At 68.5% G+C, this 56,995-nt stretch carries 55 protein-coding genes and 2 pseudogenes (2 of these 57 cut by a window edge); 38 read left to right on the forward strand and 19 right to left on the reverse strand.

Translation table 11 applies throughout. The annotated features are described in order from the left end of the window. Positions 1 to 1,076, reverse strand: the 5' portion of a protein-coding gene (locus ABH933_RS38200) for an NAD(P)H-dependent flavin oxidoreductase (RefSeq protein WP_429425134.1). The gene continues 46 nt to the left of window position 1, outside the view; 1,076 of the gene's 1,122 nt are visible here — the first part of the coding sequence; it begins with the start codon at positions 1,074 to 1,076; the stop codon falls past the left edge of the window. A 246-nt stretch (positions 1,077 to 1,322) separates the two neighbouring features. On the opposite strand from ABH933_RS38200, the gene dinB reads away from it, so the two are divergent. From dinB to ABH933_RS38215, 3 genes are all read left to right on the forward strand, one after another. After that, positions 1,323 to 2,561 carry a DNA polymerase IV gene (gene dinB, locus ABH933_RS38205; RefSeq protein ID WP_429425136.1) on the forward strand — a complete coding sequence of 413 codons (1,239 nt, stop codon included), beginning with the start codon at positions 1,323 to 1,325 and terminating at the stop codon, positions 2,559 to 2,561. Between the two features lie 580 nt (positions 2,562 to 3,141). Next, a complete protein-coding gene (locus tag ABH933_RS38210) occupies positions 3,142 to 3,378 on the forward strand; it encodes a hypothetical protein (RefSeq protein WP_429425138.1) in 237 nt (78 codons plus the stop codon). A gap of 51 nt (positions 3,379 to 3,429) precedes the next feature. Further along, positions 3,430 to 6,165, forward strand: a complete 2,736-nt coding sequence (locus ABH933_RS38215) for a LuxR C-terminal-related transcriptional regulator (protein WP_429425140.1) — start codon at positions 3,430 to 3,432, stop codon at positions 6,163 to 6,165. A 230-nt stretch (positions 6,166 to 6,395) separates the two neighbouring features. Here ABH933_RS38215 and ABH933_RS38220 read toward each other — a convergent pair whose 3' ends face one another. The 3 genes from ABH933_RS38220 to ABH933_RS38230 all read right to left on the reverse strand — a co-directional run bounded on the left by ABH933_RS38220 (position 6,396) and on the right by ABH933_RS38230 (position 7,945). Beyond that, positions 6,396 to 6,626, reverse strand: a complete 231-nt coding sequence (locus ABH933_RS38220; protein WP_429425142.1) for a hypothetical protein — start codon at positions 6,624 to 6,626, stop codon at positions 6,396 to 6,398. A gap of 52 nt (positions 6,627 to 6,678) precedes the next feature. Continuing rightward, positions 6,679 to 7,365: a DUF3558 family protein gene (locus ABH933_RS38225; RefSeq protein ID WP_429425144.1), complete on the reverse strand. Its 687-nt coding sequence runs from the start codon at positions 7,363 to 7,365 to the stop codon at positions 6,679 to 6,681. 199 nt (positions 7,366 to 7,564) lie between these two features. Continuing rightward, positions 7,565 to 7,945 carry a hypothetical protein gene (locus tag ABH933_RS38230; protein ID WP_429425146.1) on the reverse strand — a complete coding sequence of 127 codons (381 nt, stop codon included), beginning with the start codon at positions 7,943 to 7,945 and terminating at the stop codon, positions 7,565 to 7,567. Positions 7,946 to 8,254: 309 nt separating this feature from the next. Between ABH933_RS38230 and ABH933_RS38235 the strand changes: the two genes are divergently transcribed. Next, a complete protein-coding gene (locus ABH933_RS38235) occupies positions 8,255 to 8,443 on the forward strand; it encodes a hypothetical protein (protein WP_429425148.1) in 189 nt (62 codons plus the stop codon). A 256-nt stretch (positions 8,444 to 8,699) separates the two neighbouring features. On the opposite strand, the gene ABH933_RS38240 is transcribed toward ABH933_RS38235, so the two are convergent. After that, positions 8,700 to 9,125 (reverse strand): NUDIX hydrolase, encoded by a 426-nt coding sequence (locus ABH933_RS38240; protein WP_429425149.1) that lies wholly within the window; start codon positions 9,123 to 9,125, stop codon positions 8,700 to 8,702. Between the two features lie 279 nt (positions 9,126 to 9,404). On the opposite strand from ABH933_RS38240, the gene ABH933_RS38245 reads away from it, so the two are divergent. Next, entirely contained in the window at positions 9,405 to 10,364 is a 960-nt protein-coding gene (locus ABH933_RS38245) for a patatin-like phospholipase family protein (protein WP_429425151.1), read from the forward strand. Positions 10,365 to 10,514: 150 nt separating this feature from the next. After that, positions 10,515 to 11,240, forward strand: a complete 726-nt coding sequence (locus tag ABH933_RS38250; RefSeq protein ID WP_429425153.1) for a YoaK family protein — start codon at positions 10,515 to 10,517, stop codon at positions 11,238 to 11,240. 51 nt (positions 11,241 to 11,291) lie between these two features. Here the strand turns inward: ABH933_RS38250 and ABH933_RS38255 are convergent, their stop codons facing one another. From ABH933_RS38255 to ABH933_RS38280, 6 genes are all read right to left on the reverse strand, one after another. Beyond that, positions 11,292 to 11,720, reverse strand: coding sequence for a type II toxin-antitoxin system Rv0910 family toxin (locus ABH933_RS38255; RefSeq protein WP_429425155.1), 429 nt, complete (start codon positions 11,718 to 11,720; stop codon positions 11,292 to 11,294). A 97-nt stretch (positions 11,721 to 11,817) separates the two neighbouring features. Next, the gene (locus ABH933_RS38260; RefSeq protein WP_429425157.1) at positions 11,818 to 12,702 is read right to left on the reverse strand and encodes a phosphoribulokinase; all 885 of its coding nucleotides are present in this window, start codon (positions 12,700 to 12,702) and stop codon (positions 11,818 to 11,820) included. Between the two features lie 34 nt (positions 12,703 to 12,736). Further along, positions 12,737 to 13,771 carry a class 1 fructose-bisphosphatase gene (locus ABH933_RS38265; RefSeq protein ID WP_429425159.1) on the reverse strand — a complete coding sequence of 345 codons (1,035 nt, stop codon included), beginning with the start codon at positions 13,769 to 13,771 and terminating at the stop codon, positions 12,737 to 12,739. Positions 13,772 to 13,787: 16 nt separating this feature from the next. After that, on the reverse strand, positions 13,788 to 14,855 hold the full coding sequence (locus tag ABH933_RS38270; protein WP_429425161.1) for an AAA family ATPase: 1,068 nt from the start codon (positions 14,853 to 14,855) through the stop codon (positions 13,788 to 13,790). Between the two features lie 168 nt (positions 14,856 to 15,023). Continuing rightward, entirely contained in the window at positions 15,024 to 15,458 is a 435-nt protein-coding gene (locus ABH933_RS38275; protein WP_429425163.1) for a ribulose bisphosphate carboxylase small subunit, read from the reverse strand. 11 nt (positions 15,459 to 15,469) lie between these two features. Next, on the reverse strand, positions 15,470 to 16,912 hold the full coding sequence (locus ABH933_RS38280) for a form I ribulose bisphosphate carboxylase large subunit (protein ID WP_429425165.1): 1,443 nt from the start codon (positions 16,910 to 16,912) through the stop codon (positions 15,470 to 15,472). A gap of 121 nt (positions 16,913 to 17,033) precedes the next feature. Here ABH933_RS38280 and ABH933_RS38285 point away from each other — a divergent pair, with 121 nt between their 5' ends. The 3 genes from ABH933_RS38285 (at position 17,034) to ABH933_RS38295 (ending at position 20,938) form a co-directional block, all read left to right on the forward strand. Beyond that, entirely contained in the window at positions 17,034 to 17,924 is an 891-nt protein-coding gene (locus ABH933_RS38285) for a LysR family transcriptional regulator (RefSeq protein WP_429425167.1), read from the forward strand. Positions 17,925 to 18,001: 77 nt separating this feature from the next. After that, positions 18,002 to 20,767, forward strand: a complete 2,766-nt coding sequence (gene lanL / locus ABH933_RS38290; RefSeq protein ID WP_429425169.1) for a class IV lanthionine synthetase LanL — start codon at positions 18,002 to 18,004, stop codon at positions 20,765 to 20,767. A gap of 6 nt (positions 20,768 to 20,773) precedes the next feature. Further along, on the forward strand, positions 20,774 to 20,938 hold the full coding sequence (locus ABH933_RS38295) for a hypothetical protein (protein WP_429425170.1): 165 nt from the start codon (positions 20,774 to 20,776) through the stop codon (positions 20,936 to 20,938). A gap of 185 nt (positions 20,939 to 21,123) precedes the next feature. On the opposite strand, the gene ABH933_RS38300 is transcribed toward ABH933_RS38295, so the two are convergent. Further along, on the reverse strand, positions 21,124 to 22,041 hold the full coding sequence (locus ABH933_RS38300; protein ID WP_429425172.1) for an LLM class flavin-dependent oxidoreductase: 918 nt from the start codon (positions 22,039 to 22,041) through the stop codon (positions 21,124 to 21,126). A gap of 228 nt (positions 22,042 to 22,269) precedes the next feature. On the opposite strand from ABH933_RS38300, the pseudogene ABH933_RS38305 reads away from it, so the two are divergent. The 4 genes and pseudogenes from ABH933_RS38305 to ABH933_RS38320 form a co-directional block, all read left to right on the forward strand. After that, positions 22,270 to 24,381, forward strand: a pseudogene (locus ABH933_RS38305) (MFS transporter); the annotation flags it as partial. Positions 24,382 to 24,417: 36 nt separating this feature from the next. Beyond that, a complete protein-coding gene (locus ABH933_RS38310; protein ID WP_429425253.1) occupies positions 24,418 to 25,056 on the forward strand; it encodes an MSCRAMM family protein in 639 nt (212 codons plus the stop codon). A 195-nt stretch (positions 25,057 to 25,251) separates the two neighbouring features. Next, positions 25,252 to 25,689, forward strand: coding sequence for a MarR family winged helix-turn-helix transcriptional regulator (locus ABH933_RS38315; protein ID WP_429425174.1), 438 nt, complete (start codon positions 25,252 to 25,254; stop codon positions 25,687 to 25,689). Positions 25,690 to 25,778: 89 nt separating this feature from the next. Then, a complete protein-coding gene (locus ABH933_RS38320) occupies positions 25,779 to 26,753 on the forward strand; it encodes an aldo/keto reductase (protein ID WP_429425176.1) in 975 nt (324 codons plus the stop codon). 15 nt (positions 26,754 to 26,768) lie between these two features. Here the strand turns inward: ABH933_RS38320 and ABH933_RS38325 are convergent, their stop codons facing one another. The 4 genes from ABH933_RS38325 to ABH933_RS38340 form a co-directional block, all read right to left on the reverse strand. Further along, positions 26,769 to 27,149 (reverse strand): hypothetical protein, encoded by a 381-nt coding sequence (locus ABH933_RS38325; protein ID WP_429425179.1) that lies wholly within the window; start codon positions 27,147 to 27,149, stop codon positions 26,769 to 26,771. An 82-nt stretch (positions 27,150 to 27,231) separates the two neighbouring features. Beyond that, positions 27,232 to 27,675 (reverse strand): sigma factor, encoded by a 444-nt coding sequence (locus ABH933_RS38330; protein WP_429425182.1) that lies wholly within the window; start codon positions 27,673 to 27,675, stop codon positions 27,232 to 27,234. A 19-nt stretch (positions 27,676 to 27,694) separates the two neighbouring features. Beyond that, on the reverse strand, positions 27,695 to 27,877 hold the full coding sequence (locus ABH933_RS38335; RefSeq protein ID WP_429425184.1) for an ANTAR domain-containing protein: 183 nt from the start codon (positions 27,875 to 27,877) through the stop codon (positions 27,695 to 27,697). Positions 27,878 to 28,087: 210 nt separating this feature from the next. After that, positions 28,088 to 28,516, reverse strand: a complete 429-nt coding sequence (locus ABH933_RS38340; protein ID WP_429425186.1) for a CBS domain-containing protein — start codon at positions 28,514 to 28,516, stop codon at positions 28,088 to 28,090. A 167-nt stretch (positions 28,517 to 28,683) separates the two neighbouring features. Between ABH933_RS38340 and ABH933_RS38345 the strand changes: the two genes are divergently transcribed. The 17 genes and pseudogenes from ABH933_RS38345 (at position 28,684) to ABH933_RS38425 (ending at position 46,303) form a co-directional block, all read left to right on the forward strand. Beyond that, positions 28,684 to 29,094, forward strand: a complete 411-nt coding sequence (locus ABH933_RS38345; protein WP_372452113.1) for a hypothetical protein — start codon at positions 28,684 to 28,686, stop codon at positions 29,092 to 29,094. A 324-nt stretch (positions 29,095 to 29,418) separates the two neighbouring features. Beyond that, positions 29,419 to 29,799, forward strand: a complete 381-nt coding sequence (locus ABH933_RS38350) for an NADH-quinone oxidoreductase subunit A (protein ID WP_215919967.1) — start codon at positions 29,419 to 29,421, stop codon at positions 29,797 to 29,799. 90 nt (positions 29,800 to 29,889) lie between these two features. After that, on the forward strand, positions 29,890 to 30,444 hold the full coding sequence (locus tag ABH933_RS38355) for a NuoB/complex I 20 kDa subunit family protein (RefSeq protein ID WP_429425189.1): 555 nt from the start codon (positions 29,890 to 29,892) through the stop codon (positions 30,442 to 30,444). Between the two features lie 41 nt (positions 30,445 to 30,485). After that, the gene (locus tag ABH933_RS38360) at positions 30,486 to 31,211 is read left to right on the forward strand and encodes an NADH-quinone oxidoreductase subunit C (RefSeq protein WP_429425255.1); all 726 of its coding nucleotides are present in this window, start codon (positions 30,486 to 30,488) and stop codon (positions 31,209 to 31,211) included. Positions 31,212 to 31,389: 178 nt separating this feature from the next. Next, a complete protein-coding gene (nuoD, locus tag ABH933_RS38365) occupies positions 31,390 to 32,718 on the forward strand; it encodes an NADH dehydrogenase (quinone) subunit D (RefSeq protein WP_429425191.1) in 1,329 nt (442 codons plus the stop codon). Then, positions 32,715 to 33,449 (forward strand): NADH-quinone oxidoreductase subunit NuoE, encoded by a 735-nt coding sequence (nuoE, locus tag ABH933_RS38370; RefSeq protein WP_429425193.1) that lies wholly within the window; start codon positions 32,715 to 32,717, stop codon positions 33,447 to 33,449. The genes nuoD and nuoE overlap by 4 nt, the downstream gene beginning before the upstream one ends. Further along, entirely contained in the window at positions 33,446 to 34,756 is a 1,311-nt protein-coding gene (gene nuoF / locus ABH933_RS38375) for an NADH-quinone oxidoreductase subunit NuoF (RefSeq protein WP_429425195.1), read from the forward strand. The genes nuoE and nuoF overlap by 4 nt, the downstream gene beginning before the upstream one ends. Next, positions 34,753 to 37,248 (forward strand): NADH-quinone oxidoreductase subunit G, encoded by a 2,496-nt coding sequence (locus tag ABH933_RS38380; RefSeq protein WP_429425197.1) that lies wholly within the window; start codon positions 34,753 to 34,755, stop codon positions 37,246 to 37,248. Before nuoF ends, ABH933_RS38380 begins: the two co-directional genes overlap by 4 nt. Beyond that, entirely contained in the window at positions 37,241 to 37,381 is a 141-nt protein-coding gene (locus ABH933_RS38385; protein WP_429425198.1) for a hypothetical protein, read from the forward strand. The genes ABH933_RS38380 and ABH933_RS38385 overlap by 8 nt, the downstream gene beginning before the upstream one ends. Before the next feature lie 5 nt (positions 37,382 to 37,386). Beyond that, positions 37,387 to 38,601 (forward strand): annotated as a pseudogene (gene nuoH, locus ABH933_RS38390) (NADH-quinone oxidoreductase subunit NuoH); the annotation flags it as partial. A gap of 45 nt (positions 38,602 to 38,646) precedes the next feature. After that, positions 38,647 to 39,192, forward strand: coding sequence for an NADH-quinone oxidoreductase subunit NuoI (gene nuoI, locus ABH933_RS38395; protein WP_429425257.1), 546 nt, complete (start codon positions 38,647 to 38,649; stop codon positions 39,190 to 39,192). Beyond that, entirely contained in the window at positions 39,189 to 40,058 is an 870-nt protein-coding gene (locus tag ABH933_RS38400) for an NADH-quinone oxidoreductase subunit J (RefSeq protein WP_429425200.1), read from the forward strand. The genes nuoI and ABH933_RS38400 overlap by 4 nt, the downstream gene beginning before the upstream one ends. 12 nt (positions 40,059 to 40,070) lie before the next feature. After that, positions 40,071 to 40,370 carry an NADH-quinone oxidoreductase subunit NuoK gene (gene nuoK / locus ABH933_RS38405; RefSeq protein ID WP_216903698.1) on the forward strand — a complete coding sequence of 100 codons (300 nt, stop codon included), beginning with the start codon at positions 40,071 to 40,073 and terminating at the stop codon, positions 40,368 to 40,370. A gap of 1 nt (position 40,371) precedes the next feature. Further along, entirely contained in the window at positions 40,372 to 42,258 is a 1,887-nt protein-coding gene (gene nuoL / locus ABH933_RS38410) for an NADH-quinone oxidoreductase subunit L (protein ID WP_429425202.1), read from the forward strand. After that, complete coding sequence (locus ABH933_RS38415; RefSeq protein WP_429425205.1) at positions 42,255 to 43,940, forward strand: NADH-quinone oxidoreductase subunit M; 1,686 nt, start codon at positions 42,255 to 42,257, stop codon at positions 43,938 to 43,940. The genes nuoL and ABH933_RS38415 overlap by 4 nt, the downstream gene beginning before the upstream one ends. Then, on the forward strand, positions 43,937 to 45,556 hold the full coding sequence (gene nuoN, locus ABH933_RS38420; RefSeq protein ID WP_429425207.1) for an NADH-quinone oxidoreductase subunit NuoN: 1,620 nt from the start codon (positions 43,937 to 43,939) through the stop codon (positions 45,554 to 45,556). Before ABH933_RS38415 ends, nuoN begins: the two co-directional genes overlap by 4 nt. A 153-nt stretch (positions 45,557 to 45,709) precedes the next feature. Then, positions 45,710 to 46,303 carry a cell filamentation protein Fic gene (locus ABH933_RS38425; RefSeq protein ID WP_429425209.1) on the forward strand — a complete coding sequence of 198 codons (594 nt, stop codon included), beginning with the start codon at positions 45,710 to 45,712 and terminating at the stop codon, positions 46,301 to 46,303. 4 nt (positions 46,304 to 46,307) lie between these two features. Here ABH933_RS38425 and ABH933_RS38430 read toward each other — a convergent pair whose 3' ends face one another. Further along, the gene (locus tag ABH933_RS38430) at positions 46,308 to 47,108 is read right to left on the reverse strand and encodes an alpha/beta fold hydrolase (protein ID WP_429425212.1); all 801 of its coding nucleotides are present in this window, start codon (positions 47,106 to 47,108) and stop codon (positions 46,308 to 46,310) included. A 246-nt stretch (positions 47,109 to 47,354) separates the two neighbouring features. On the opposite strand from ABH933_RS38430, the gene ABH933_RS38435 reads away from it, so the two are divergent. The 7 genes from ABH933_RS38435 (at position 47,355) to ABH933_RS38465 (ending at position 54,846) form a co-directional block, all read left to right on the forward strand. Further along, on the forward strand, positions 47,355 to 48,188 hold the full coding sequence (locus ABH933_RS38435) for an SAM-dependent methyltransferase (protein ID WP_429425214.1): 834 nt from the start codon (positions 47,355 to 47,357) through the stop codon (positions 48,186 to 48,188). A gap of 87 nt (positions 48,189 to 48,275) precedes the next feature. Continuing rightward, on the forward strand, positions 48,276 to 48,635 hold the full coding sequence (locus tag ABH933_RS38440) for a VOC family protein (RefSeq protein ID WP_215919937.1): 360 nt from the start codon (positions 48,276 to 48,278) through the stop codon (positions 48,633 to 48,635). 113 nt (positions 48,636 to 48,748) lie between these two features. Then, positions 48,749 to 49,582, forward strand: coding sequence for an alpha/beta fold hydrolase (locus ABH933_RS38445; RefSeq protein WP_429425216.1), 834 nt, complete (start codon positions 48,749 to 48,751; stop codon positions 49,580 to 49,582). Positions 49,583 to 49,675: 93 nt separating this feature from the next. After that, the gene (locus tag ABH933_RS38450) at positions 49,676 to 52,078 is read left to right on the forward strand and encodes a hypothetical protein (protein WP_429425218.1); all 2,403 of its coding nucleotides are present in this window, start codon (positions 49,676 to 49,678) and stop codon (positions 52,076 to 52,078) included. 222 nt (positions 52,079 to 52,300) lie between these two features. Next, entirely contained in the window at positions 52,301 to 53,098 is a 798-nt protein-coding gene (locus ABH933_RS38455; RefSeq protein ID WP_429425220.1) for a GNAT family N-acetyltransferase, read from the forward strand. Next, positions 53,095 to 53,319 carry a translation initiation factor IF-1 gene (gene infA, locus ABH933_RS38460; protein WP_215919933.1) on the forward strand — a complete coding sequence of 75 codons (225 nt, stop codon included), beginning with the start codon at positions 53,095 to 53,097 and terminating at the stop codon, positions 53,317 to 53,319. Before ABH933_RS38455 ends, infA begins: the two co-directional genes overlap by 4 nt. 324 nt (positions 53,320 to 53,643) lie before the next feature. Then, positions 53,644 to 54,846, forward strand: coding sequence for a hypothetical protein (locus ABH933_RS38465; protein WP_429425222.1), 1,203 nt, complete (start codon positions 53,644 to 53,646; stop codon positions 54,844 to 54,846). Between the two features lie 361 nt (positions 54,847 to 55,207). Here the strand turns inward: ABH933_RS38465 and ABH933_RS38470 are convergent, their stop codons facing one another. Together ABH933_RS38470 and ABH933_RS38475 are read right to left on the reverse strand one after the other, a co-directional pair. Further along, a complete protein-coding gene (locus tag ABH933_RS38470; RefSeq protein ID WP_429425224.1) occupies positions 55,208 to 56,089 on the reverse strand; it encodes a PhzF family phenazine biosynthesis protein in 882 nt (293 codons plus the stop codon). Between the two features lie 20 nt (positions 56,090 to 56,109). Beyond that, positions 56,110 to 56,421, reverse strand: a complete 312-nt coding sequence (locus ABH933_RS38475) for an EthD family reductase (RefSeq protein WP_429425226.1) — start codon at positions 56,419 to 56,421, stop codon at positions 56,110 to 56,112. 152 nt (positions 56,422 to 56,573) lie between these two features. On the opposite strand from ABH933_RS38475, the gene ABH933_RS38480 reads away from it, so the two are divergent. Further along, on the forward strand, positions 56,574 to 56,995 hold the beginning of the coding sequence (locus ABH933_RS38480; RefSeq protein ID WP_429425228.1) for a LysR family transcriptional regulator. 481 nt of this gene lie beyond the right edge of the window; the window shows 422 of its 903 coding nt (coding positions 1-422); the start codon lies at positions 56,574 to 56,576; its stop codon lies off the right edge, out of view.

Here is a 56,995-nt window from a genome sequence, read left to right on the forward strand (position 1 = left end):
TCCTCGATGAGGCGCTGCATCACATCGGCGGTGCGCTCGACCTTGTTCATCATGCCCACGACCTGGCCGACGGGGTTGAAGTTGACGTCCTTGGCGGCCTCGGGATAGCGGTGCCCGCGCTTGACCCCGTCCAGCGCCACCATCATCTGCAGCGGCATCGGCAAGGGATCCGGCGTCTCGGCGCTCTCCCACGCATCGGTCCAGTCGTTGCGCAGCATCCGGCACGGCTTACCGGTCCACGACCGCGAGCGCACGGTGTCGTGGCTGGTGGCGTCGATATAGGTCTGCATCTGCGCGGGCGGCACGTTGGCCTCCTCGACCGTGAGCCACAGCGACCCGGTCCAGGCGCCCGCCGCACCCATCGCCAGCGCCGCGGCAATCTGACGGCCGTTGCCGACCCCGCCCGCGGCCAGCGCCGGCATGTCGCCGATCGCGTCGATCACCTGCGGCCACAGCACCAGCGAGGAGATCTCCCCGCAGTGCCCGCCGCCCTCGGTGCCCTGCATGACCACGAAGTCCAGGCCCGCGTTCTTGTGGTTGAGCGCGTGCTTGACCGAGCCGCACAGCGCGCCGATGAGCCGGCCCGAATCCTGCACGGTCTTGATGACGTCGTCGGGCGGGGTGCCCAGCGCGTTGGCCACCAGCTTGGCCTTGGGGTGGCGCAGGATGACCTCGACCTGCGGGGCCGCGGTGGTCGCGGTCCAGCCCAGCAGCTGGTTGTGATGCTCGCCCTCGGGCAGATGCGGGACGTTGTGCTCGGACAGGATCTTCTCGGCGAAATCGCGGTGGCCCTGCGGGACCATCTGTGCCAGTTTGGCTTCCAGCTCCTCGGGGGTCAGGCCCTCCACGCCCTTGCCCTCGTACTTGGACGGGATGACCAGATCGACGCCGTAGACGCCGTGCACGTGCTCGTCCAGCCAGCTCAGCTCGACCTCGAGCTCCTCGGCGGTGAATCCGACCGCGCCGAGCACGCCGAGCCCGCCGGCGTTGCTCACCCCGGCGGCGACGTCGCGGCAGTGGGTGAAGGCGAAGATCGGGACGTCGATGCCCAGCCGTTCACAGATCTCGGTACGCATGGGGTGGTGCACTCCTTTTGTCTTGCGGCGCTGACCGTGCGGCGCCACCTAACACTAGAACACGTTTCATATCAAGGCTAGCGATTCGGTGGACACGACGCGAGTGTCAGTCCATGAATATGGCCATGAAATGCCTCGATAGGCTGATCTTCACAAGATTTCAGCGAACGACCGTACACTGAAATCGGCGGGCAACCCGTTCTAGTTTTCGGCCGCGGCGAACTTGTCGGCGGGCTATGCGAACATATGTTCGTGTCGACTCGAAGGCTCGCGCCCCAGGAAGGTTCATCCGGCGGCCGCGCCGAGGCCACGATCCTGCACGCGGATCTCGACTCGTTCTATGCCTCGGTCGAGCAGCGTGACAATCCTCGGCTGCGCGGTCGGCCGGTGATCGTGGGCGGCGGGGTCGTGCTGGCCGCGAGCTACGAGGCCAAGGCGCACGGCATCCGCACCCCCATGAACGCCCGGCAGGCGCTGCGGCTGTGCCCACACGTGATCGTGGTGCCGCCGCGCATGTCCGCCTACGCCCAGGCCAGCAAGCTGGTGTTCGAGATCTTCCGCGACACCACCCCCGAGGTCGAGGGCCTGTCCATCGATGAGGCGTTCCTGGATGTCGCCGGGCTGCGCCGGATCGCGGGGCCCCCGGTCGAGATCGCCGCCGCGCTGCGGTCCCGCGTGCGCGAGCAGGCCGGGTTGCCCATCTCGGTCGGGGTGGCCCGCACCAAATTCCTGGCCAAGGTGGCCAGCGCGGTCAGCAAACCGGACGGGCTACTGCTCGTCCCGCCCGGGGGCGAGCTGGATTTCCTGCATCCGCTGCCGGTCGAAAGGCTGTGGGGCGTCGGCGAAGTCACCGCCCGCGCGCTGCACGAGCGCGGCATCACCCGGGTCGGGCAGCTGGCCGAGCACGGCGAGCGGGCCCTGGCCTCGATCCTGGGCCCGGCCGCCGGGCGACATCTGTACGCGCTGTCCTGGGCCCGCGATCCGCGCCGGGTCGACACCGGGGTGCGCCGCCGTTCCATCGGCGCCCAGCGCGCCCTGGGCTCGGGCCCGCACACCGATGTCGAGCTCGACGCCTACCTGCACGGCCTGGCCGACCGGCTCGGGCACCGCCTGCGCGCGGCCCATCGCCGATGCCGAACCGTGGTGCTGCGCCTGCGTTTCGACGATTTCAGCCGCGCCACCCGCTCGCACACCCTGCCCGAGGCCACCGACACCGGCGCGGTCCTGCTGCGCACCGCGCGCACCCTCCTGGCCGCCGCGACCCCGGTGATCCACGAGCGCGGCCTCACCCTCATCGGCCTGTCCCTGACCAATCTCGGCGACACCGAGACCCTCCAGCTCCCCCTGCCCTTCGAGCCGCGCCCCGACGCCACCCTCGATGCCACCCTGGACCAACTGCGCGCCCGCTTCGGCGCGGGCACCGTCACCCGCGCGGCCCTGCTCGGCCGCGGCGAAGGGCTGTCGGTGCCGCTGCTACCGGATTGATCCAGCCATCCCCGGTGCTCGCCCGAACTCCGGCCGCCGGACACCCGCACGGCGGCCCGGGGACAGCAACGGCGACACGGGCACCACCACCACGGGCGGACTACACCTCGCCCGCGCCACTGCGCCGCCGGAAAATCTGCTGATCAGAGCGTTGCCGATCGCGCTAGCGCCGGATCTGCCGAGATTGGACCTTCTCACAGGCCGCATCGACCCCGCCACCGAGCCGCGAGATTGCAGGTTCGGAAGGCGATCATGCTGGCTACCGGCAGCTCAATGGCCACCCGCGCTTTCCGGTCCGGCACGCTCGACGAGGTGCCTACAACGTGCTGTGCCAAGCTGTCCAGGATGAACGCGAGCTCAGCCTCGAACGCTAATTCTTGATCTATCCGGGGAGGGTCCCCGTTATGGCCAAAGCCAATGTCGGCCTGTTCTTCCAGCACGGCGCCGACCAGCGGGCTACGGCTCAACAGCGAGGGCGGTGGGCCACCGTTACTATGCGCGTTCACTTTTCGCAAATGCGTACGGTGTGCGCTAGCGTGGCACGGCCGGGTTCCCGGCACCGGCGGGGAGGAGTCTCGATATGGCGTCAGTGTCAGCCATCGCGCACAGCGGCCGCTCCGAGGTTGAGTGGGGCGAGCAGTCGCGGTCGGTACGGGAACGAACCGTGGAATCCAACCCGCGGATCGGGCAGCTGATCGCGACGCGCGGGCCAGCCGACATCCGCGCGGCGCGCGATGCCAAATTCCGGTACAGGCGGGAACGCATCCTGGACGGTCTGCACGCGCGATTATGTGACGCCGACCCGGGCCTAGGCTGAGCGATGCACAGGCGCCGTGAAGACTGGCGAGTCGCGACGCATGATGACGAAATGGCGGCCCACACAGGCGGATTCGGTGTTGTGCTGCACGGCCGTGAGACCGAACTGGAGTGGATCGATACCCTGCTCCGCAACGCCGAAACCGGGCAGAGCGGCACCATCGCGCTCAGTGGTGAAGCGGGAGAGGGGAAGACCGCCCTGCTGGACCATGCTGCCGCTACGGTGGACGACACCTGGCAGATCCTGCGCTGCGTCGGCGTGGAGACCGAGTCCGAACTATTGTTCGCGGGCCTGCAATGCCTGGTCGGGTCGGCCGTCGGCGGTGTCGGTGGCCTGCCGATCGGCAATCTGCCCGACATTCAGGCCGCGGCCTTGCGCGCCGCGATCGGGTTGGCGTCCGCGGCTATGCCGGTCGACCGCTTCCAGGTGGGCCTGGCCACGCTGTCGTTGCTGGCTGAGCTGTCTGCGTCCGGACCCGTTCTGTGCCTGATCGACGATGCGCAGTGGCTGGACCAGGCCACCGCCGATGCGCTGCGTTTCGCCGCCCGTCGGCTCGGCGCCGAGGGTGTTGTCATGCTTTTTGCCGCGCGCACCGGGTTCACAGTGCCGGGCGTGCGCACCCTGCACCCCGTGCCGCTCGCCGAAGACGCCGCTCGGCGACTGCTGGGCGAGCGGTGGCCGCAGCTGGAAACCGAAGTACTGGAACGCATTCTGGCCGAGGCAATGGGAAATCCGTTGGCGCTGTTGGAGCTTCCGCGCATGGCCCCGGATATGCCTCGCGTGGGCCCGCTCCCACTGCCGGCCCGGCTGCGCGCCGGATTCGAGCGGCGCATCGCGGAGCTGTCCGGACCGGTGCGCACCGCACTGCTGGTTGTCGCCGCCGAGGAGACCGGCGATCTCGGTTTGGTGCTGCGCACGCTGAGGGAACTGGGTCTCACCGAACGGGCACTGGCGCGGGCGGAATCCTCCGGCATCGTGGTCGTCGACCACGGGGCAGTCCGTTTCGGGCATCCACTGCAACGCGCCGCCGCTTACCACAGCGCCGATTTCACCGAACGGCGCGCCGTGCACGCCGCACTCGGCACCGTTCTGTCCGACGACCCCTACCGCCGCGCATGGCATCTGGCCGCCGCCACCTCGGGATCAGATGAAACCGTCGCCGCCGCAATGGAAACCGCGGCCGAGCACGCACAGCAGCGGGCCGGATACTCCGCGGCGTCCACCGCCCTGGAACGTGCCGCGCAGCTTACTCCCGAACCGGAGCGGCGGGGCGTGCGGCTGGTGCAGGCCGCCGAATGGGCGGCCGAAGCGGGTCGAACCGATCGCGCGCTGCGGTTGGCGCAGGCCGCCGAACGGCTTCCGCTCGTCGCCGGCTACCGCGCCCGGCTCGACGCGACCCGGGCGCTGATCGCCTTCTACGACGGCGCGCTCGGCCGTGCGCACGATCTGTGGATAGTGGCCGCGGTGGCTGCCGCGGAGCTCGAATCCGATCGGGCGGCCATAATGCTCATGGGTGCTGCGTGGGCGGCGTTCAACCGGGGTGATCTGTTCGGGGTCCGGCGCGCGCGGACCCGGCTGGCCGGACTTCCGCTGCCGGACGACCAGCGCACACGGCTGCTCGAAGCGTTGGATGGCCCGCTGTCACTGACTACCGGCGACCTTGATGCCGGGATCGCGATGATCCGTTCGAACGTGGCGGCCTGCCGTTCGATGGGTGCGGACGCGCCGTCGATGCTGCTGGCGCTGGGCGGTCAAGCCATGCTCATCGGCGATGTGGCCGACACCCGCGAGATAATGTTCCGGTTGGCGGAGGAGTTGCGGGCACGCGGCATGATCGGCTGGTTTCCGGCGGCGTCGGTGTGCTTGGGCAATGCGGAACTGATGTTGGGTCGGCTGCGCGAGGCCGAGGTGGCTCTGAACGAGAGTTTGCGCATAGCCCGCGATATCGATCAGCGGAACGGGGTTGTGCACGCCGAAGTCTTGCTCGCGCTGCTGGCGGCGATGCGCGGGGACGAGCACCGCTGCCGCGATCTGGCCGAGCGTGGCTTGCGCGCTGCCGCCGGCCAGGACAATTTCATCCATGCCGTCGTTGGCGAATGGGCGCTGGGCCTGCTGGACCTCGGTCTGGGGCGGCACGAGACCGCGCTGGAGCGGCTCGAAGGGCTTTACCGCATCCCAGATCGGGTGCGCGGCCAGTGGATTCATCTGCTGGGCGATCTGATCGAAGCCGCCGTGCGTCTGCGGCGTCCCGCCCGCGCCGAGGCCGCCATGGCGGAGATAGAACAGTGGTCCAGCGCCTTGGGCACGCCCTTCGCCGAGGCCATCGCGCTACGCGGACAGGCCGCATTGCACGGTGACGACGACGCCTTCCAGCGTGCCCTGAAATTGCAGCTGGCCGAAGGGCTTTGGTACGACCATGCGCGCACTGCTCTGCTCTACGGGGAATGGCTGCGGCGGGCGCGCCGGCGAGCCGATGCCCGGGGCCAGTTGCGGCAGGCGGCGGAAACCTTCGACCGGCTGGGCGCGACGCTGTGGGCCGAGCGTGCCCGTACCGAACTGCGCGCCGCCGGCGAGAGTACGTCACTTGTGACAGCTACCGATCCGACGGCCGCGCTCACTCCGCAGGAGCTGCAGGTGGTTCGGCTGGCGGCCGCCGGCGCGACCAACAAGGACATCGCTGCGCGACTGTTCCTGAGCCCGAAAACCGTTGGGCACCACCTGTATCGCGCTTTCCCCAAGCTTGGTGTCAACAGCCGGGTGGAACTGGCACATCTGGACCTGTCATAACGGTGTTTCACCATTCGATCGGGCCGAGGTCGGCCGATGAGCCGGCCATCGCTCGCAGGTGTTCGTCGTCGGAATCCGCATGCCGGACCGGCCTCAGCGCAGGCGCGGCGGCAAATGACGCACCGTATTCCACCCGTCCGACCGGTGCGACCGGCTCTGACACGATGCCCCCCGGGCTGACGGCCCGGGGGCGGCATGCGGTCGGTCGTGAACTCGACGACTACGTTGGCTCAGAAGCAGTACGGGAATGTGCACTTGGATGGATCATTGGGGCCGAAGATCGCTGTGATCAGCCCGTTGATCACAGTGTCGGCCATCCCTGATCCCGTGCTGAGTGCGACGTCCTGTGCGTCGACAACGGCCTCGGTAGCAACCTCGGGCTGTGCGGCCCCAGCGGTTGCGGTCGTCGGTGCGCTGATCACGATCCCTACCGTGACGACCAGTATTGTCTTTCGAATCATTGTGCGCCCTCTAATTTTTCACTCGATATATCCACTGACGCCCATGGCGCGGTCAGGGCAGTGACCTGAACAGGGCGGCTCCGACGCGATTCGCATCCGCGCAAGGGTCGCCCACGTCGGTCTGAACGCGTGTGTTGTGCACCAGGAACTCGATGCTGCCGAACCCGGCCGGTGTTCCGACATAGCAACCCTGCTTGTGGGTATCCTGCGCCGCTCGATATTGGATCACCTGCCGGCCGTAGTATTCGGTCCTGCGCACATCCTGGTATCGCGCGGGTTCGACCTGGACTGGCAGCGGCCTGTCATAGGCGGTGATGAACAACTCGAAGGTCCGGTCGGCCGATTGCCACTTGCAGCTCCGCCCGGATACACGCTCCTTGGTCGCGGTGTCCAATCCCGCCGCGGCGAGCGCGGATTCCGACAGCGAGCAAGCGTCCCATACGGTACTTGTCGCGGAAGCCGTAGTGGTGGACGGACTTTCAGCCACAGTGGTGAGGGGCGCGGGCGTGCCGGGTGCGGTCTTCGCGGGTGTGGCGGCGCCATCGTCACCCGGACCGGGTTGCGGCGCAACCGAGGCCCCGTCGGTACGGGCCGTGGTGGTGGCAGCGGCACCGGTCGCCGACGTGGACCCGCCAGGGCTCTGCGAGTTGTCCACGGAGGTGGTGCCGCAGCCCGCGAGCAGCATGACCGCACCACACGCCAGGGCTGCGAGACAGCTCCCGACAGCCTTACTTGTCATCTCGAATTCCTTTACTGCCAGCGGTTATCGGCACTCTGCAGGGCCCTGGTTCAGCATTAGGGAGAGTGTCGATACTGTGATATCGGGTATTTGTCCTATTCATCCTTGTTGGGCGGCGATTTCGGCCCAAGCGTCAGGCAGCCGCGTTGCGGCATTGCAGCCCAAGGAATCCGACGCCGCGGATCTTGTCGACCTACCGCTAGATCACCAGGCAGGAACTTCCCGCGTTGATTCCGTTACCGACCGTCAGGACAACGGTTCGGGTGTCCCGACCTTGAGTGATCAGGATGGTGTGTGTCCCTGTCGTCGTCGGAGTCCAATAGGCCACATGGGTCTTCGGGGTGGGGCTTCCTTCCGTCGTGGCGAACCGGACGCCGTTGTCATAGAAATTCATGCCCGATCCGGTGCTGCCGTTCGCGACCACCTGATAGCTGCAGCCCGTCCCGAATCCATTGCTGAGCCCGCCGCCCGCGATCACGACTCGAGCCCCGATCTCGGCCGACGCCTGCGGCGCGTTCAGGGTCACACCGGCGGCGGCCAACGCGACCGCGGCTGCAACAGAGTGATGAACGCTTTTCATCCCGTATCGACTCCTCGAATTGATCTACGTGAACTCGAGTCACTCTGTCAGCCGGAAGCTTGCGGGTCTATCGGGCAGATGCCCTATATCTCGGCACTGTGCCGGTGGGCGACTGACCACTGGCTTGTCGCAAATCAGTGAGTGCGATTTGTGCGGGGGTATACCGGCGACGGTGATGACGATCAGGCGGGTTGCTTGGTCCGGGCCGGATCCTGCAACCTCTCGCTGTAACGGGCGGAGCCCAGCGCTCGACACAGCCACCGCGGTCATATTCGTGACCGAAACTAACTCGAGAAGATCGGGTTTGGGATGATTCGAGTCAATCGCCATGTCGTCGCGGGTGCCCTGCTGTCGGGTGCGGTGCTGATGTCCGCCGCTCCTGCGCAGGCCCAGGCCCCGGCCGCGCCCCAGTCGATCGGCAACAGCGAGATCTCCAGCGGTTCGGCCGATCTGAACCACTTCTTCTGCGGCACAATCTGGCGCCCGGTCTGCTTCTGATCACCCGGCGCGCAGAACGACGGAACCCACGGCGGCATCTCGCGCCGTGGGTTTCGATCTACGACCACGTCGTCGTCACGGGTGTCGAGAAGTAGATCCGCCCGATCCGGCGTTAAGAGCTCCTATCGGGTTCGGTTGCTGAGTCGTCGCCGGTAGATGAGTGCTGCGGCGAGGTCGAGGAATGCGTGGGGGATGTCGGTGCGTCGTTCCCAGCGGATCGTGAGGCGCCGGGGAACGGCCACTGCGCCAGCATGATTCAGCTCGGTTTCCCGGGCAGCAGGCCGGACTCGACGAGGTCGTCGAACAGCAACTGGTCTACCGGCGGCACCCGGTCCCGATCGGCGTAGCCGAACCAGGCGATTTCGGCGATCTCGCTGCTGGGGGCCAGCGTGCCGGCGTAATCGGCGCTGTAGCAGGCCATGCGCACCGAACCCGTTGTCGGACCGTGCAATTCGGCCTCGTAGGTGCCGATGTGGGTGACGGTGCCGGGGTCCAGCGCGACGGTGAGCTCCTCGTCGATCTCCCGCAACAGGGTCTGCAGATCGGTCTCCGCGCCCTCGCGCTTACCGCCGGGGATGTAGAAGATGTCCTTGCCGCGTGGGCGGGCACACAGGATCCGGCCGTCCACGATGAGCACCCAGGCGACCGTATCGATAAGCAGTTCGGTCGGCTCGGTCCGCATGCACGCAGACTACCGGCCAGCCGGGACGACCCCCGGGCCGCACCGCCGAGGGCCGAAGACTCTCTGGCGCAGCCTGCGCTCCGCCGGTCCGTCGGCCGCGCGGCACCGTCTTGCGATCCGTAACCCGTTGCGCCTCATACGCCTGCCGTTCACCGTCCGGCGAAATTCGAGCCGCATTCTGTGAGGACATTTACCTCGAGGCCGCGTAGCAGCGCAGCCTCGAGGTATAAGATACACAGCGGCTTACATGTCTTATATTCACGGAAAGGGCTCGGTGCCGTGGCGCAGACCGATACCGGATCCCCCGTCGGGGACCTGCTCGCCGCGCGGCGTGCGAACCGTAGCCGGCCCGGCGAACGCACCGACGGCGCGCGGCTGGCGCTGGTCATCGAGGGCGGCTCGGCCCGCGGCGCCTATTCGCACGGGATGGTGATGGCACTCGAGGAGCTCGGGCTGCTGTCCTGCTTCGACGCGGTGTACGGATCCTCGGCCGGCGCCCTCAACGGGGCCTGGCTGCTGTGCGGGCGCGCCCACCGCTCGCGTCGCGCCTGGCACGCCGATGTGGTGCGCCGGGTGATCAACCCGGCCCGGGCGCTGCGCCTCGGGCACGTGGTCGACACGAAGTACCTGGTGCACGCGGTGTACGAACGCATCGTGCCGATGGATTTCCCGGCCATCCTGGCCAATCCGGTGACCTTCCACCCGATCGGCACCGACACCGCCGACGGCTCCTCGGTCGACCTGCACCCGCACATCACCGACACCCCCTCGCTGCAGAGCGCCCTGCTGGCGACGACCTGCCTGCCGATCCTGGCCGGCCGGTCGGTCGCACTCGCGGGCCGGCGCTATGTGGACGCGGGCCTGTCCGAATCGGTGCCAATTCACACCGCCCTGGCCCAGGGCGCCACCCATACCCTCGTGTTGCGGACCCGGCGCGTGGACGAGCCGCCCACCCTGCCCTCGCGGCTGGAACTGCGCGTCGTGACGCGCTTCCTGGCCCGGCACGCACCCGGCGTGGTGGACAACTGGCTCACTCGCGGCGAGCAGCTGGCCCGGGACGAGGAGACGCTCGCCGCGACGCCCACGGTCCTGCAGATCCGCCCGCCGCTGGGATCGCCGACGGTCAGTCGCGCCGCCCGTGATGCGGCGCTCATGCTCCGCGCCCTGGACGTCGGGCGCATGGCGGCGCTCGATGCTCTCACCCGCTTCGCCGCCGCCGCGTCAGCCGCACCGGCCTGACCAGCCCCATCTGTCCGAAGTGCCCGGATTCCGCAACCGTGTAGCATTGCATCGGCTGCATGTTTTCGCCGCGGACTCCCGCAGAATTCTTGATCATCGTCACACAACGGCATCCATGCATATCTGTGCATATATTGCTAACCTGTCGCTGTGAGTGCGAAACCGAACGATCGACCCCCACCGTTCTGGGATCTCGAAGCCCGCCTGGCCACCGCACTGCTGATACTGGCCGGATTCGTCGGCGCCGCGGCATACACCCACTCGATGGGCTACTTCGTCACCTTCATGACCGGCAACAGCGAACGCGCCGTCATCGGTGGATTCCTCGGCGACTACCTGCTGGCCTGGGGTGCGTTCTGCCTGATCCTGAGCTTCCTGGCCGGGGTGTTCGTCGCCTCGCTCTGCCGCCGCCACTGGTGGCGCAATCATCCCCACGGCGCGACCATGCTCGCCACCGCCGCCCTGGTCGTGTCCGCGGTCATGGACAACGCCCTGGACGGCTGGAACAACACCCTGCGCGTGGGCCTGGTACCGGTGCTGTTCGTCGCGTTCGCGATGGGCTCGCTGAACACCTCGTTCGTCAAGAACGGCGAAACCGCGATCCCGGTCACGTACGTCACCGGCACGCTGGTGAAGCTCGCCCAGGGGGTGGAGCGCCACATCGCCGGCGGCACCCACCGCGAATGGCTCAATTACGCGGTGCAGTGGCTCTCGTTCATCGCCGGCGCCGCGATCGGCGGGCTGGTCAGCCTCGTGGTGGACGGCAACCAAATGCTCGCCGCCGCGGCCGTGGGATCGGGGGTGGTGGCCGCCTACACCTGGTTCGCCGACCTCCGCTGGGTACGCCGCCAGGAGCAGCAGGCCAGCGCGGAGTAATGGGCGCCGTGTGCATTCCGGCAGGCGATGCCGGAATGCACACGGCGCACCTCAGGCGAAAAGCGCGGCCAGCTCGCGCAGCGAGGTTTTCATATCGGCCTCGGCGCCCTTCTTCAGCCGCCCGGCCATCAATCGGATGAGCGGGCTGTTGAATTCGTTCTCGATCCGCACCCGGGTGCCCTCGGCGATGCTCTCGACCTCGTACCGCAGCCGGGTGGCGACGTTCATCGGGGCCTTGCCGCGCAATTCCAGCAGCCGTCCGGGCTCATATGCCTCGACGGTCCAGGCGATGTCGTTGGGCAGTCCCATATTCGTGATCGTCTGGGTGAAGCTCGCGCCCACCGTCACCGGCGAGGGCACCCCCTTGGGAAATGCGACGTGCACGTTGTTCCACTTCGGCTGGGCCGACAGATCCCCGACGATCTCCCACACCTTCTCGATCGGCGCCTCGACGACGGCGCTGACGGATACGGTCGGCATGTGATGGGCCCTTTCTGCCGCGGCGATTCGGTGCCCACGACTACATCACACTGAAACATGTTCTACAACTTCCGCGCGAGGAGACCCACCGGCTCGCTCACAGCACGGACGCGTGCTTGGGCCGCTTGTCCATCAGCCGCAGGATCAGGGGCGTGAAGATCAGCTGCATCGACAGCTCCATCTTGCCGCCCGGCACCACGATGCAATTGGGCCGGGACATGAACGAATCGTGCAGCATCGACAGCAGATACGGAAAGTCGATGACCTTCGGATCGGCGAACCGGATCACCACGAAACTCTCGTCCGCGGTGGGAATCGTGCGGGCGATGAACGGATTCGAGGTGTCCACCGTCGGTACCCGCTGGAAATTCACATACGTGCGGGAGAACTGCGGGCAGATGTAGTTCACGTAGTCCGGCATGCGGCGCAGGATCGTGTCCAGCACCGCCTCGCTCGAATAGCCCCGCTCGGTCTTGTCCCGGATCACCTTCTGAATCCACTCGAGATTGATGATCGGCACCACCCCCACCAGGAGGTCGGCATACCGCGCCACATCCACGTCCCCGGACACCGCCGCACCGTGCAGGCCCTCGTAGAACAGCAGATCGCTGCCCGGGGCCAGCTCCTCCCACGGAGTGAATGTGCCCGGCGCCAATCCGTAGGGTTTGGCCTCGGCCGCGTCGTGCAGATACCGCCGCACCAGCCCCACCCCCGTCTCGCCGTAATCGCGGAACAATGCCTCGAGTTCGCCCAGCAGATTCGCCTCCGGACCGAAATGCGAGAAATGCCGATTCGCACTCCGCTCGGCCTCGGCCATCTCCAGGGCCATCGCCGCGCGATCATAGCGATGGAACGAATCGCCCTCCACGATGGCCGCGCCGATCTCCTCCCGGTGGAAGATCTCCTGGAAAGTCCTTGTCACACTGGTGGTCCCGGCGCCGGACGACCCGGTGATGGCCACCACGGGATGTTTGAGCGACATCGCATCTCCTTCTCTTCCCGGTGCACCGCGCGGCTCAGGGGTGCAGATGCCGGAACAGCGACCGGGTACCGAACAGCGACGCGTCGAACCGCGGCCCCTCCTCGGGCATGCGGTGATAGCGCGCGATGCGCTCGACCTCGTTGCGCGAACCGAAGATCAGCGGCACCCGCTGGTGCAGATCGTGCGGCGGCACCTCGAGCACCCGCGTGTGCCCGGTGATGGCGGCCCCGCCCGCCTGCTCGACCACCAGCGCGATCGGATTGGCGCCGTACAGCAACGACACCCGCCCCGGGCACGCCGGATTGCGCGCGTCGTGCGGATACAGATACACCCCGCCCCGGGTCAGGATGTGGAAGGTGTCCGCGACCAGCGAGGCCACCCACCGCATGTTGAAATCGCGCCCGCGCGGGCCCTCCACGCCCTCGAGGCATTCGGACACGTAGCGGCGCACCGGACGCTCCCAGAACCGCTCGTTGGCGGCGTTGATCGCGAAACCCGAGGTGTCCTGCGGGATCCGCATGCGCGGATGCGTGAGCACGAACGCGCCGATCTCCCGGTCCAGGGTGAACCCGTCGACCCCGTCGCCGGTGGTGAGTACCAGCATCGTCGCCGGGCCGTACAGGGTGAAACCGGCACACACCTGCGCCACACCCGGCTGCAGGAAGTCCGCTCCGCTGGGCTCGCGACCGTCCTCGGGCGAGCGCAGCACGCTGAAGATCGTGCCCACCGGCAGATTCACGTCGATATTGGACGATCCGTCCAGGGGATCGAACGCCAGCAGGTATTTCCCGCGCCGGAATTCACCGGGCACGGGATGGAATCCGCTCATCTGCTCCGACAGCAGCGCCGAGAGCGGTCCGGTCCACTGGGATTCGGACACCATGATCTCGTTGGCCAGCGCGTCCATGTCCCCGCAGCCCGCGATGCGCCCGCGGGTGACCTGGTTCGCGATGATCTTCGTCGCCGTGGCAAGCACATTCAGCAGCGCGGAGAACTCACCGGAGGAGCCGGGATGGCGGTGCTCCTGCTCGATCGTGTACCGGGTCAGCGTCTCGAGTCTCTCGGGCATGGCGTTGCTCAACTCCTCACGGATCGTCCCCGGTCGGGTCACCCGACTCGCCGAACACGCTGCTGCCGTATACATCCGCGGCGGTGAGCGTGATCAGGTCCGCGTGGCGCAGCGGACGGTCCAGCTCCACCAGGCGCTTGGCCTGCCGCAGCCGGCAGCGGTCCAGCGCGTTGCGCACGCTGCGGGCATTGGCGAAACGCGGCCGAGCCATGCGCAATTCGAGGTATTCCGCAAGGGCGGTGATGCCGTCGGCATCGAGCCGGAAGTGCTCGCGCTGCACCATCAGCCCGGCGATCGCCAGCAGTTCGGCGTGGGTGTAGTCCGGGAACTCGATGTGGTGCGCGACCCGCGAGGACAGGCCCGGATTGGCCGAGAAGAAGGTCTCCATCCGATCGCGATAGCCGGCGAAGATCACCACCAGATCGGTGCGGTGGGTTTCCAGCTCCTGCAGCAGGATCTCGATGACCTCCTGCCCGTAGTCGCGCTCGTTCTCCGGGCGGAACAGGTAATAGGCCTCGTCGATGAACAGCACACCCCCCGCCGCGCGCGCGAGGGCCTGCTTGGTCTTGGGCGCAGTGTGACCGATGAACTGACCGACCAGATCGTCGCGGGTCACGGTGTGCACGAACGGTTTACGGATATAACCGAGCGCATGCAGCAGATCCGCCATGCGCAGCGCGACGGTCGTCTTGCCGGTGCCGGGCCCGCCGGTGAAGCTCATGTGCATGGTCGGGCGGGTGGATTCCAGGCCGAACCGCGCGCGGGCCCGGTCGACCAGCAGCAGCGCCGCGATCTCCCGGACCCGGCGTTTGACCGCGGCCAGGCCGACGAGTTCGGCGTCCAGGCGGGCCAGTGTGCCGTCCACCTCCAGTGCGGCTGCGTCCGTGGCGAGGTCGAGTTCGGCATCGTCGTCGAGAATTGGCGACGTGCCGGGGACGTTCACGGCCTCATCCGAACCCGCTGCGCCCGAGGCGGACTCGTGCCCGACAGGGCCGGGGGCGCCGATCGCCGACATGCCCTCGGCACCGGGCCGGGACATTCGGAATCCCGTTGCGGAGCCGCCTGTTCCGATGCCGGTCCTCACCGGTCCTCCTCGGCCACAGCCGCCCCGGCGCCAATCATGCGACGCCGGAACAACCCGTGACGGGCTTGCCTCTGCGATCCTGTCACCGCGCCTCCTCCTTCGCCGTCCTCCCGGCGCGGCCACCGATACGCCGGGACGATGCCGGACGGGATGCTGTATCCGGTCCGCTCATCGGCGTGCCTCGGGCTCGTAGCGCTCACCGGAGGGCGCGTCGGTGGCATACGGGTGCAGGTTGTACACCTGCCGCCGATCCTGAGAATCGCTGCGCGCCAACCGGAATCCTGGCTCCTCGGCAGGCCGATTCACCAGGAAACTCAGTGCCGTGGTCTGGCGGCCGTAACTCGCGTCGTACGCCGTGACGCGGATGTAGTACCGCGGGAACGCCGCGCGGCAGGCCTCGACCTCGGCCAGGACCCCGTCCGGTTCGTCCAGGTCGAACAGCGGCAGCCCCCACATCTCCCAGTACACGTTGCGGGGATGCGGATCGTCGGTGTACTCGATGGACACCGGCCAATTGTTCAGCAGCGCGTAGCGGACCTGCGCGCCGATCTCGGCATCGGTCAGCTCGGGCAGATGACTGAAGGTACCCTGACGCAAATACATTGCGGGCCTTTCTATCTCGTGACCGTCGGCACGGCGTCGGGGGCGTCGGTGGAGGTGTATTCGAAGGTGACCTCGCCCCACACCGCCAGCGCCGCCTCCAGCGGGCGGTTGCCCCGCGCCGCCGCGCGCAGCACATCCGGGCCCTCCCGCAGCAGATCCCGGCCCTCGTTGCGGGCCTTGACCACCGTCTCCAGCGCCACCCGGTTGGCCTCGGCGCCCGCGGCGATCCCCATCGGATGACCGATGGTGCCGCCGCCGAACTGCAGCACCACGTCGTCGCCGAACAACTCCAGCAGCTGATGCATCTGGCCGGCGTGAATACCGCCCGAGGCCACCGGCATCACCCCCGGCAGGCTCGCCCAGTCCTGGTCGAAGAAGATCCCGTTGCCGGAGTTGCACGGAATGTGGTTGTCGCGCAACGTATCGTAGAACCCGGTGACGGTGTGCGGGTCGCCCTCGAGCTTGCCTATCACGGTGCCCGCGTGCAGATGATCCACACCGATCAGGCGGCACCACTTGGCCAGCACCCGGAAGCTCACCCCGTGGGTCTTCTGCCTGGTGTAGGTGGAGTGCCCGGCCCGGTGCAGGTGCAGCAGCATGCCGTTGCGGCGGGCCCAGTTCGACATCGACTGCATCGCGGTGTAGCCCACCGTCAGATCGATCATGACGATCACGCTGCCCAGCGATTTCGCGAATTCCGCGCGCTCGTACATGTCCTCCATGGTGGCCGCGGTGACATTCAGGTAATGCCCCTTGAGCTCACCGGTTTCGGCGATGGCCCGGTTGACGCCCTCCATGGCGAACAGATAGCGGTCGCGCCAGCGCATGAACGGCTGTGAGTTGATGTTCTCGTCGTCCTTGGTGAAATCCAGTCCGCCCCGGCACGCCTCGTACACCACCCGTCCGTAGTTGCGCGCGGACAGCCCCAGCTTGGGTTTCACGGTCGCCCCCAGCAGCGGGCGCCCGTACTTGTTCAGATATTCCCGTTCGGTCACAATTCCGTGCGGCGGACCGGGAAAGGTCTTGACATACGCCACCGGGATCCGCATGTCCTCGAGGCGGAGTGCGGCAAGGGGTTTGAACCCGAACACATTGCCGATTACCGAGGAGGTCAGGTTCGTGATCGACCCCTCCTCGAACAGATCCAGATCGTAGGCGATGTAGGCGAAATACTCCCCCGTCCGGCCGGGCACCGCGTCCAGGCGGTAGCACCGGCCGCGGTAGCGGTCGTGCGCGGTGAGACGGTCGGTCCACACGACGGTCCAGGTGGCCGTGGAGGATTCGCCCGCGACCGCCGCGGCGGCCTCGATCGGATCCACGCCCGCCTGCGGTGTCACCCGGAACACCGCGAGCACATCGGTGTCCTTCGGGTGGTAATCCGCGTCGTAGTAGCCCATCGACGCATAGGACTGCACGCCCGGATCCCAGCGTTCGCGAGGGGATTCGCCGGTCATATTTCCTCCTCCGCCAGGACAACTCGGGACTGGATCCAGGATGCGGGCGTGCGCGCCGGCGGACAATTCGATTGTTTCTCGTCTCGCTCAATCGAAAGGTTGAGTTTGCTACCGTCGGGTAATGGGAACGGTCAGTGCGGCGCGCATGGAAACGTTCCTGGCCGTGGCGCGGCACGGCAGCATTCGCCGGGCCGCGGCCCAGCTGCACGTCACCGAGGCCGCCGCCTCGGCCTCGGTCGCCCATATCGAGCGGCAGCTCGGCGCCAAATTGATAGCGAAATCCGGCAGGGGTATTACGCTCACCGAGGCCGGCCGCGTCTACGCCGAATACTGCCGCAGCATCCTGGGATTGATGCAGGAGGCGCAGGCCGCGGTGCGCCGCGCGGAAACCGGACGGTTGCGAATCGGCGTCGTCGCCACCGCCGGGGAATATGTGCTGCTGCGCCCGCTGGCCTCGTTCCGGGACCGCTATCCCGATATCGAGGTGGGCCTGTCCATCCATCCCCGCGATGTGCTGTTCCTGGAATTACTGCACCACGAAACCGATCTGGTGATCGCGGGCCGCCCGCCCGGCGACGCGGGCCTGGTCATCCGCGCGCGCCGCCCGAGCCGCCTGGTCGTCGTCGGCTCGGCCGGACGCTGGCCCGATCCGCTCACCGCCACCTGGCTGCTGCGTGGCGACGGCTCGGGCACCCGCGACACCACCCTGGCCCTGCTCGAGCGCCTGCAGATCCGCCCGCCCACCCTCACCCTGGGCACCCACGGCGCGGTCCTGGCCGCCGCCCGGGAGGGCCTGGGCGTCACCCTGATTCACGGCGATGCCATCGAATCCCCCGTCGCCGCAGGGCATCTCGAGATCCTGCGGGTCGAGGGCACCCCGCTGGACCGCCCCTGGCACGCGGTCACCACCCGCAACCCCACCCCACCGGCCCGCCTGTTCATCGACCACCTGCTCCGCGCATCGGTCGCGGCCGCCTTCGAACCGGTTGCCGCGCCGCCCGAACGCGGCTGAAGTGCCCCTGATGTGGCCGAAAACCACTGGCCCGGAACGGCCATACCGAATGTCCAGTTCGTGTACTTTGTTCTCGTATGGCGGAATTCGATCCTGCGCTCGAGGCGGAGGGTGAGGATTCCGCCGGCTGGAACATCGAGGGTCGTATTCGTCGCGCCCTCGTGGCCGACATCGGCGGGCGATGGTCTTTCCGCGCGGACGACGAGTGGAATTACGTTGTGCCGCAGGCAGGTTTGCCTCGTCCGCAGGGCTGGAAGCTGCATATTTCGGGAACCGTGCTGTCCGCCAGGGAAATTCTGGACCGTGTGCTGCCCGTCCTGGTCTCCGGTCGGTCGGCATTCAAGATCGCCCGCGGTCTCGCATCCCTCGAATCGCTGTCCGATATGCACTCCGCCCGCGAGAGCGCCGGCAAATTCATCACCGTCTACCCGCCCAACAACGATACCTGCGGCGTCCTCGCCGCCGAGCTCGACGCGCGACTGACGGGCCTGTACGGACCCGTTGTGCTATCGGACCTGCCGTACCGGCCCGGCAGCCTGGTCTCCTGCCGATACGGCGCCTTCCGGGCCATGTACACCGTCTCGGCCGCAGGGGATCTCCGACCGGCCATCACCACCCCGGACGGGGAGCGAGTCGAGGACCGGCGCAGGCCGTGGTTCGAATTCCCGCCCTGGACAACGCCTCCCGAGGCGTTCCGGCAGCCACACCGAGCCGCGGGCAGCGGACCGGTCCGCGGGCGGTCCGGTGGGGTGCTGCTGGCGGACCGGTTTCTGGTCGGCCAGGCGCTGCAGCTGACCGCGAAGGGCGGGGTATACCTGGCCCGAGACCTGAAGTCGGACAACGCCGATGCCCTCATCGTCGTCAAACAGGCGCGACCCCATATCGGCGCGGGCGCCGACGGTCTCGACGCGCGATCCTTCCTGGGCAACGAATGGTCCGTGCTGCACCTGCTCGCGGCCACCGGCGTCACACCGGTGCCCGTGGCGCTGTTCCAGCACGACGGCGACCTGTTCCTTGCCGAGGAATATGTGCGCGGCACCCGCCTGGACCGATGGGCGCGACGGTTCCAGCCCGGCCCCTATGGCGGCGACGGCAGCGATTCGGCCCTGTCGGCAGCCATCTCACGGCTGTGTGCGGCGATCGGGGCGTTCCACTCGCGCGGGCTGGTAATCCGGGATCTGAGCCCGACGAATCTCCTGGTGGAGGATTCCTCGGAGGGACCCACGATTCGGATCTGCGACGTCGAATACGCCGCGTTCAGCGGGACCGCGCCCCGCATCGTCGGGACGCCGGGCTTCAACGCGCCCGAGCAGCGGGCGGGCAAGCCCGCGCGGCCCGCCAACGACCTGTACTCGCTCGGCGCGGTGCTCTACTACATGTGCACCGGTCGCGCGCCGCAGCTCGCAGCCGAGGACCCGCCGGCACGACCGATCGCGGCACGCCTGTCGGAATTGCTCGCGCGCGGCGCCCCGAGCCGGCAGCTCGCGGCCATGACAGGTCTCATCGTCGCGCTACTGGACGACGATCCCACCGCGCGACCGTCGTTGCACCAGGTCACTTCCCGGCTGGGGTCGTGGGTGACGGCCGGACCCGCGGGAACAGAAGTGCACACCGAGGAGGGGCCCCGGACGCTCGCCGCCGACCTGGTGGAACATCTCGTGGCCACATGGACGCCCGGCTCGCCGCGACCGTGGAACTTCGGCGACTACCGCAAACACGAGACGCCCCTGGACGTCTACTCCGGTGTGGCCGGCGTGGTCGGGGTGCTCGCCCGCGCCGCCGCCACCGGAAACCACCCGGGTGTGCCGCCGGTCCTCGCCGAGGCGGCCGCCTGGCTGGCCGACCATCACCAGCCCGATGGCGTGCGACAGCCCGGCCTCATGGTGGGCGACGCGGGGATCGCGTGGGCGCTGGGCCTCGCGTACGCCGCGGCCCGGCCCGGCCGCCGGCCACCCAGCCCCGCGATCATGACCCGGCTGCCCTCTGCACCGCCTTCCAACGACGAATTCTTGTATGGCACTGCGGGTTCCATCGTCGCGCACGCCGGCCTCCTGCAGGGCGCGGCAGCATTCGGCCTGACACCCGCCGAGGCCGGCGCGATCCGCGACCGGCTCGTGGTGCTGTGCGCCGACCTCGCGGCCCGGCAGGCATCGATCGAGGAGGGCAGCCCAGCCGGCGCGCCCGATGCCGTCACCGACCACGGCTTCGCACACGGGACGGCCGGGATCGGCTACGGGCTGCTGGTCGGCGGGGCGATGCTGGACGATGAGGCCCTGATCGGCCAGGCGCTCGAGTGCGGCCGTCGCATCGGCAAGGCCGCGCTCCATCGCGACGATCAGGCGTGGTGGGCTGAGGGCTCGCCGAACGCGCCGCTGTACCGCGGGCACTGGTGTCACGGGTCATCGGGCATCGCGACCTTCCTGGTCCGGCTGTGGTGGTTCACGGGCGACGAGCAATCCCTCGCGACCGCGCGGGCCGCGGCTCGCGCGGTTCTGGCCGGGCGAACGGGGGCGCCCGCGTGCGCATGTCACGGCCTGTCCGGGGACGGCGAGTTGCTCCTCGATCTCGCCGCCGCGACGGGAGAGGCTCATTATCGCGAGGCGGCCCGATCCATCGGTAATCAGCTGTGGGGCATGCGCGTCCGGCGGGAGGGACGCTGGCTGGTGCCCGACGCGGACCGCGCCGGAATCAGCGTCTCCTACGCCCTGGGAACGGGTGGGGTCGCCTCGTTCCTGCTGCGCCTGCTGCACGGCGGTCGCCGACCCTGGACGGCCGACGACGTGCCCCACGGACCCAGGAGGGCCGGATTCCCGGCCTTCGAGAGCGGCTCCGAGAGGAGGTGAATCACCATGCCCACCAACACCATTGAGATCGATGCGGCCACCACCGACATCTTGGATCTGCAGCGGATGCCCACGACCGGCCCGATCGACATCGAGGTGGACTACAGCGCGGCAGTGTCCTACTGCGTCTGCGGTGTCGGTCAGTGGACGCACACGCACCCGGAGATCTGATCCAGACACTCCGCCCACGGTCTGCCCGCCACTGCCCCTGGCGGCGGGCAGATCCGACCGATTCCTGCCGGCGGCCCTAACCGGATCAGCGGGTGCCGATCACCCGAGTGAGCAGTTCGACGACCGTCCTGGATTCGGAGGGTGACAGGGCACGGCAAACGGCACGGTCGCCACCCGCCGAAACATCAGCCCAGTTGCGGAATCACCTCGGCGGCAATGCGTTCGGCCTGCTGGGGGTCCTCGACCATCGGGGTGAACAGCACCAGCTCGGCCCCGGCATCGATCACACTCCGCACGCCCGCAACCACATCCGACGGTGTGCCCGCCACCGCGACCGGCGCGAATGCCGGTGAGCCGTACAGCTTCTCGAGGTTCTGGGCGACCAGGGCGCGTGCCCGGGCCGCGTCGTCGTCGATGACGACGTACACCCGTTTGGCGATCGGATACGTCTCCGGATCGCGACCGGCGGCGGCCACTTCCGTGCGCAGGGTCCGCACCTGCTCGGCGAAGGCCTCGGTGGTGGTCGATCCCGCGCCGAAGAAGCCGTCACCCAGCCGGGCCGCCCGGCGCAGCGCCTTGGCGTGCCCGCCGCCGAACCAGACCGGCGGACCGGGCTTCTGGAAGGGCTTGGGTTCCATGCGCGCCCCCTGCAATTGCCAGAACCGCCCCTCGAAGCTCACGCTCGGCTCGCTCCACAGCGCCCGCATCACCTCGACACCCTCGGTGAACCGCGTCAACAGCCCCTCGGCCTCGATGCCGAACGCGGACAGCATCCGGCCCTTGCCGCCGTACCCCACACCCACGTCCAGGCGCCCGCGCGAGAGCTGATCCAGCGTGCTCAGCGACCGCGCCAGATGCACCGGATTGTGCAGCGAGCTCACGAACACCGAACACCCCACCCGAATCCGGGAGGTGGCTGCCGCGGCGAAGGTCATGGTCTCGATGGCGCCCAGCTGCGGCATCTGCGCCATCGTCAGCACCTGCTCCTGTGTCCAGGCGCTGTCGAAACCCAGCTCCTCGATGCGTTGCATCCTGGCCCGGAACGCGTCGGGATCGAATTCACCGTCGGCGTAGAACTGCGGAATCGAGATCGCATAGCGCATGTCCGCGCCAACGCGGAGCGCCTCGACGCTATTCCCGGCGCCGACCCCCTATTCGGGGGTGGGCAGGATCGCGGCGTCCAGAGCGCTCTCGTGGGCCGGTCAGCACGCCCGCGCGTATTCCCGCCCGCGATGTGACGAATTCCCCACCCCCAGGATTTAGTTAGTTAGCATATTGCAACTATATTGGATCAAGCATTGTTCAGATCGCGTACTTCGGGGAGAGGGACCTTGGCTTCCGCACAAACACCCGCCGACCTGGACGTCGGTGACGTCCAGACGATCCGCCGGCGCCTGCGCGTCGACCGCGATCACCCGCACTACAAGTGGGTGGCGCTGTCGAACACCACGCTCGGGATGCTGATGGTCACCATCAACTCCTCGATCGTGATCATCTCGCTGCCCGCGATCTTCCGGGGCATCCACCTCAACCCGCTCGAACCCGCCAACGTCAGCTACCTGCTGTGGCTGCTGATGGGCTTCCTGCTCACCTCCGCGGTGCTCGTGGTCATGTTCGGCCGGCTCGGCGACATGTACGGCCGCGTCAAGATCTACAACGCCGGCTTCGTCGTCTTCACGGTCTCGGCGATAGCGCTCTCATTCGACCCGTTCGACGTCGGGGGCGGCGCGATATGGCTCATCGCCTGGCGCGTCATCCAGGGCATCGGTGGCGCGATGCTCATGGCCAACTCCGCGGCCATCCTCACCGACGCCTTCCCGGCCAAACAGCGCGGCGTCGCGCTGGGCATCAACTCCGTTGCCGCCGTTGCCGGTTCGTTCATCGGCCTGCTCGTCGGCGGCCTGCTCGCCGAATGGGACTGGAAGGCGGTGTTCTGGGTCAGCGTGCCGTTCGGCATCATCGGCACCATCTGGTCCTACCGCTCCCTGCACGACAACGGCCAGCGCACGCCCGGCTCGATCGACATCCCCGGCACCGTCGCGTTCGCGGTGGGCCTCACGGCCCTGCTGACCGGAATCAACTACGGCATCCAGCCCTACGGCAACTCCAAGACCGGCTGGACGAACCCGTGGGTACTGACCGGGGTGATCGGCGGCATCGTGGTGCTGATCGCGTTCTGCTTCATCGAGGTCTACTCCAAGCAGCCCATGTTCAACATGAAGCTGTTCCGCAACAAGACCTTCGCGCTGGGCAACTTCGCGAGTCTGATGGCCTCCGTCAGCCGCGGCGGCATGCAGTTCATGCTCATCATCTGGCTGCAGGGCATCTGGCTTCCGTTGCACGGCTTCAACTTCGAGGACACCCCGCTGTGGGCGGGCATCTACATGCTGCCGCTGACCATCGGCTTCCTGGTCGCGGGCCCGGTCTCGGGCTGGCTGTCGGACCGGTACGGCGGGCGCGTCTTCGCCGCGAGTGGCCTACTGCTGGCCGCGATCACCTTCGTGCTGCTGGTGATCCTGCCGGTCGACTTCAACTACTGGGTCTTCGCGGTCGTCATCCTGCTCAACGGCCTCGGCACGGGCATCTTCACCTCGCCCAACACCGCCGAGATCATGTCCGCGGTGCCGGCCTCGCAGCGCGGCGTCGCCTCGGGCATGCGCGGAACGCTGATGAACGGCGGCATGGCGCTGTCGATCGGCGTGTTTTTCTCCCTGATGATCGCCGGGCTGTCCAACACCCTTCCCGGGGCGATGAATTCGGGCCTGCTCGCGCAGGGCGTGCCCGGCGAGGCCGCGAGCCAGCTGGCGAACATGCCGCCCGTCGGCAGCCTGTTCGCCACCTTCCTCGGGTACAACCCGTTCAAGGAATTGCTGGGCCCGAAGATCCTCAACGCCCCCGGCGTCAACGGCGACACCATCACCGGGCAGTCGTTCTTCCCGCACCTGATCTCGGGTCCGTTCCACTCCGGGCTGGTCGCGGTCTTCATCGCCGCCGCGGTGATGATGCTGCTGGGCTCGATCGCGTCCTGGTTCGCCAAGAGCGACTACGTCGCGGACGAGGCGGCCGAGCTCGCCGAGGCCACCCGCGAGGGCATGGGCGACGACATCGACCGCACCCTGGTCGCCGCCACCGCGAACACCGGCACGGCGAACACGGCCGCGGCGACCACCCGCCTGCCCGCGCCGACCGTACGGCCACTGGCTGCGGAGGGACGCACGGTCAGCGGCCGGATCACCCACGCGGACCGCAGCGCCGTCCCCGGGGCGGCACTGACGCTGATCGACCAACGCGGACACCAGGTTTCGCGGGCGACCGGCAGCATCACCGGCGACTTCGTCCTGGAGCCGCCCGCGCCGGGCAGCTACGTGCTGATCGTCTCGGCGGGCGGTCATCAGCCCGCGGCGGTCAACCTCGTGGTCGCCGGCCACCCCCAGCGCCTGGACATCCCGCTGCAGGGCGCGGGCGAGCTGTCGGGCATCGTGCACACCGTGGACGCCCGCCCGGTGGCCGATGCCACCATCACCCTCACCGATATGCGCGGCGAGGTCGTGGGAGCCGCGGTCTCCGGCGCCGACGGTGGCTACAGCTGCCAGGGCGTGGTGTCGGGCGTGTACACGCTGGTCGCCGTGGCCGAACACATGCGACCCAGCGCCATCACCCTGACGGTGCCCGACAGCGGACAGCTCCGGCACAACATCGAGCTGGCCCCGATGGCGGTGCTCACCGGCACGATCCGCGGGGCCGGCGGCCGGGCCGTGGCCGATGCGCAGGTCGTCGTGCACGACGCCAGTGGCGCGGTGCTGGGTTCCGCCCGTACCGACGAGGACGGCTGGTACCGGGTGAGCGATCTGTCCGAGGGCGATTACACGGTCGTGGCCAGCGGCTACCCGCCGGTGACGAGCCGGGTCGTCGTCGCGGGCGGGCAGATCGGGCACGATCTGCGGCTCGGGTACGACGGCGCGCACGAACCGAACGGCAACGGGCACAACGGCAACGGTGTGCACAGCGCCGCCGCGGGCAACGGCCTGCACGGTCACGGCTCGCACCGCAATCATGTGAACGGCAACGGCCACAACGGAAACGGCCTCACCGCCCGGCACGCCGCCGACACCGAATAACAGAACACCCGAACCACGACGCTGGGCGACGGTACGAACGACCGTCGCCCAGCGTCGTGAGATCCCCCGGTAGCCGGAACGAGACACCACCGGGCCACGGCGCCGGACCGATGCCACGGCGGGCATACTTGCTGCCAAGGACGATGCCGCACGGGGACCGATTGGCCGGATGATTCAGCGAGGAGACAGCACCCGATGATGCAGCAGCGCAGCGCCGATCGCCTCGCCGAGGCCGCGGACATCTACGTGGCCGTCGGCCGGATCACCAGACTGCTGCGCCGCGCCGGGGATCTCGGCTCGCTCAGCACGGGCTCGGCGGCGGCGCTGGCCACCCTGGTGCGCTCCGGGCCGATGCGGCTGGGCGATCTGGCCGGCGTCGAACGCGTCAGCGCGCCGACGATGTCGCGCATCGTCACAGTGCTCGAGAAGGCCGGATACGTCGAGCGCAGCCCCGATCCGATCGACGGCCGGGCCCAGGTCCTGTCCGCGACCGCACCCGCCACCGATCTGGTCAACGGCCTCACCTCCGCGCGCATCCAGCGCTTCGCCCAGGCACTGGACACCCTCGACGACGACGAACGCCGCTCCCTGGCAACCACTCTCACCAAGGTTGTGGACCTGCTCGACGAGTAGCCCGGCTTGACCTGGAGTGCACTCCAGGTCGTAGCGTCGGATGCGGCGGGCGCGGCCCGCCCTCGAATTGCGGCGTTAGGGAGGGTTCCATGATCGAGACCAGGAAGCTCGGCGAGCTGACCGTCGGCGCGCAGGGTCTGGGTTGCATGGGCATGAGTCAGGCCTACGGAGTCCGCGACAACGACGACGAGTCGATCGCGACGATCCACCGGGCGCTCGAGCTGGGCGTCACCCTGCTCGACACCGCCAATGTCTACGGTCCCGAAACGAACGAGAAGCTCGTCGGCCGGGCCATCGCGGGGCGGCGGGATCAGGTGGTGCTGGCAACCAAGTTCGGCATCATCTTCGACGAGGACGGCCAACGGGCGCGCGGCGATGCCGCCTACGTGAAGCAGTGTTGTGACCAGTCGCTGGCCCGGCTCGGGGTCGATCACATCGACCTGTACTACCAGCATCGCGTCGACCCGAACGTCCCGATCGAGGAGACCTGGGGCGCGCTGGCGGAGCTCGCGGCCGCGGGCAAGATCCGCTACGCCGGCATCTCCGAGGCGTCCGCGGAGACCATCCGGCGCGCCCACGCCGTGCACCCGGTGACCGCACTGCAGAGCGAATGGTCGCTGTGGACCCGCGGCATCGAGGACGAGGTGCTGCCGACGTGCCGCGAGCTGGGCATCGGCATCGTGCCGTTCTCCCCGCTGGGGCGTGGCATGCTCACCGGCGCCATCACCTCCACCGCGGATCTTCCCGCGGACGACATGCGGCGCTTCATGCCTCGCTTCGCCGACGGCAACTTCGACCGCAATCTGGCCATCGTCACCGAGCTGCGCGCCCTCGCCGGCGAGAAGGGTCTGACGGCGGGTCAGCTGGCCCTGGCCTGGGTGCAGAGCCGAGGCGACGACGTCGTCCCGATCCCGGGAACCAAGCGCCGCGCCTATCTCGAGCAGAACATCGCCGCGGCCGACATCACCCTCACGGCCGAGGATCTCAGCAGGATCGAGGAGGCGACCAAGGATGTCGCGGGCGCCCGCTACCCGGAGCAGTTCGCCCGGACCGTCGGGAAATAGCGGGCGATTCCGGTCCTAGTGTGCCGCTGACACTTTCAGCACGATCGGTGTCTGTGCGGTGACCGAGGTGCCCGGCGCGGGCGTCTCCGCCGTCACCGTCCACGGTTTCGTCATCGCCTTCGCATCGTGCATGACGTCGGTGCCGTCGGCGGCGGTGATCGAGGTGATGTCGTAGCACAGGGCCGCGCCGACCACCGTGTCGCCGAGGGGCTTTCCGCGGAAGTCCGGCAGCTTCTGCGGCCACGCCTGGGACCCGCACTGCTCCCCCGCGGACTGCGCGGAGCTCGGCGCGGCCGCCGAACTGGCCGCCGCCGAACTCGGGGCCGCGGTGGAGCCGTGCGATCCCCCCGACGACCCGCACGCGCCACAGGCGAGGGCGGCGGCCAGGGTAGTCACGGCTATCACGGTGCGGCGCATAGGTTTTCCTTCACGGTCGGGGGCCGGAGCTGCCGGCCGTCGTCGCGGTGCGCCACCGACCTTAATACGGGCCGTCACCGCCGCACCGGGCGGACCGCGCGAGGGGGCCGAATGCGCTGCGGGCCAGCGAATTTGCCGCGGTTACAGGTCCGCCTCGCTCAACGCCGCGTGCAGGCGCGCCAGTGTGCCACGGATGCTCACCGTCGAGACCTGCACGCCGAGATGCGCGGCCACCTCCGGATCGTAATTCGTGCCGCAGCAGCGTCTCCTCGAGCACCGAATCAACCGGCGGCCGGTGATCGGCGACGCCCCAGGCATGTTCGTGATCGGCGCCGGCCCGCTCGTGCCGTACCCGGTTCACTGCCTGGCGGTGCGCGAGGGTGCGCAGCCACGCCACCGCCGAGCCGCGCTGTTCGTCGAATTCCGCGGCGCTGCGCCAGATCTGCAGATACACGTCCTGGCGGGTTTCCTCGGCGTAGCCGCGATCGCGCACGATTGCCAGCACCCGCGATTGCGCCGCCGTGCTACAACCGTAACCCGAGCTCGACAATCGCCCACGCGACCTCGTGCACGCCGATCCGGCGCTGGCGCGCATGCCCGCGGATCAGCGTGTACGCGGCCTCGGGGGTGATGCGCCGCGCCCCCGCCACCACCCCTTTGGCCTGCTCCACGACGATCCGCGAGGACAGCGCGTGCTGCAGCCGCAATCCGCGCCCGCCCGAATCCTTACCCCTGATTCGGGACCGCGCGCCCCGCGGATACCCGGCAGACGCGAGCGGCCTCGGCGACGCGGCGAATTTGCCGCAGATGCGCCCCCGCCCGCGGGCCGGGCCGCGGCGGAGCGGGCGGGGCGGGGCTCACCTCATTCAGGGGATGCGGTGTCCCGCAACGTATCTCCCCGGATCCCCCGGCCTTTGTCAGCCGTGCAGGTACTGGACCAGATGTTCGCGCTCGGTCTGCAACTCCGATATGGCGCTCTTGACCACGTCCCCGATGCTCACGATGCCGACCATCCGCCCGTTGGCCACCACCGGCAGGTGGCGGATCCGATGCTCGGTCATTGTCGAGCGCAGGGTCTCGGCACGGTCGTCGGGCGAGCAGGTGTGCACCACCATCGTCATGATCTCGGACACCGGCCGGTCCAGCAGGTCGGCACCGACGCGGTGCAGGCGCCGCACGACGTCGCGCTCGGAGACGATGCCGTCGAGCGTGAGACCGTCCGCGGACACCACCACCGCGCCGACATTGTGCTCGGCCAGCACCCCCAGTAGTTCACGCACCGTGGCCTGCGGCCCGATCGTGACCACGTCGCTGCCCTTCGCCCGTAGAATCTCCGAAATTCGCATAGCGCCACCGTCCGTCGTTCGCCGTCCCCGAATATCCAGCATCTCGCGTTTTCCCTCGGGTGACCAGCATCGATTCGCTTGGTGACGATCAACGTCCCGCTTGTGGAAACCCCGAGTCCACGTGAACCTGCCACGCGCGGGCCCGGTGCGGACGTACGATCGCCCACGTGGCCGATGCGAACCGTCCCGCCGTGCTGCGGGTTCTCGTGTACAGCAGCGATTCCGACACCCGCCGCCAGGTGATGCTGGCGCTGGGCACTCGTCCGCACCCCGAGCTGCCGCCCCTGGAGTATCTGGAGGTGGCCACCGCGCCGGTGGTCGTCGAGCAGCTCGACGCGGGCGGCATCGATCTGGCCATTCTCGACGGCGAGTCCGCCCCGACCGGCGGCATGGGCGTGGCCAAGCAGCTCAAGGACGAGGTCTCCGACTGCCCGCCGATCGTGGTGCTGACCGGCCGCCCGGACGACGCCTGGCTGGCGAACTGGTCGCGGGCCGAGGCCGCGGTGCCGCATCCGATCGATCCGTTCGAACTTACCCAGGCCGTGGTCGCGCTGCTGCGGAACACACAGGCCGCCTGACTCCGAACTGCTGCGAAGCCCTCTTCCGTTCATGGAAGGGGGCTTCGCCGTTTCATCGTCCCGATTACGCCGGTTCGGTAATAAGTGACAGTTCTGAATTCGATCAAACGCAGCCGCCAAACCGCTGGTATTGAGAAGGAACGGTTGTAAGCTGTGCCCTAGCTCACATGAGTGCGGGCGTTGGTATCAGTACCCGTCCACGTCAGGTCCCCTTACGCCCACGCCCGAGCGCGCCCACGGGGGCGAGACTGGCCCGGCAGACGACGATGTCAGCCCCGCCTCGGCTGCTGCCGTCCGAGGACACCGAAAAGGGGTTGTGCAGTTGTGAATAATGAGGTTCCCACACTCGTTCTCGGCGCGGTCGCCGCGGCCTTCGGGCTCGGCTCGATCCTGCTCGCCGCCCTGGTCGGTCCCAAACGTCTCAACAAGGCCAAACTCGAGGCCTACGAATGCGGTATCGAGCCGACGCCGCACGCGGTCGCCGGTGGTCCCGGAAACGCTGCCGGACAACGCTTTCCGGTCAAGTACTACCTCACCGCGATGCTGTTCATCATCTTCGACATCGAGATCGTCTTCCTGTATCCGTGGGCGGTCCACTTCGATGCGCTCGGTGTGTTCGGCCTGGTCGCGATGGCGCTGTTCATCTTCAACGTCTCGGTCGCCTATGCCTACGAGTGGCGGCGCGGCGGGCTGAGCTGGGACTGAAGGCGCGGCGCGCACCACATACATCCGTCCGGCGTCCCGGTCATTCCGGGATCGTAGATTTTCCAGCACGGGAAGTGAGTCGGTCTTCATATGGGTCTCGAGGAAAAACTGCCCAGCGGCTTCCTGCTCAGCACGGTCGAGCAGTTCGCCGGATACATGCGCAAGGGTTCGCTGTGGCCGGCAACGTTCGGCCTGGCCTGCTGCGCAATAGAAATGATGGCCACGGGCGCGGGCCGGTTCGACAGCGCCCGATTCGGCATGGAGGTCTTCCGCGCCTCACCCCGGCAGGCCGATCTGATGATTGTGGCCGGGCGCGTCAGCCAGAAGATGGCGCCGGTCCTGCGCCAGGTGTACGACCAGATGACCGAGCCGAAATGGGTGCTGGCCATGGGGGTCTGCGCCTCCTCGGGCGGCATGTTCAACAACTACGCGATCGTGCAGGGCGTGGATCACGTTGTGCCCGTGGACATCTACCTCCCGGGCTGCCCGCCCCGGCCGGAGATGCTGCTGCACGCGATTCTGAAGCTGCACGAGAAGATCCAGGAGATGCCCCTCGGTGTCAACCGCGAGGAGGCCATCCGGGCCGCGGAGCAGGCCGCGCTGGAGTACACCCCCACCATCCAGCTGAAGGGGCTGTTGCGATGACATTCGACTCCCCCACCACCCAGGGCCCACCGGAGGTTGCGGTGACCGAAGATCCAGCCAGCACAGCGCAATCCGGCGGCAAGCCGGAGCAGGCCGAGCCGACCGCGCCCCTGCAGGAGGTGATCGGCGTGCGCCGCGGCATGTTCGGCGTCAGCGGCACCGGAGACACCTCCGGGTACGGCCGCCTGATCCGCACGCTGAGCCTGCCCGGCAGCACGCCCTCGCCCTACGGCGGCTACTTCGACGAGGTGGTCACCGCCCTGGCAAGGGCCCTGTCCGACACCGTGTTCGCCGCCGCGATCGAGAAGATCGTGGTGGACCGCGACGAGCTGACCCTGCACGTGCGCCGCGAGCACCTGCCAGTCGTCGCCCGGACCCTGCGCGACGATCAGGGCCTACGGTTCGAGCTGTGCCTGGGCGTCAGCGGCGCGCACTACCCCGTCGACACCGGACGCGAACTGCACGCGCTGTACCATCTGCTCTCGATCACCCACAACCGCCGTGTGCGCGTGGAGGTCTCGGCGCCCGACGCCGATCCCCACATCCCGTCGCTGTATTCGGTGTATCCCACGACCGACTGGCACGAGCGCGAGACCTACGACTTCTTCGGCATCCTGTTCGACGGCCATCCGTCGCTGACCCGCATCATGATGCCCGACGACTGGCGCGGACACCCGCAGCGCAAGGACTACCCGCTCGGCGGGATCCCGGTCGAGTACAAGGGCGCGCGCATCCCGCCGCCCGACCAGCGCAGGACGTACCACTGATGAACGGGACAGACACTCGGCACGACCACTCGGCACGACACAGCCGGGCGCGCGGCTGCATCGTCGAAGCCCGACCAGCGCAGGACGTACCACTGATGAACGGGACAGACACTCGGCACGACACAGCCGGGCGCGCGACTGCATCGTCGAAGCCCGACCAGCGGAGGACGTACCACTGATGAACGAGACAGACACCAAACGCGAAACAGGTTCCTCCCCAACCGAATCCACTGTCACCGTCGTGGGGCAGGACTGGGACGACGTGCGCCAGGCCCTCGACGGCGCCGCCGAAGAACGCATCGTGGTCAACATGGGCCCGCAGCACCCCTCGACGCATGGTGTGCTGCGGCTGATCCTGGAGATCGAAGGCGAGACGGTCACCGAGGCCCGCTGCGGCATCGGCTATCTGCACACGGGCATCGAGAAGAACCTCGAATACCGCACCTGGGTGCAGGGCACCACCTTCGTCACCCGCATGGACTACCTCTCCCCGTTCTTCAATGAGACCGCCTACTGCCTGGCGGTGGAGAAGCTGCTGGGCATCACCGAGGCGATTCCCGAGCGGGTCACCGTGATCCGGGTGATGCTCATGGAACTGAACCGCATCTCCTCGCATCTGGTGGCCCTGGCCACCGGCGGCATGGAGCTGGGCGCGCTGACCGCGATGCTGTTCGGATTCCGTGAGCGCGAACTGATCCTGGACATCTTCGAGACCATCACCGGCCTGCGCATGAACCACGCCTACATCCGCCCCGGCGGCCTGGCCCAGGATCTGCCCGACGACGGCGTGGCCAAGGTGCGAGACCTGTTGGCGCTCATGCCCAAACGCCTGCGCGATATGGAGCTGCTGCTCAACCAGAACCCGATCTGGAAGGCCCGCACCCGCGGCGTCGGCTACCTGGACCTGGCCGGGTGCATGGCCCTGGGCATCACCGGCCCGGTGCTGCGCTCCACCGGCCTGCCACACGATCTGCGCAAGTCCCAGCCCTACTGCGGTTACGAGACATACGAATTCGACGTCATGACCGACACCGGCTGCGACTGCTACGGCCGCTACCTCATCCGCGTGAACGAGATGAAGGAGTCGCTCAAGATCGTCGAGCAGTGCCTGGACAAGCTGCGACCCGGCCCGGTCATGGTGGAGGACAGGAAGATCGCCTGGCCCGCGGACCTGAAGCTGGGACCGGACGGCCTGGGCAACTCCCCCGAGTACATCGGCCACATCATGGGCACCTCGATGGAGGGCCTGATCCACCACTTCAAGCTGGTCACCGAGGGGCTGCGGGTGCCGCCCGGGCAGGTGTACACCTCGGTGGAATCCCCGCGCGGGGAGCTCGGCGTGCACATGGTCAGCGACGGGGGTACCCGGCCCTACCGGGTGCACTATCGCGACCCCTCGTTCACGAATCTGCAGGCGGTGGCGGCGATGTGCGAGGGCGGCATGGTCGCCGACGTGATCGCCGCCGTGGCGAGTATCGACCCGGTGATGGGTGGTGTTGATCGATGACGGAAATCCTGTTGAAGCTCTCCACGCGGCCGATTCCGTATCCGGCCGAGGTGCACGACCGGCTCGAGGCCGACGCGAAGCAGATCATCGACTGCTATCCGCAGTCGCGCTCGGCGCTGCTGCCGCTGCTGCACCTGGTGCAGAGCGTCGAGGGGTACATTTCGGGCACCGGCATCGGATTCTGCGCCGAGCAGCTGGGCCTGACCGATGCCGAGGTCACCGCCGTGGCCACCTTCTACTCCATGTACCGCAGCACCCCGACCGGCGACTACCACGTCGGGGTGTGCACCAACACGCTGTGCGCGATCCTGGGCGGCGACGAGATCCTGGCCGCGCTGAAGGCCCACCTGGGTATCGGGCACGGGGAGACCACCGCCGACGGCAGCATCACCCTCGAGCACATCGAGTGCAACGCCGCCTGCGACTACGCGCCGGTCGTCATGGTGAACTGGGAGTTCTTCGACAACCAGACCCCCGAATCCGCACGCGCACTGGCGGATTCGCTGCGTAACGGCGAACCGGTGATCGGCAGCCGCAGCGGGATACCGCTGTGCACCTTCCGCGAGACCGCCCGCGTGCTGGCCGGCTTCCCGGACGAGCGTCCCGGGGTCACCGACGGCGAGACGGGCGCGGCCACCCTGGCCGGACTGCACGTCGCCCGCACCACAGCGGTGCCCGAACAGCCGCTGCACCAGCATGATTCGCGGTTCGACGACGGGAGCGACCGGTGACTCTCGCCCCCGTGCTCACCCGCTACTGGGACGAGCCGCAGTCGTGGACCCTGGACACCTACCGCCGCCACGACGGATATCTCGCACTGCCCAAGGCACTGCGCATGCATCCGGACGAGGTCATCTCCACCGTCAAGGATTCCGGGCTGCGCGGCCGCGGCGGCGCCGGCTTCCCGACGGGTATGAAATGGGGCTTCATCCCGCAGGATTCCGGCAAACCGCACTACCTCGTGGTCAACGCCGACGAGTCGGAACCCGGTACCTGCAAGGACATTCCGCTCATGCTGGCCACCCCGCACGTGCTGATCGAGGGCGTGATCATCGCGGCCTACGCGATCCGCGCCTCGCACGCGTTCATCTACGTACGCGGCGAGGTGCTGCCGGTGCTGCGGCGGCTGCAGGCCGCGGTCGCCGAGGCCTATGCCGCCGGCTATCTCGGCCACAACATTCTCGGCTCCCACTACGACCTGGAACTGATCGTGCACGCCGGGGCCGGGGCGTACATCTGCGGCGAGGAGACCGCGCTGCTGGATTCGCTCGAGGGCCGCCGCGGCCAGCCCCGGCTGCGACCGCCGTTCCCTGCCGTCGCAGGCCTGTACGCCAGCCCGACGGTGGTCAACAATGTGGAATCCATTGCCAGCGTGCCCCCGATCATCCTCAACGGCATCGACTGGTTCCGGTCGATGGGCTCGGAGCGCTCGCCCGGATTCACCCTCTACTCGCTGTCCGGGCACATCGCCCGGCCCGGGCAATACGAGGCGCCACTGGGCATTACGCTGCGCGAGCTGCTCGGCTACGCGGGCGGCGTGCGTGCTGGGCACACCCTGAAGTTCTGGACCCCGGGAGGATCGTCCACTCCGCTGCTCACGGCCGAACACCTCGACGTCCCGCTGGACTACGAGAATGTGGCCGCCGCGGGATCCATGCTGGGCACCAAGGCATTACAGATCTTCGACGACACCACCTGCGTGGTGCGCGCGGTGCTGCGCTGGACCGAGTTCTATGCCCACGAATCCTGCGGTAAATGCACTCCGTGCCGCGAGGGCACCTACTGGCTCGTGCAACTGCTCGAGCGACTCGAACACGGGCAGGGCACCGAGGCCGACCTCGACAAGCTTCTCGACATCGCCGACAACATCAACGGCAAGTCGTTCTGCGCGCTCGGCGACGGCGCGGCCAGCCCGATCTTCTCCTCGTTGAAGTACTTCCGCGACGAATACGAGCGGCACCTGCGCGAGGGGCGCTGTCCGTTCGATCCGGCCCGCTCGACCGCCTGGGCGGTCACCGCACAAGGAGGCGCGCGATGACCGCCACGGTTTCCTCGGGTACCAGCGGCGGGGTGACCCCCGCGGACATGGTCACCGTCACTATCGACGACACCACCCTCAGTGTGCCGACGGGCACGCTGATCATTCGCGCCGCCGAACTCGTCGGCATCCAGGTCCCTCGATTCTGTGACCATCCCCTGCTCGACCCGGTCGGCGCCTGCCGCCAATGCCTCGTCGAGGTGGAGGGGCAGCGAAAGCCGGTGGCCTCCTGCACGATGACCGTCACCGACGGCATGGTCGTGCGGACCCAGCTCACCTCCCCCACGGCGCAGAAGGGGCAGGAGGGGGTGATGGAGCTGCTGCTCATCAACCACCCGCTCGACTGCCCGGTGTGCGACAAGGGCGGGGAGTGCCCGCTGCAGAACCAGGCGATGTCCACCGGGCGCGCCGAGTCCCGCTTCGACGGCGTCAAACGCACGTACCCCAAACCGATTCCGCTGTCCTCGGCCGTGCTGCTGGACCGCGAGCGCTGCGTGCTGTGCGCCCGCTGCACCCGCTTCTCCCAGCAGGTCGCCGGCGATCCGTTCATCGAACTGATGGATCGCGGTGCGCTGCAACAGGTCGGCATCGCCGACGGCGAACCCCTGGATTCCTACTTCTCGGGCAATACCGTGCAGATCTGCCCGGTCGGCGCGCTCACCGGCACCGCCTACCGGTTCCGGGCCCGGCCCTTCGACCTGGTCTCGAGCCCGGCGGTGTGCGAGCACTGCGCCTCGGGCTGCGCCCAGCGCACCGATCACCGGCGTGGAAAGGTGTTGCGCCGCTTGGCCGGTGACGACCCGCAGGTCAACGAGGAATGGAACTGCGACAAGGGCCGCTGGGCCTTCGCCTACGCCGGCGAGCCCGACCGGATCACCACCCCGATGGTCCGCGGCTGGGACGGCGAACTGACCCCCGCCTCCTGGTCCGAGGCCCTCGCGCGCGCCGCCGAGGGCCTGGCCGCCGCGCGCGGCAACGCGGGGGTGCTGGTCGGCGGGCGTGCCACCCTCGAGGACGCCTACGCCTACGCCAAGTTCGCCCGCATCGCCCTGGGCACCAACGACATCGACTTCCGCGCCCGCCCCCATTCGGAGGAGGAGGCCGAATTCCTCGCCGCCCGGATCGCCGGGCAGGGCATGCCGGTCGACTACGCCGCCCTCGAGGCCGCCCCGGTGGTGTTGCTCGCCGGATTCGAGCCCGAGGAGGAGTCCCCGATCGTCTACCTGAGACTGCGCAAGGCCGCCCGGAAACGGGGGCTGGCGGTATATTCGCTGGCCGCGCACGCCAGCCGCGGGCTGGAACGCATGTCCGGCACGCTGCTGACCACGGTGCCGGGCGCCGAGGCGCATCTGCTGGAAACCCTTCGCACGGGCGTGGATACCGGCCTGGAACAGGCCGGTATCGCCCTGGACGACGAGGGCGGCCGGGCCGCCGCCGCCCGGCTCGCCCACCTGCTGCGCGAACCCGGCGCGGTGATCCTGGCCGGCGAGCGCCTGGCTACCGCGCCCGGCGCGCTGTCGGCCGCGGTCCGCCTGGCCGACGACACCGGCGCGGCCCTGGCCTGGGTGCCGCGCCGCGCCGGCGAGCGCGGGGCCGTCGAGGCCGGTGCGTTGCCGGGCCTGCTGCCCGGTGGCCGCCCGATCGTGGATTCCCATGCGCGGCAGCAGATCAAGTTAGCGTGGGACGTGGACGATCTGCCCGTGGATACCGGGCGTGACACCGCGGCCATCCTGGCCGCCGCGTCCACGCTCGGGGCGCTGGTCGTCGGCGGTGTCGAGATCGGCGACCTGCCCGATCCCACCGCGGCCCTGGCCGCCATCGCCGCCGCCCGCTTCGTGGTCAGCCTGGAGCTGCGGCGCAGCGAGATCACCGACCACGCCGACGTGGTGTTCCCGGTAGCCACCGCCTCGGAGAAGTCCGGCACCTTCCTGACCTGGGAGGGCCGCGCGCGGGAATTCGATGCGGCACTGGGCGATTCGACCGTCCGCAGGCAGGCCGCGTCGCTGGCCGATCACCGCGTCCTGCACGCCATCGCCGAGGAGATGCGCGTGCCGCTGCGGCTGCCCGACATCGCCTCGGCCCGTGCGGAACTGGCCGCGCTCGGCGCCTGGGACGGCCCGGCGGCGACCGGCCCCGACGCGCTGCCCGAACCGCTGCCGCAGCCCCCGGCGGGCAGCGCGATCCTGGCCGGCTGGCGGATGCTCATCGACCGTGGCCGCCTGCAGGACGGCGAGGAGAATCTCGCCGCCACCGCTCGCCGGCCGGTCGTGCGCCTGTCGCACGACACCGCGGCCGAAATCGGCGCCAGCACCGGCGATCCGGTGCACGTGAGCACCGACCACGGCCACATCACGCTGCCCCTCGAGGTGACCGAGATGCCCGACCGGGTCGTCTGGCTTCCGCTGAATTCGCCCGGATCGGCGGTGTACCAACAGCTTTCCACCACCCCGGGACATGTCGTGCGCATCCGGCGGGAGGACCACCGTGAGTGAGCTCATCCCCGTCACCCCGGCGCGTATGCGGCCGGGATCCACCGGAACCGGCTCGGTCGCAACAGATTCCGGCCAGCAGCGTGCCGGAATGACGGAACTGTCCCGCCCGAGCATCGAGGAGGTGCTGTCGTGAGTGATATGAGTGCCTTCGGCCACGACCCCTGGTGGCTGGTGGTGGTGAAATGCATCGCGATCTTCATCTTCCTGCTACTCATCCCGATGCTCGGCGTCTACGCCGAACGCAAGATCGTGGCGTGGATGCAGATGCGCGTCGGCCCGAACCGGGTCGGGCCGCACGGCACCCTGCAGTCGATCGCCGACGGGGTGAAGATGCTCCTCAAGGAGGACATCGTCCCGGCCATCGTGGACAAGCCGATATTCATTCTCGCCCCGGTGGTTTCGCTGATTCCGGCGGTGATGGCGTTCGCGGTGATGCCGTTCGGGCCGGAGGTATCGATCTTCGGCACCCGGACCCCGTTGCAGCTCACCGACATGCCCGTCGGGGTGCTGTACATCCTGGCGATGGCCTCGGTCGGCGTGTACGGCATCGTGCTGGCCGGCTGGGCGTCGGGATCGACGTATCCGCTGCTGGGCGGGCTGCGCTCGACCGCGCAGGTGATCTCCTACGAGATCGCGATGGCGGCCTGCTTCGCGGCGGTGTTCCTGCTGACCGGCACGATGTCGACCTCCGGCATCGTCGCGCACCAGTGGGGCACCTGGAACGTCTTCCTGCTGCTGCCCTCGTTCGTCATCTACGCGGTGTCCATGGTCGGCGAGACCAACCGGGCGCCGTTCGATCTGCCCGAGGCCGAGGGCGAGCTCGTCGGCGGCTTCCACACCGAATACTCCTCGCTCAAGTTCGCCATGTTCATGATGGCCGAGTACATCAACATGGGCACGGTGTCCGCGCTGGCGACCACGCTGTTCTTCGGCGGCTGGCACGCGCCGTTCCCGCTGAACCTGTGGGCGGGAGCCAATTCCGGATGGTGGCCGCTGCTGTGGTTCACCGCGAAGATGTGGATCTTCCTGTTCGTGTTCATCTGGCTGCGCGGCACACTGCCGCGACTGCGCTACGACCAGTTCATGAATCTGGGCTGGAAGCTGCTGATCCCGGTCTCGCTGCTGTGGGTGATGGTCGTCGCGACCCTGAAGGTGCTGCAGGACAACGGAGTTCACATCCAAACCGCCGGAATGGTGATCGGTGGGATCGCGCTGACGCTGCTGCTGCTGGCGATGGTGGTGCGCGCGGGCCTGCGCGGCAGCGGCACCCCGGCGCCGGCCGAGCCCGCCGACTACTCCGGATTCCCGGTACCGCCGATGCCGGCCACGGCCTCGCGCCAGGGCCCGAAACCCGGTCTGCTCGAGCCGTTCGCGGGCTTCGCGGTCACCTTCCTGACCATGTTCAAGAAGAAGAACACCGAGTTCTATCCGGAGGTCAAGGAGCCGACCGCGCCGCGCTATCACGGCCGCCATCAGCTCAACCGCCATCCCGACGGACTCGAGAAGTGCATCGGCTGCGAGCTGTGCGCCTGGGCCTGCCCGGCCGACGCGATCTACGTCGAGGGCGCGGACAACACCGAGGCCGAACGCTTCTCCCCCGGTGAGCGGTACGGCCGCGTCTATCAGATCAACTACCTGCGCTGCATCGGCTGCGGCCTGTGCATCGAGGCCTGCCCCACCCGCGCGCTGACGATGACCAACGAATACGAGCTGGCCGACGACAACCGCGCGGACCTGATCTACGAGAAGGACCGGCTGCTGGCCCCGCTCCAAGCGGGGATGACCCTTCCGCCGCACGCCACGGTGCCCGGTACCACCGAGCAGGACTACTACCTCGGCACGATCGACGTGCTGGGCAGCCTTGCGGCAGGGGCGACGTCCGAGCCGGACATCGTCTCCGGACAGACCCCGGCCGCGGCCGGAGCGGAAGGAGCATCGCGATGAATCCCCTGGCGGCACACGCGGTCCCGCGGGCCGGGCAGCTCGCCCTCGCCGAGGGCGCGACGCACACCTCCACCGGCGAGGCGGTGCTGTTCTGGGTGCTGGCGGTCGTCGCGGTGGCCGGGGCGCTGGGCATGGTGACCGCGCGCAAGGCCGTGCACGCGGCAATGTGCCTGGCGGCCACCATGATCACGCTGTCGGTGTTCTACATCGCCGAGAACGCGCTGTTCCTGGGCGTGGTGCAGATCGTGGTCTACACCGGCGCGGTGATGATGCTGTTCCTGTTCGTGCTGATGCTGGTCGGCGTCGACACCTCCGAATCGCTGCGGGAGACGCTGCGCGGGCAGCGGATCGCGGTCATCGTCGTCGGCATCGGGTTCGCCCTGCTGCTGAGCGCGGCCATCGCCCGTGGGCTGCACGACGATTCGGTGGCGCAGCGGGGGCCGGGCTTCGGACAGTACTCCATCAACGCCCTGGCCGAGCTGATCTTCGTGCGGTACGTGTGGGCATTCGAGCTGACGGGAGCGCTGCTGATCACCGCCACCATCGGGGCGATGGTGCTGGCCCACCGGGAACGGTTCGGGTTGCACTCGGATCAGAGGGCGATGTCCAAACAGCGTGTGCTCGATGGTGATCGGGTCACCCCGTTGCCCACGCCGGGCGTGTACGCCCGCCACAACGCGGTGGACATTCCTGCCCGCCTGCCCGACGGCTCGTTCGCCGAACTGTCGGTCAGCACCATCCTGCGGCACCGCCGTCATCGCGCGCACACCGAGGCGGCGGTCATCGGCGTGGGCGTGACCAACGGCAACGGCTCCTCCGGACCGCACAACGGCTCCGGCAACGACGACGCCAGCACGGCTGACTAGAAAGGCTCTGCGGTGAATCCGGACAACTATCTGTATCTCTCGGCACTGCTGTTCACCATCGGCGCGGTCGGAGTCCTGGTGCGGCGCAACGCGATCGTCGTGTTCATGTGCATCGAGCTGATGCTCAACGCGGTGAACCTGGCGTTCGTCACATTCGCCCGCGAACACGCCAACCTCGACGGCCAGGTCTACGCCTTCTTCACCATGGTCGTGGCCGCGGCCGAGGTCGTCATCGGCCTGGCGATCATCATGACCATCTTCCGCGCCCGCCGCTCGACCTCGGTCGACGACGCCAACCTGCTGAAGTACTGACATGGGTACGCAGATGCTCTGGTTGCTGCCGGCTCTGCCGCTCGCGGGCGCGGTCATCCTGCTGCTGGGCGGGCGCGCGAGCGATGCCCGGGGACACTGGCTGGGCGTGGCGGCCGCGTTCGCCTCCTTCGGAATCGCGGTGTGGGCCTTCGCCGATATGCTCGGGCGCTCCGGCGCGGACCGGGCCGTATCGCACGACTTCTTCAGCTGGGTGCCCGTAGCCGGGCTGCAGGTGAACTTCACCCTGCAGCTGGATCAGCTCTCGATGTGTTTCGCGCTGCTGATCACCGGCGTCGGGTCGCTGATCCACCTGTACTCGGTCGGCTACATGGCACACGACGAGGGGCGGCGGCGGTTCTTCGCCTACCTCAACCTGTTCCTGGCCGCGATGCTGGTGCTGGTCCTGGCCGGCAACTACCTGGTGCTGTATCTGGGCTGGGAGGGCGTGGGCCTGGCCTCGTACCTGCTGATCGGGTTCTGGTATCACAAGCCCTCGGCGGCGACCGCTGCCAAGAAGGCGTTCGTGGTGAACCGGGTCGGCGACATGGGTTTGGCCATCGCGCTTTTCGTCATGTTCGCCACCTTCGGCTCGGTCGACTTCGGCCGCGTGTTCGGGGGCGCGCCGCACGCGAGCCAGGGCACGCTCACCGCGATCGGGCTGTTGCTGCTGCTGGGTGCGTGCGGCAAGTCCGCGCAGGTGCCGCTGCAGTCCTGGCTCGGGGACGCGATGGAGGGCCCGACCCCGGTCTCGGCGCTCATCCACGCCGCCACCATGGTCACCGCCGGTGTGTACCTGATCGCCCGCTCGCACGCGATCTTCGATCTCGCGCCGGGCGCCCGCACGGGCGTGCTCGTCGTCGGCGCGGTCACGCTGCTGTTCGGCGCGATCATCGGCTGCGCCAAGGACGACATCAAGAAGGCGCTCGCGGCCTCCACGATGAGCCAGATCGGCTACATGGTGCTCGCGGCGGGCCTGGGCCCGGCCGGATACGCGGTCGCGATCATGCATCTGCTGACCCACGGATTCTTCAAGGCCGGACTGTTCCTCGGCGCCGGTTCGGTGATGCACGCGATGAACGACGAGACCGATATGCGCCGCTACGGCGGGCTGCGCGCGCTCATGCCGATCACCTTCGTCACCTTCGGGCTGGGCTATCTGGCGATCATCGGCGTACCGCCGTTCGCGGGCTTCTTCTCCAAGGACCGCATCATCGAGGCGGCGTTCGGACACGGCGGCGCGAGCGGGGTCACGCTCGGTGCCGCCGCGCTGCTGGGCGCCGGGATCACCGCGTTCTACATGACCCGCGTGATGATCCTGACCTTCTTCGGCGACAAGCGCTGGGCGCCGGACACCCATCCGCACGAATCGCCCGCCTCGATGACCGGCCCGATGATCCTGCTGGCCCTTGGATCGGTGTTCTCCGGCGGGCTGTTCTTCTACGGCTCCTCGCTGCAGAACTGGCTGGCTCCCGTTGTCGGACAGGAACATTCCGAGGGCGCCATGCCCTCCTGGGTGGTGACGGTGCTGGCCCTGGTGGTCGTCGCGATCGGTGTGGCCGTGGCGTACGGGCAGTACGCCCGCCGTCCCGTCCCCGAGACCGCGCCCGAGCAGGTCTCCGGGCTCACCGTCGCCGCGCGCCGCGACCTGTACGGCGACGCGTTCAACGAGGCCGCGTTCATGCGCCCCGGCGCGGAGCTGACCCGCTCGCTGGTCTTCCTGGACGCCCGCGGCATCGACGGCATCGTGAACTCGACCGCGGCCCTCATCGGCGCGGTGTCCTCCCGAATCCGGCGCGTGCAAACCGGATTCGTGCGTTCCTACGCTCTGTCCATGTTCACCGGCGCGGCCCTGGTGGTCGCGGCCCTGCTGGCGGTGAGGTTGCTGTGAACTATCCCTGGCTGACAACGCTGTGGCTGTTGCCCCTGGTCGGGGCCGCCGCGGTGGTGGCGATGCCCGCGTCTGCGCGCTCCCTCGCCCGCTGGACCGGGCTGGTCTTCTCGCTGGCCACACTGGTGATCGGGATCGTGGTCGCGACCCGGTTCACCCCGGGCGGGCCGCAGTACCAGCTCACCGAATCGCACCGCTGGATACCGGCTTTCGGGGCGGGCTACACCCTCGGTGTCGACGGGATCGCGCTGGCGCTGATCCTGCTCACCGCCGGACTCGTGCCGCTGCTGATCATCGCGGGGTGGGGGGACGAGCGGGAGGTCGGCACCGGGAGGCGCGTGGCGCACATCTATGTGGCGCTGACGCTGATCGTCGAGTCGATGGTGCTGATTTCCTTTGTGTCCCTGGATATTCTGCTGTTCTACGTGTTCTTCGAGGTCATGCTGATCCCGATGTACTTCCTGATCGGCGGATTCGGGCAGAGCAGAATTACCGGAGATCACGGGCCCTCCATGGTTACGCAAGCTGCCGCCTCCGGGCCTGACACGATCTCCGGCGGGCGGGGCAGCTACACGGAACTGCGGCGGCAGCGCTCGCGCGCGGCGGTGAAGTTCCTGCTGTACAACCTGTTCGGCGGGCTCATCATGCTCGCCGCGGTGATCGGGCTGTATGTGCTCACCGCGCGCCAGCATCTGGGCGGATCCGACGGCACCTTCGATTTCCGCGCCGTCGTCGCCGCGGCCAACTCCGGGCATCTGGGTGCGGGCCCGGCGGTGCTCAACGCACTGTTCCTGGGATTCATGTTCGCCTTCGCGGTGAAGGCGCCGCTGTGGCCGTTGCACACCTGGCTGCCCGACGCCGCGGTCTCGGCGACACCGTCGAGCGCCGTCCTGATGATGGCGGTGGTCGACAAGGTCGGCACGTTCGGCATGCTGCGCTACTGCCTGCTGCTGTTCCCGCACGCCGCGCACACCTACGCGCCACTGATCAGCGTCCTCGCGGTGATCGGCATCGCCTACGGCGCGATCCTGGCGATCGGGCAGAAGGACGTGATGCGCCTGATCGCCTACACCTCGATCTCGCACTTCGGGTTCATCATCCTGGGCATCTTCGCCATGACCAATCAGAGCGGCGCGGGCGCGACCCTCTACATGGTCAACCACGGCATCTCCACCGCCGCGCTGTTCCTGATCGCCGGATTCCTGGTCTCGCGCAAGGGAACCCGCATGATCGCCGACTTCGGTGGCGTGCAGAAGGTCGCGCCGGTCCTGGCCGGGACCTTCCTGATCGCGGGCCTGGCCACGCTGTCGCTGCCCGGCCTCGCCCCGTTCGTCAGCGAATTCCTGGTCCTGGTCGGCACCTTCACCCGGTATCCGGTCGCGGCGGTCTGTGCCACCAGCGCGCTGGTGCTCGCCGCGATCTACGTGCTCTGGATGTACCAGCGGATGATGACCGGGCCGGTCAAGCAGGGCAACGAGCGGCTCTACGATCTGGTGCCCCGCGAATTGGTCGTCGTGGTGCCGCTGATCGTCGCGCTGCTGTTCCTGGGCGCCTATCCGAAACCGCTGCTGGATCGCATCAATCCGGCCGTCGCCGGGACCCTCACCACGATCGGCGCACACGATCCTGCGCCCGCGGTGCCGCAGGCGGCGACCATCTCCGACGGAGGTACGCACAAGTGAACACACTTGCAGTCGCAACGGTCACGGCCCCGTCCATCGAATACCGCGATCTGTCACCGATGCTCATCGTATTCGGCGTCGCGGTTGCCGCCGTGCTGGTCGAGGCGTTCGCGCCGCGGCCGTGGCGCTATCCCCTGCAGCTGGTGCTCGGCGTCGCCGGGCTGGGCGTGGCCTTGGCCGCGGTGATCGGGCTGGCGGGCACGCACACCACCGCGGTGGTCGGTGCGGTCGCGATCGACAACGTCACCCTGGTGCTGCAGGGCACCATCCTGGTCGCGGCGCTGCTCGGGCTGGCACTGATGGCCGAGCGCGGGATCGAGCCGCGGCTGGGCCGGATGCGCCGCGAGGGGCCGGGCACCTGGAGCCGCGCGGCCGCCGCGGGCGTGCGGGTTCCGGTCGACGCGTTCACCCCGCAGGCGGCCGCCACGCCGGGCAGCGCCGACGAGATCGCCGCGGCCCGTGCGGGAATCACGACCACCGAGGTGTTCCCGCTCATGCTGATCGCGGTGGGCGGGCTGCTGCTGTTCCCGGCCTCCAATGACCTGCTGACCATGTTCGTCGCGCTCGAGGTGCTGTCGCTGCCGCTGTACCTGCTGTGCGGGCTGGCCCGCCGCCGGCGGCTGCTCTCGCAGGAGGCGGCGCTGAAATACTTTCTGCTGGGGGCATTCTCCTCGGCCTTCTTCCTGTATGGGATGGCGCTGCTGTACGGATATGCCGGGACCGTGCGCTTCTCGGGCATAGCCGCGGCGGTCTCCCGGGATTCCGGTTCGAAAACCCTTGCCGTGCTGGGCATCGCGATGCTGGCGGTCGGGCTGCTGTTCAAGATCGGCGCGGTGCCGTTCCAGGCCTGGGTGCCCGACGTGTACCAGGGCGCACCGACCTCGGTGACCGCGTTCATGGCCGCGGGCACCAAGATCGCGGCGGTCGGCGCCTTCCTACGGGTGCTGCAGGTGGCGGTGCCCGGGCTGCGCGAGGACTGGCGCCCGATCCTGGCCGCGGTGGCCGTGGCGACGATGGCGGTGGGCGCGGTCGTGGCGGTCACGCAGACCGACGTGAAGCGCATGCTCGCGTATTCGTCGGTGGCCCACGCCGGTTTCATCCTGGTCGCGCTGGTGGCGGCCAACACCCAGGGCACCTCCTCGGTGCTGTTCTACCTGGTGGCGTACGGCATCAGCACCACGGGCGCATTCGCGGTGGTGACGCTGGTGCGCGACAGGGTCGGCGACGAGGCCACCTCGATGTCGGCCTGGGCCGGACTGGGCCGCCAATCCCCCTGGCTGGCCACGATTTTCGCGCTGTTCCTGCTCTCCTTCGCGGGCATCCCGCTCACCAGCGGATTCGTCAGCAAGTTCGCGGTCTTCCAGGCCGCGGCCGCGGCCGGCGACTCGTGGCTGGTGATCATCGGCGTGATCTGCAGCGCCATCGCCGCCTACTTCTACATCCGCGTCATCGTCCTGATGTTCTTCACCGACCCCGCCGACGACGCCCCCCAGATCGTCACCCCACCCCTGACGAGCACGGTGGTCGCCCTGACCGCCGCGGCCACCCTGGTCCTGGGCGTGTTCCCCCAGCCGGTCCTGGACATCGCCACCCGCGCAACGTCGTTCGTGCACTGAACCGTTCACGCTGTGCCCGGATGCGCCCGATGCATCCGGGCGCAGTGCGTTCGGCCATGGTGTTCCAATCGAGCCTGCGATCAGCGTGCCCGTCGACAACCGGGTGGACAGGCAACGGGCAGGGCCGACCCTCGACGGCGTTACAGTGGCGCCATGACCCTCGGATTCACCTGGGACACCAGCGAGCTGGACATCGACCTCGCGAGGCACACCCGCGAACGTGCCGTTTGGCGTATGCGCAGGACAATGCCGGGATTTGTCTGGGACGCGGCGGTGCTGGAGGGCAATCCCTTCACCTATCCTGACGTGCAGACACTGATGGAGGGTGTCACCGTAGGCGGCCATCGGCTTTCGAATGAACGTCAGGTCCTTGCGCTCGCCGACTCGATGCGCGAACTCGCATACGGCAGCCATATCCTCCCCGAGCCTGGACCCGGCGGAGAAAACCTGATTCGTCTCCACAGCGAGGGGCTCACCGACATTCTCGAGCTGCCCGACCCTGTACAGCAGGGCATCGCTTACTTCCTCTTCGCGGCGCTCAACCAGTTCTATTTCGACGGCAACAGGCGCACCGGCCGCGCGATGATGAACGGCCACCTCATGTCCTGCGGCATCGACGCGATCAGCGTGCCTGCCCTTCGGCGGCGTGAGTTCAACACGCTGATGGTCGATTTCTACCGGAGTAAGGATGCCACGGGCATCTTCGGCTTACTGCTGTCCTGCCACCCGGACCGGCTCACGGCCTGACCGGCTACTGGATCACCTCGCGAAGGCGGGCGGCGAAGGCGGGCGGGTTCTCCATGAAGCCGGCGTGACCGCCGGGGAAGAGGGTGGGTTCGATCTTCAGTTCGGCGGCCAGCGCGCGGGTGGTGCGGTCGCAGAACATGCCCGCGGAGGTGTCGCCGATGCCGAGGACGACGTGGGTGTCCAGGGCGCGCAGGGCGTCCAGGTCGGGGCGCCAGCCGGCGGTGGGCTCGAGTTCGTGGAGGTAGAAGAAGCGGTCGTTGGCGGCGTCGCGGTGGGCCAGCATCTGCTCGAGCACGCCCTCCGGGAACGGCATCTCCGTCATGGCGAAGAACTTCCGGATAGCGACGACCTCGTCGCCGTGGAAGGTCGCGACGATGTCGTCGCGGGTCCGGCGCTGGGACTCCCGGTCGTCCAGGAGTTCCGCGAGCGGCGGTTCGTGCGCGATGGCGGTCGACACCAGTTCCGGGGCCGCCTGCAGTAGCGCCAGGGTGGTGACCGCGCCGCCGGAGGAGCCGAGAACGGTTGCGGGACCGGCGTCCAGGTGCCGCAGGATGCGCGCCAGGTCGTCGGCGCGCAACTCGGGGGTGGCGTCGGTGCCGGGATCGTCGAGCTCGCTGCCGAAATGGCCGCGCGGGTCGGGGGTCAGTACGGTGTACTGCTCGGCAAGTTGCTCGGCCAGCGGTATGAACGGCGCCGAATGCATCGGCGAGCCGACGAGCGCCAGTAGCGGTCCGTCGCCGCGCAGCTCGTAGTACAGGCGCACGCCGGGGGCGGCGAGGGTGTGCGTGGTGACGGATGTGGTCATGCGGATCCTCCTGGGCATAGCGAACTGGGCACCCATGTCGACTCCCCCCAGTATCCGAAATTCATCGGTCGCGGCGCGGCATTCGATGCGACTGTGCGCGCCGTGCCGGAATTCGGTGCCGTTCAAGGTCATCGGCCGACGCGACAGTCCGACTCGCGACCGGTATAACCGAAGTGCCCATCGCCGTCTCGAGCGGCTCCTACGATGGTGCCGATACGGATCGCAACGCAGATAGGGGTGGTTGAGATGACAGAGGGCTCCGCGCAGATCGATCAATCCAAGCCGAGTATCGCCCGCGTCTACGACTATCTGCTGGGCGGCAAGGACAATTACGAGGTCGATCGAAAGATCGGCGACTTCTTCATCGAGGACCTGCCCGGTTCGGTCTCGATCGCATATGCCAACCGGCAGGCGCTGATTCGCGCGGTGGGCGCCATTTCCCGGGACGGCATTTCGCAGTTCATCGACATCGGCAGCGGCCTGCCGACCGTGGACAACGTGCACCAGGTCGCGCAGCGCCACAATCCCGAGGCCCGCGTGGTCTACGTCGACAACGATCCGATCGTGCTGGCGCACGGGCGCGCGCTGCTGGCCACCGACGAGCACACCACCGTCTTCCAGGCCGATCTTCGCTATCCGGAGGAGATTCGCAAGAACTCCGAGGTCGAGCGACTGATCAACTTCGACGAACCCGTCGGGGTGATCTTCAGCGCGATCCTGCACCACCTCAACGACAGTGAGCGCCCGGCCGATCTCGTGGCCTGGTGGGCCGATCAGGTCCTCTCGGGCAGCGAGTTCTACATCTCGCATTTCCGGTCCGGCCTGAACGAGGAGACCCAGGCCGCGGAGGCGAAGCTGCAGGACAGTTTCGGGCGGGGGCGCTGGCGCACCGACGAGGAGATCGAGGCGCTGTTCGGCGATCTCGAGATACTCGAGCCCGGCCTGGTGAACTGTTCGCTGTGGCGTCCGGCGCCGACCCCGGGCGACGACGTCAGCAAGATCGGCGTCGAGGCGCGCGACCTCGGCGACCTGACCCTGTGGGAGCAGCTGATCTCCTGCGCGTTGGCCCGCAAGCCCTAATCGGCACCGTCGGCGAAGCCGTCCGAAACCGCGCATGGCCGGAGCGAATGCGGAGATACGCATAGCCCGGAGCGATAGCCTGTCCGCATGATCAATGGTGCGCACACGATCATGTACGCGGCCGATGCGGATGCCGCGCGGGCCTTCTTCCGCGACGTGCTCGGCCTGGCTCATGTCGATGCCGGACACGACTGGCTGATCTTCAAGTCGCCGCCGGCCGAGCTGGCCGTGCACCCGGCCGGCGGCCCCGACAGCGGCCGGGTCGAGCTGTATCTGATGTGCGACGACCTGCACGCGACCGTCGAGGAGCTGCGGGCCAAGGGCGTCGAGTTCACCGGCGGCATCACCCAGCAGGGCTGGGGGCTGCTCACCACGCTCGTCGTGCCGGGCGCCGGTGAGATCGGGCTCTATCAGCCGCGGCACGAGACCGCGTACAACCTGGAGTGATTCGCTCCGACTCCGGCCCTGGGACGATTCGCCCGCGGCCGGGTTCAGCATATCCATTTGAACCTAATCTAATTAGGTTATAGGCTAACTTCCCTAGAAGGAGGTAGCCGACAATGACATCCCATCCGACATCCGGCACCCTGCGTGTGCCCGGCGCGACCCTGTACTACGAGACCCGCGGATCGGGCCCGGTGCTGCTGGCCCTGCCCGGCGGCGGGGGCGACGCGAACGGCTTCGACGACATGGCCGAACTGCTCGCACCCCGGTTCACCGTCGTCGCCCTCGATGCGCGCGGGTATTCGCGCAGCCCGCTGGACAGCGGCACCCCCGAAACCCAGCAGGTGCGGGTGCAGAGCGACGACGCGTACCGGCTACTGACCCACCTCACCGACCAGCCCGCGTACATCGTCGGCGGCAGCGCCGGAGCGATCGTCGGGCTGGATCTGCTCACCCGCCACCCCGAGTGTGTCCGCACCCTCGTCACCCACGACCCGCCCTGTTTCGCGGTGCTGCCCGACGCGGCCGAACAGCGCACCTTCGTCGAGGAGGTGTACACCCTGGCCCGCACCGAGGGGATCGCCGCCGCCTCGGCGCGATTCCTCGCCGGGATCGGCGGGGCGATGAAGCCCTCGCCGGCGCCAGGAGAACTGCCGCCGGACAAGGCCGCGATGTGGGCCCGCCTGGCCGCCAACGCCCCGATCATGATGGAGTACGAACTGCGCGAATTCACCTCGTACATACCCGATTACGTCGCCCTGAGCGCCGTACGGGACCGCCTGGTGCTCGGCGTCGGCCGTGAGTCGCGCCACCTGCTGCCCTCCCGTCCGGCCGCCGAGATCGCCGCCCGGGTCGGGCTGTCCGTCACCGAGTTCCCGGGCATGCACAACGGCATGCGCACCGAGGCAAGGGAATTCGCGGCGCAGCTGATCGACCTGCTCGCGGGGTGAACTGCCGCGTTCAATTGCGCGATGTCGGTTCCGACCGGTCCGCTCGGATCCAATAGGCTGTCCGGAGTTCGACAGCAACAAGGAGTCTCACCGATGGTCAACCCGAAACGGTCCGGAAATCGGCCGATGCCGACAGAGCCGGAGCGCGATCGTGGTCGGTCGTCGGAGCCGGACGCCTCCGACGCGGCGCCATCCGGCTTCCGCATCGCGGACACGCTGGCCGCGGTCATGCTCCTGCTGGCGACCCTGACCTATCTCGGGCGCCTGATGGTGGGGCTGTCCCAGCCTGGTGACACCATCGCCCCCCGCGATTTCGGTTCGCTGCTGGCCTCGATCATCGCGATCGTTGCGGGAATCCTGCTGGTGACCGGCGTCAAGCCGCCGGTCGCCCGCGTCACCGGCGCGCTCGGGGCCGGTGCGCTGCTCCTGTTCAACGTGGCGAATCTGACCGGCGGCGCGGTCGACGACGTCATCGGCAAATCCGCCAGGTGGGCGGCGATTCCGATCGCCGCGACCACGTTCCTTGCCATCGTCGCGCTGATCCAGGCGTCCTGGACCAGCGTGGAAACGGTGCGCACGCGCGCGGATCGGGACGAGGATCAGGACGCGCCCGCCCCGGTGGCGCAGACCGTCGCCGAGCCTACTCCGGCGCCGGAGCGCCCCGCCCTTCCGGAGCGCTCGGCGCCCATCCCGGAAACGCTCGGCGTCATCGGCGTGCCGGAAGCCGACGACGAACCCGCCGTGCCGTGGCAACAGGCTGACGTAGTCGCCGCTCCGGGCCAGCCGTTCGAGCCCTATGAGCAGCGGCCCGAACCCACCTCTACCGCCGACGAATCGCTCGGATCGTATGCGCGCGCGGACGCCCGCTCCACCGAGGACCCCTCGACATTGTTGCTCCCGCCGCATCGGCCCGGACCGTTCGGCGCGCCGCTGAACGAGGGCCCAGCGGCGACCGACGCCGTGCCGTACGCGGACGCTTCCCCGGACACCACCGAACGACCTGCCACCCCGATGCCACCACAGCATCCAGGCCCCTTCGGCGCCCCCCGGCGTCCGGACCAGTTCGCGCCGGAGCCGCAAACGGCCCGCTCCAGAGAGGCCGAATCGTTTGCGGGGCAGGAGCTTCCATCGCCGGTATCGCGGCCGCAGCCAATGGAGTTCGACCCGGGAACGCAATCGCGAACCGAGCCGTTCATCTCGCAGCCGCCGCACGTCGAGACCGAATCCGAGGGCGAGGCTACATCCCTGCTGCCCCCGCCGACGGGACCGTTCGGCGCGCCGCGCCGCGAGCCGCTGCCGCCCGAGCCCTCCTGGGGCTCGGGGTACGGGCCGGGTGCGCCCGAACAATATCCGGGACCGCAATCGAACCCGGCATCCGCGATTCCCGAACGCGGCCCGGTTGTTCGTGACGCCGGCCGGCCTCCCGCCGAGCAGCCGGCACCGGACCGTCGCGAGCCCGAATCGGCAGCAGCACAGATGAGTGCGGGATCGCCATCCCCGCAGCCGGGGCCGTTCGGTGGGCCGCCACCGGGTTACGAGCACGCCGAGACCGAGGGCATCCCGATGGGACAGTTCGCGGATCACCCGACCACCGTCCTGCCCCGGCCGGGCGGTGCGACCGATGCCGAGCTGTCACGCGACGGCGTGATCGGCGCGCAGCCGTACGTATCTCCTGACACTGCGCCGTTGCACAGGCAGGACTACCCCGAGGCATTGCCCGAGCCGCGGCCGCCGGCCGGGCGCGGCTACGATTCCGAGCCCGCTGCCTACCGCCCGGCCGGTGATGTGGCGCCGCAACCGATTCCGTTCCCCGTTCCCCACCGAGACGACTACAACTCACGGTTCCCCGAGGGTGAGCCCTACCGCCCCGAATCCGCTCCCGGCGAGTGGCCCGCGGAACGGCAACCCGCGCCGGATGGCTCCCGCGCCGATAGTGGTACTGCGGTTGGCGGCGCCGAGGCCCAGTGGCCCGCCGCTCCGCATCGCCGTCCGTTCGGATCGTTCGAGTATCCCGCCGAGGTGGTGGTCGCGCAGGACCACAACACCGCGCGACTACCCGTCGCCGAGCAGCGACAGCCCGGTGACCACCAGGCGCCACCGGCGTTCGCCGCGTTCGAGCCCACGAACCAGCGCGGCGAGGGGTGGTCGCAACACGATTCGCAGTGGCAGTCGTCCGGGGACGGGCACCCTCAGCAGGCCGCTCCCACCGAGGCCATTCCGCACGCGTCCGAAACCTCGCCGATCCCCGCGCAGCACACGGTCCGTCAGCCCATGCTGCGGCAGCCCGGCGGATTTCTCACTCCGCCCCCGGTCGATTCCGAACCGATTCCCGCGCAGCAACCACCGGCGCGGCACCGCGGCCCCGACGACCAGCCCTATGCCGTTCCGTTCGCGAATCTCGTCTCGGCAGAACCCGATTCGGCACCGCCGCCGCCCGATCCGGTGCAGGCGCCGCCGAAACGTCTCTCGCCCATGCCGCAGAACGACCAGCAGTGACCACCGGAGCCAACCGGCGTTGCCGTCGGTGGCGAGAAAATGGTTGGACGCGATCGCGTTCTAGTTGATAGCGTGAGCCGAACCGTGACAGCACGCGAGGAGGTGAGACCCATGAACGTTGTATCGAAGTGGGAGCTCCCTCTCGACGTCACGGTTGGGCGAACGATCTAGCTGTCGCCGGGAGCGCCTGTCATCCAAGGCTGCTCCGAAAGGGCGATAAGCTTGAACTCTGCACATTCCACGTCCGGTTCCACCGGACACACCACCGTCATCACACGCGTCTCCGAGACGCAGTGGCAGGCGGTGAATCACGGTCTGCCGATCGGATCGGGCGATGTGTCGCCACGGCCCGACGGCCGGCTGTTCGTCAGCATCGACTCGTGGCTGGACGACGCCTTCGGTCCGCTGGCCGCCGCGATGCTGGCAGGCCTGCCGAGACCCCTCTATACGGTGGTCGACGAGGCGGATCGGGATCTGGTAAACCTTTGGGAGAGTGCCGGTTTCACCATCCGGCGCCGAGAATGGGAATACCTGGTGCCGAGCGATCCGGAGACGACCGGGCTCGCGGCGGTGGTCCCGCCGCCGGACACGACGATCGTGGCCGCCGGCGCCGCGGCGGAAGGCCCACTGCGCGAGGCGGATCGGGCGATTCGCGACGAGGTGGAGGCGAGCGTCGGCTGGCCGAACATGCCGGCCGAGGTGATGCCGCGCATCGGGGGCGACACCCTGGTGGATCCGTCGAAGTATGCGGTGGCGGCACAATCCGATCGCTACGTGGGGCTGATCCGCGTCGTGCAGGTGACCCGCCTGCCACGGATCGGACTGCTCGCGGTGCGGGCCGATCAGCAGCGCCGGGGCATCGCCCGTGCGCTGCTGGCACACGCGCTGGGCGCCCTGCACCAGCGCGGGATACCCAGGGCGGCAGCCGAAGTGAACGAATCGAATGCCGCCGCTACGGCGCTTTTCGAAAGCATCGGTGCCCAGCGCGTGAACAGCAACCTGGAACTGGTGCTGGGATGAGTAACAACGGGAAGGGAATCGAGATCGAGGGCACCGTCATCGAGTGCCTCCGCAATGCCAACTTCACGGTCGAACTGCAGAACGGGCACCAGGTACTCGCCCACATCAGCGGGAAGATCCGGAAGAACTACATCAAAATCCAGCTGCAGGACCGGGTACTCGTCGAGCTGAGCCCCTACGACCTCACGCGCGGCCGAATCCTGTTCCGGTACCGCAATTAGCGCGTTGAGCGAATAGCTGTGCAGTCCGCGCCGACCGGATATGTTCCGGTCGGCGCGGTTCCGTGCCCCATGCCCCCATGCCACTGTGGTGGCGCCCGATCGTCTCCGCGCAGACGTTCACCGCCGTCGCGCCAAGCTGATTCGGTCGCGTCCGGATGTTCGACTTCACCAACTCGATCCGCGTCCGAGGCGCGGCCGAAGCATAGGCGGTGCGGCGGACGCCCAGCTCACTCAGGTGATTGTGCTGCCGACTGTGCATCGATCCCATAGGCTGGTCGATGCTCGGATTTCAGACATTTCAGCGTTGCAGCAAGGAGTTTCGCCGTGGCCAACCCATACCAGCCCGGCCCCGCGCCGATGCCCTCGGCACCGCCCCCGGGGTATGGGTGGCCCGCCCAGCCGGGTTCGCCTGCTGGACAGACGTATTCGCCGTATCCGACGCCCAAGCCTGCGGGTCCGCGTAATGTGCCCGCGCTGACTGCCGCAGGGCTCGTGCTGCTGGCGCTACTGATTGCACTGGGCCGCGAGACGGCCGCCATCGGAATCCACTGGCTGACCAACCTGTCCGTGATCGGCTGGATCCTCATAGCGGCAGCAACCATCACCGGCGGTGTGCAGACGCTCACCAATCGCAATCCGGTATCCGCGCGCATAACCGTGGCCCTTGCCACCGGCGCGTTGTTCACGGAACAGGTTTTCGGTCTGGTATCCGCCTTCTATGCTTACGACGGGCTGGGTGGCCACGGCTTGGGCGATGACGGCAATTGGCTCACAATCCCGGGCGTACTCGTCGGGATCGCCGCTATCGTCATGCTGTACATCGCATCCCGCGCGGATGCCGCGAAATCGGGCGCCGCGCAGCCAGCGACACCGCAATCGGCACAGCCGGGCTGGCCGTCGCAGCCGCAGGCGCCGTCCGGACAGCAACCGCCCACGGGATTCCCCGGCCAACAGCCCGCCGGATTCCCCCAGCAGCAACCGCCCTCCCCGCCCAGCGGCTTTCCACAGCAGCAACCGCTCGGGAGTCAGCTCGGTGGTTTTCCGCAGCAGCCGTGGGGACCGCAGCCCGGCGCCTTTCCACAGCAACAACCGTCCGGCTCCCAGCCCAGCGGCTTTCCGCAGCAACAACTACCGGGCCATCCGGCCGGTCTTCCCCAGCAGCCCGCCTACCAGCCCCAGGGCTTCCCGGGACAGCAGCACCCAGGGTTCGCGGCACCGCAACCAGCACCCACTCAGCCGGGTCAGTTCGTGCCACCGCCCGGTGCATTCGGTGCGCCCCCGCAGCCGCTGCAGCACCCCAATCCCCCTGCCGCACCCCAGGACTCCGGCAACCAGCCGACGGTCATGCATCAGCCTGCCAGCACCCCGGACAACCAGCAGACCATTCTCCAACAGCCCGGCACCAATCCCCCGCCGCAGCCCGGCAGCCCCTTCCCGCAGCCGAATGCGTCCGATGCGGGCTCGCCGCACGCCGCGGACCCGACCGTCTACCAGCCACCATCCACTCCGCAGGGGCCGCAGCAATAGCCGCGCGGAAAACCAGCCTCCTGATCGAGCGTGCGCGAAACGTCTCCTCGCTGAGATGATCCGCGGACAGGGCGCGATGCGGCGCTGTCACTGTTCGGGGTATCCGCGGCACATCGTGCGCAGACGCATCTGATGCATGCGAGCACCCGGCCGGATGGTCATCCAGTCGGACCTGGGTCGAATTGCGCTCGCCCGAGGGCCTTCCCGGGGTGCAGCCAAGGTACGGCCGTCGCCGCCAAGCTGCGCGTCTCTCTCAGCCGCGCCCTCGACACCGCGTCCCGCTGACGGCCGCCACCGGGTGCCAACGCTCGACCGCAGCGGACAGCCCCAGCCCCATGCGCGGATCGCAGAAGAGGACGGTCTAGTTGTCGCCTCGGTGTCCGTCGCGGACCACCGCTAACCCGCCGACCCGGGTCGTGATGCCCGCCGGCCCGCGTCGGGCCGAAGCGAGCACGCTGGCCGGTCGACCGAGGGTGTCACCTTGCTCCACCTCGATCGCGACCGTCTGTGCCCCTGTCGTGTCGAGCAGGTGGGCGGCCAGGCAGCCGGTGCTGTTGGCGTTGGCGACGTCCTCGTCGACACCGATTGCCGGCGCGAACATCCGCGCCGCGCCCGGTCGGTCGCCTACCGGCGGTGCGTACACGAAACAGCCGAGGAGCCCGTACCGCCGGCACGCCGCTGTCAGCCTGCCGAGGTGTGGGTGGACTCGGAGCAGCGCCGACCGGTCGTGGACCGGTACCAGCATGCGTGCTGCGCCGGGTGCGGCGATCCGTGGCGCGTCGGTCGGATGCGGGTCGTCCGCGGTGAGCCCGAGCGCGGCGACGATTGCGGCGCGCTCGTCCGGTGCCGGGTGACGCAGCGTGACGAGGCCCAGGTCGAACCACACCTCGATGCCGGCGGGGCGGCGGATCGCGACGGTGTCGAACGTGCGCCCGCCGGTGTGTTGGCGGTCGTTCAGCTCGCCCAGCGCGGTGCGCGTCAACCGGACGGCCTGCGCGGCAACGGTGCCGTGGCCGCAACCGGACAGTTCGGCGGTGGCGGTGAAGAACCGGACCGGCCGGCCACCGTCCGGCGTCCGCCCCGGGCCGAGGAACGCCGCGTGCGAGGTGCCGGCCGCAGCAGCGACCGCACGCCGGTCCGCGTCCGTTGCCGCCGGGTCGTCATCGGTGACGGCTGTGGGGCTGCCGCCCCGGCCGTCGCGCCGCACGCACGCATCAACCATCGTCACTTCCGGCCAGGACATCGGCCCACTACCGTCCTGCCTCAGTCGGTGCCGTCCTGCACCGGATAGTGGATGACGACCACACCGCCGGTGGCGTAGTTGACGACATCGGCGGACGCCTGCTGGCCGTACTCCGACTCCTGTGCTGCGGCCATGGCGGCGGCGTCAGCGAAGTCGGCCTCGAAGACCGCGAAATACGGCGATTCTCCCCTCTTCGCCGCCACGTCGAAGCTGTAGCGCCACGCAAGCAGGCCGGGCCACTTCATGACCAGTGGAAGGTGGTTGTTCACGTAGTAGTCGCGGAAGTGGTCGGGGTCGGCGGGCTTGGGATACAGGACCACCAGCTTATGCATGACTGCCTCCTGCATCGTGTATGAGTGCGGTATCCGGTACCGCGGTCGGTTGAATCGTCATATGCGCAGGTTAGGGCTTGATGCGTGGTCGAGGGAAAGACCGGGACGCGATAGACTCAGAACGGATCGTTATCAATCGACAGGGAGGGCATGTGGCGCCGGATACGGTGAGCCTGCGGTACTTTCTGGTGCTGGCGCAGGAGTTGAACTTCACCCGCGCCGCCGCACGGATCGGTATCGCGCAGCCCGCACTCAGTGCCCGGATGCGCCGATTGGAGGCGGAACTCGGTACGAGCCTTCTGGTTCGTGACACGCATAGCGTCGTATTGACCACGGCCGGTGCGGCTTTGGCGGAGTCCGCGCCGCCCGCGCTGGCGGCGCTGGACCGGGCCTGGGACACCGCCCGGAATGCGGGGGCCGGTGAACTGGGCACGCTGCGCATCGGATACAGCCTCAGCACGGGGGCCGAGACGGCGCCGGCCCTGGTGGACAGGCTCATTCGCAGCAGCCCGGGACTCGAGGTCGGCGCGGTCCCGATGGCGACACCGGAGATCTCCCCCGCGGTCGCCGACGG

Source organism: Nocardia sp. GP40, from assembly GCF_050434125.1.
Lineage (GTDB): Bacteria > Actinomycetota > Actinomycetes > Mycobacteriales > Mycobacteriaceae > Nocardia > Nocardia albiluteola.

Excerpts from the sequence above, each read along its gene's own strand:
- dinB (WP_429425136.1), top strand. The coding sequence starts at position 1,323 with ATGTTCGTGTCGACTCGAAGGCTCGCGCCCCAGGAAGGTTCATCCGGC.
- ABH933_RS38210 (WP_429425138.1), top strand. The coding sequence starts at position 3,142 with ATGGCGTCAGTGTCAGCCATCGCGCACAGCGGCCGCTCCGAGGTTGAG.
- ABH933_RS38215 (WP_429425140.1), top strand. The coding sequence starts at position 3,430 with ATGGCGGCCCACACAGGCGGATTCGGTGTTGTGCTGCACGGCCGTGAG.
- ABH933_RS38220 (WP_429425142.1), bottom strand. The coding sequence starts at position 6,626 with ATGATTCGAAAGACAATACTGGTCGTCACGGTAGGGATCGTGATCAGC.
- ABH933_RS38225 (WP_429425144.1), bottom strand. The coding sequence starts at position 7,365 with ATGACAAGTAAGGCTGTCGGGAGCTGTCTCGCAGCCCTGGCGTGTGGT.
- ABH933_RS38230 (WP_429425146.1), bottom strand. The coding sequence starts at position 7,945 with ATGAAAAGCGTTCATCACTCTGTTGCAGCCGCGGTCGCGTTGGCCGCC.
- ABH933_RS38235 (WP_429425148.1), top strand. The coding sequence starts at position 8,255 with ATGATTCGAGTCAATCGCCATGTCGTCGCGGGTGCCCTGCTGTCGGGT.
- ABH933_RS38240 (WP_429425149.1), bottom strand. The coding sequence starts at position 9,125 with ATGCGGACCGAGCCGACCGAACTGCTTATCGATACGGTCGCCTGGGTG.
- ABH933_RS38255 (WP_429425155.1), bottom strand. The coding sequence starts at position 11,720 with ATGCCGACCGTATCCGTCAGCGCCGTCGTCGAGGCGCCGATCGAGAAG.
- ABH933_RS38260 (WP_429425157.1), bottom strand. The coding sequence starts at position 12,702 with ATGTCGCTCAAACATCCCGTGGTGGCCATCACCGGGTCGTCCGGCGCC.
- ABH933_RS38265 (WP_429425159.1), bottom strand. The coding sequence starts at position 13,771 with ATGCCCGAGAGACTCGAGACGCTGACCCGGTACACGATCGAGCAGGAG.
- ABH933_RS38275 (WP_429425163.1), bottom strand. The coding sequence starts at position 15,458 with ATGTATTTGCGTCAGGGTACCTTCAGTCATCTGCCCGAGCTGACCGAT.
- ABH933_RS38280 (WP_429425165.1), bottom strand. The coding sequence starts at position 16,912 with ATGACCGGCGAATCCCCTCGCGAACGCTGGGATCCGGGCGTGCAGTCC.
- ABH933_RS38285 (WP_429425167.1), top strand. The coding sequence starts at position 17,034 with ATGGGAACGGTCAGTGCGGCGCGCATGGAAACGTTCCTGGCCGTGGCG.
- lanL (WP_429425169.1), top strand. The coding sequence starts at position 18,002 with ATGGCGGAATTCGATCCTGCGCTCGAGGCGGAGGGTGAGGATTCCGCC.
- ABH933_RS38295 (WP_429425170.1), top strand. The coding sequence starts at position 20,774 with ATGCCCACCAACACCATTGAGATCGATGCGGCCACCACCGACATCTTG.
- ABH933_RS38300 (WP_429425172.1), bottom strand. The coding sequence starts at position 22,041 with ATGCGCTATGCGATCTCGATTCCGCAGTTCTACGCCGACGGTGAATTC.
- ABH933_RS38315 (WP_429425174.1), top strand. The coding sequence starts at position 25,252 with ATGATGCAGCAGCGCAGCGCCGATCGCCTCGCCGAGGCCGCGGACATC.
- ABH933_RS38320 (WP_429425176.1), top strand. The coding sequence starts at position 25,779 with ATGATCGAGACCAGGAAGCTCGGCGAGCTGACCGTCGGCGCGCAGGGT.
- ABH933_RS38340 (WP_429425186.1), bottom strand. The coding sequence starts at position 28,516 with ATGCGAATTTCGGAGATTCTACGGGCGAAGGGCAGCGACGTGGTCACG.
- ABH933_RS38355 (WP_429425189.1), top strand. The coding sequence starts at position 29,890 with ATGGGTCTCGAGGAAAAACTGCCCAGCGGCTTCCTGCTCAGCACGGTC.
- nuoD (WP_429425191.1), top strand. The coding sequence starts at position 31,390 with ATGAACGAGACAGACACCAAACGCGAAACAGGTTCCTCCCCAACCGAA.
- nuoE (WP_429425193.1), top strand. The coding sequence starts at position 32,715 with ATGACGGAAATCCTGTTGAAGCTCTCCACGCGGCCGATTCCGTATCCG.
- ABH933_RS38380 (WP_429425197.1), top strand. The coding sequence starts at position 34,753 with ATGACCGCCACGGTTTCCTCGGGTACCAGCGGCGGGGTGACCCCCGCG.
- nuoI (WP_429425257.1), top strand. The coding sequence starts at position 38,647 with ATGTTCAAGAAGAAGAACACCGAGTTCTATCCGGAGGTCAAGGAGCCG.
- ABH933_RS38400 (WP_429425200.1), top strand. The coding sequence starts at position 39,189 with ATGAATCCCCTGGCGGCACACGCGGTCCCGCGGGCCGGGCAGCTCGCC.
- nuoL (WP_429425202.1), top strand. The coding sequence starts at position 40,372 with ATGGGTACGCAGATGCTCTGGTTGCTGCCGGCTCTGCCGCTCGCGGGC.
- ABH933_RS38425 (WP_429425209.1), top strand. The coding sequence starts at position 45,710 with ATGACCCTCGGATTCACCTGGGACACCAGCGAGCTGGACATCGACCTC.
- ABH933_RS38430 (WP_429425212.1), bottom strand. The coding sequence starts at position 47,108 with ATGACCACATCCGTCACCACGCACACCCTCGCCGCCCCCGGCGTGCGC.
- ABH933_RS38435 (WP_429425214.1), top strand. The coding sequence starts at position 47,355 with ATGACAGAGGGCTCCGCGCAGATCGATCAATCCAAGCCGAGTATCGCC.
- ABH933_RS38440 (WP_215919937.1), top strand. The coding sequence starts at position 48,276 with ATGATCAATGGTGCGCACACGATCATGTACGCGGCCGATGCGGATGCC.
- ABH933_RS38445 (WP_429425216.1), top strand. The coding sequence starts at position 48,749 with ATGACATCCCATCCGACATCCGGCACCCTGCGTGTGCCCGGCGCGACC.
- ABH933_RS38450 (WP_429425218.1), top strand. The coding sequence starts at position 49,676 with ATGGTCAACCCGAAACGGTCCGGAAATCGGCCGATGCCGACAGAGCCG.
- infA (WP_215919933.1), top strand. The coding sequence starts at position 53,095 with ATGAGTAACAACGGGAAGGGAATCGAGATCGAGGGCACCGTCATCGAG.
- ABH933_RS38470 (WP_429425224.1), bottom strand. The coding sequence starts at position 56,089 with ATGTCCTGGCCGGAAGTGACGATGGTTGATGCGTGCGTGCGGCGCGAC.
- ABH933_RS38475 (WP_429425226.1), bottom strand. The coding sequence starts at position 56,421 with ATGCATAAGCTGGTGGTCCTGTATCCCAAGCCCGCCGACCCCGACCAC.